Raw genomic sequence first — 46621 nt, 5'->3', positions numbered from 1 at the left:
GATCGATCGGCGATTGAGCCACATCAATTGTTGGCAGCTTTGTCGTGGGAACATTTTATATAAGAGAACTACTCAACGAGTTAGCCATGAGCACATATCGAGATATCCGGCGCCGGATCGAACAGGAGTTGCTCTGGCACGAATCCATCGATGGCAGGCACATTAAGGTCCGTTTGGATCAGCATGTTGTTACGCTTCACGGCTGGGTTCCCACCTCCGCGCAAAAAGTTGCAGCGCAACGGGTGACGCAACGTGTAGCGGACGGCGAATCGGTGGTAACAGAGCTTGTCGTTCGACCGACCGAACCGATTGCTACTAACGACGCGGATCTCGCGAACGCGATGTCGTTCGTCCTCCACTGGCTAAGCGGAGTGCCCCCCAATGCAGTGCGCGCCGTCGTCGAACACGGCTGCGTGACGCTCCACGGTAAAGTGGATTCCGACAGCCAACGTGCCGCTGCCGAAGCAGCTGCAAACCGAATGCGCGGCGTGGTTGATGTGAACAATCGCATCACCCTACACGATCATCCCGTGCGAAGCGATCTGTGTGGACGAATCTATGCGACCCTGTCGCGCTGTGGACTGGCGGCGACAAGCAAGATCCGCGTCGAGGATCGCGATGGCGTAGTGCGCCTTATCGGAACTGTCGGCACGATAACGGAGAGGGAGGCAGCTAGCAAGGCCGCGTGGATGACCCATGGGGTGAAGTGGGTGGTTGAACAGCTCGACGTAATGTGATGCAGGGTGGTTTCGGGCGTGTCAATGAACGCCGCAATTGCGGCCTCGTCCGCTTGACTTGATCGGGCCAATACGCTGCTCAACTCGTGCGACCCTTTGAAGAGGACAATGCCCCAGCGATTGTCCGCAGAGGGTCCTTTCGAATTGAGCAGGTTTGTCGATCGCGCAATTTCGACTTGGTGGCAGCACATGTGATTCAGCAAGTCGGCCGGTACAGGCCTTCGTAGTAGGTGTGTCAAATCATTGTCAGTACCGCCGCACCAGTTAGCGTTCCATTCCGGAGATCGGCAAGTGCCTCATTCGCGCAGGCGAGCGGATACGCAGTCGTCTCTATCGCGAGCTTGTGTTCTGACGCAATTTTCATGAAGCTCTCGCCGTCTTCGCGCGTGAGATTGGCCACCGACACGATGCGCCGTTCTTCCCACAGCAACGCGTACGGGAACGACGGGATGTCACTCATATGAATGCCACCGCAGACAACCGTGCCACCTTTCGCCAACCCGCGTAGCGCGACGGGAACAAGTTCGCCGACCGGCGCAAACAACAGCGCTGCGTCAAGTTCCTCGGGCGCGCACTCATCGCTACCGCCGGCCCACGACGCTCCGAGGCGACGCGCGAACTCCTGCGCGGCCACGTCGCCCGGGCGCGTAAACGCATAGACTGTGCGTCCCTGATGCTTCGCTACCTGTGCGACGATATGGGCCGCCGCACCAAACCCGAAGATGCCAATGCGCGCCGAATCGCCTGCCTTCACAAGCGACCGATAGCCAATAAGTCCAGCGCACAGCAGTGGTGCGGCCTCGATATCACAGTATTGCTCCGGTAAATGAAAGCAGTAGCGGGCGTCCGCGATCGTGCGAGTCGAGTAGCCGCCGTCGATTGTATACCCGGTGAAGCGGGGCGCGTCGCAGAGGTTCTCATGCCCATGTGTGCAAAACCTGCAATGCCCACACGTATAACCGAGCCAGGGCACACCTATGCGGTCCCCCATGGCGAAACCCGTCACACCACTCCCGAGCGCAGCCACCGTGCCAACGATTTCGTGACCAGGAATCAAAGGCTTCTTCGGATGTTTCAGGTCCCCGTCGATCACGTGAAGGTCGGTGCGGCACACCCCGCACGCATGCACATTGATCAAGAGCTCGCCGTCTCTCGGAGCCGGGTCTTGCATCTCCGCCTCACGCAATACCGGAGATTCACCGTCAAATACCATCGCTCGCATTCCAATTCTCCTGGCATATGCATTACGCGCCGCCAAGATTGCCGCTTGCGACGGCGCGATATGGCCGCATTGCGCCAATATCAGCAACTTGTTTTCGAAAAATGGTCAGACAATGCTACTCCGACATCCGATATTCCAACGCCGAGATGCAGTGGTCATCGACCGATTTTCTGTGAGCGGCGCCGGGATTTCGCGATTCTACCCACATCTTCGAATTCCTCGTATACCACTGCTCGCTTCGGCGGACATGTGACCACGCCCTGACCATCTCATCTCTTCCCGATTTCATCCTGATGCAGATCAATTCTGGGTGTGGTTCACCGATGCTATTCACTTCGGTGTTTGAGGGGAACCCACGCTACCGTATGCGGCGGGAGTTTGCGTTCGACTCTGTTTGATCGCGATCAAATCCTGCATCGGTGGCTAAACTAGGCTGAAAAAAGTGCCGATTCGGAAGGGCTTTGTTGGCGCACGGATGTGCGGCGATCGAGTTGTATATTCCGGAGAAAAGCAACATCGACTGGAGCCTTGCCGAACCTCGCGCAGACTGAACTTGTCGGGCCCAGTTGAATGTTTGCAGATCAAACGTAGGTGTTTTGAGAGCGGCAGGTCATTCAGGATTACAGATGTACAGCAGAATCCCTATCGCGCTGGACTGCGGAGATGCATCCAGAGAGGCGCTTACTGAGGGACTTCGTCTTGCACGTTTGCCTGGTTCAAAAGTCTGTGTGGCTCACGTCATTCACATTCCTCCGCCGTTCGGCATGGGCATTGGAACGGGCATGCCGAACCTGCCGGTGGAGTTCTGGACTTCACACCGTGCTCGAGCTCATTGCTTGCTCGACAGCGCGCAGCGGGAAGCTACCGCGCTCGGCGTGCGTTGTGAAGTCGATCTTCTTCTTCCGAATACGCCGACGGACACTATCTCCATGTGTATTCGGCGATGTGCTGTGCGCTTTGACGCGGAACTGGTTGTGCTTGGTACTCGTGGCCGCCGTGGCGTAGCTCGCGCGATCAAAGGGAGCGTGGCTGAGCGCTTTGCGCGCGAATCGACCTGCCCGGTACTCATCGTCAACCGTGCGCTCGGCCCGTCGATCGGGCGAGAGGGTGCTGGTGGATTGAAACCTGGAAACGAATAGGTTGGAGGCACGTTGCGGCAAGGGCACCCCCTGCTTTGAAACGCCAGCTCCCGGCGCGTCACGCGTATCGATGTGACAGTGAACTTCACCGGCAACTGCGTCAGCATCTGGCGTCATCGTGCGCACAAGCCCAGCCCCACGGCCGAACATGCCTGCAAGGGCCGAAACACGCACCACGAACCATCATCGTGACGGAAGCCGCTGCAGCGATCTACGCTAGACGCGCGCCTGGACACGCCGAGCGCGTCCGAGGGGCGGCATTGACCTGCATCAACTGACCGGGCGCGTGTGGATGATTTCATATTTGTGAAGGGCAGGCGTTCAAAGAGCGGCTGCCGACACTCCCGTTCGCCATGAGGGTTGTACAGATGACGCTCATCGCCGCATTCGTCGTACTCGTCTTCGCCTACAGCCTCGTATCCCGCCGACTCGAGCGGACAATCATCACCGCGCCGATCCTGTTTACGGGGCTGGGCGCACTCATGTCGTTTTCGCATGAGGCGCTCCACGAACTGGCGCTTGACCGGAAGGACCTGCTGCTCATTGCAGAACTGGGCCTTGTAATGACGCTGTTCACTGACGCGTCACGTGTACGTCCCCACATGCTCAAGGGCGAAACGAATCTGCCCGTTCGCCTGCTCAGTACAGGCATGTTGCTGACGATTGCGCTGGGCATACTGGGTGCGATGGTGGTCCTCGGCTCACTCACCTGGTGGGAAGCAGGAATCGTCTCCGCCATACTTGCCCCCACCGACGCGGGCCTCGGGCAGGCGATTGTCAGCAGCACGCGCGTGCCGCGGCGCATTCGTCAGGCGCTCAATGTTGAAGCAGGGCTGAACGACGGACTGGCAGTTCCTTTCCTGATGTTCAGCATCGCATTGGCTGAGGTGAAAGAGACCGACGCAGGTGGCTCGGTACTGCTCCGCTTCGTCGTCGAGCAGCTGGGTTACGGCACTTTGGTGGGGCTCGGAACGGGGTTGCTCGGAGGATGGCTGCTTGGCCTCGCTCGCCGAAAGGAATGGATGGCCGAATCGCTCACTCAACTCGGCGTGGTGGCCCTTCCCTTCGCTTGCGTACTCCTTTCAGAGGCCACGGGCGCAAGCATGTTCATTGCGGCGTTTGTTGCGGGACTGGCGACCCAGGCAGGCTTCAGCGAAGTCGGCAAACATAGCGTCGAGTTTACCGAGGATTGGGGACAACTTTTCGATTACTTTGTCTTCTTTCTGTTCGGGCTGCTTGTCACGCAGGTCTGGTCGCAGTTCACTTTTGCCATCGTGGCCTACGCTGTGTTAAGCCTCACCTTGATCCGCATGGTGCCTGTGGCAATCGCGCTGAAAGGCACGCGTCTGAGCTGGCCGACTGTGCTGTTCATGGGATGGTTTGGTCCGAGGGGGCTTGCGTCGATTGTCCTCGGACTCGTTTATCTCGAGGGAAAAACTGGCCTGCCAGGCGAGACGACCATCAAGCTCGTCGTCATGGCAACGGTCCTGCTTAGCATCTTCGCTCATGGATTGACCGCACTGCCTGGCGTCAACCACTACAAACACGCGGTTGATCTTCTCGACAATAGCGCACCGGAACACGAGACGGCAGATGTCGATCGGGCGAGCGCCGGGGGACTTTGACCCCGGCGCGTAGACTCGACGTGCCCACACGAAGTGGGCTACCGTGTCGATTCGCCATCTGCGCGATAACGGACGCCGGGCTCCGCGAGGCTCACGCGTGTTCCGGCTTTGCCATCGGTAATCGCGACGATGTCCGGCAGTGCCCCAATCACTGCATCCTTACCCGTATTGCGGACGAACTCGATAGCGGCTTGCACCTTCGGGCCCATCGAGCCCGACGCGAAGCCGAGCTTTTCGAGCTCGTCCGGATGCGCCTGCGCGATAGCCTTCTGGCTCGGCTTGCCCCAGTCGACATACGCGGCGGCGACGTCGGTGGCAATGATCAGCACGTCCGCGTCGAGTTCCTGCGCGAGCAGCGCGGAGCAAAGGTCCTTGTCTATCACCGCTTCGACGCCTGAGAGGTGCCTGTGCTCCTCGTCATAGGTCGTCGGAATGCCGCCGCCTCCCGCGCAAATGACGATGGTGCCATGCGCGAGCAACCACTTGACTGGGCGGATCTCGAAGATGTGCTTCGGACGCGGGCTGGCGACGACGCGGCGGAATTTCTCGCCGTCAGGCGCAATGCTCCAGCCTCGCTCCTTCGCGAGCCGCTCGGCCTCCTCCTTCGAGTAGACAGGGCCGATCGGTTTGGTCGGATGCTGGAATGCGGGGTCATGCGCATCGACCTCGACCTGCGTGAGGATCGTGGCAAAAGGCACCTCGTACGGCAGCAGATTGCCCAGTTCCTGCTCGATCAGGTAGCCGATCATCCCTTCCGTCTGCGCGCCGAGCACGTCTAGCGGGTACGCCTCGACCTCCTTGTACGCAGCTCCCTGCAAGGCCAGCAGGCCCACCTGCGGGCCGTTGCCGTGCGCGATGACAAGCTCGTTGCCGGGCGCGACCTGCGCGATCTGTTTTGCGGCAATTCGCACGTTCTCGCGCTGATTCTCAGCAGTCATCGGCTCGCCGCGCCGTAGAAGCGCATTGCCACCCAATGCAATGACGATTCGCATGGTTGAACTCCTTCACTGTCCGTTCCGGTGGCGCGCGCGCTGCAAATGCCCTCACCGCGCGCGTCCTGAGCCCGAGTACCCGACCGATCCGCCGCTCAGACGTCGGCGAGCGTCGAAACGAGGATGGCCTTGATCGTGTGCATCCGGTTCTCGGCCTGCTCGAACGCGATGTTCAGCGGCGACTCGAATACCTCCTCGGTCACCTCAATGCCGCCGGCGAGCGCCGGGTACTTCTCGGCGATCTGCTTGCCGACCTCGGTCTCGCTGTTGTGGAACGCGGGCAGGCAGTGCATGAACTTCACCTGCGGGTTCTGCGAGGCCTTCATCAGTTCCATGTTGACCTGGTACGGAAGCAGCAGCTTGATGCGCTCACCCCAAGCCTCCACCGGCTCGCCCATCGACACCCAGACGTCGGTATGCACGAAGTCCACGTCCTTGACGGCCGCCTTGGCGTCTTCCGTCAAGAGAATCCGCGCGCCGCTTTCCTCAGCGAACCGTTGACAGGCCTCAACATGCTCGGCGTGTGGCCAGAGCTCCTTCGGTGCGCCGATCCGCACGTCCATGCCGAGCTTCGCGCCGATCAGGAGCAGCGAGTTGCCCATGTTGTTGCGCGCATCGCCCAGATAAGCGTAGCTGATTGTGGTCAGCGGTTTGTCGCTGTGCTCGCGCATTGTCAGCACGTCGGCGAGCATCTGTGTGGGATGGTATTCGTCGGTCAGGCCGTTGAACACGGGCACCCCGGCGAACTTCGCCAGTTCCTCGACGATGTCCTGCTTGAAGCCGCGGTACTCGATCGCGTCGTACATGCGGCCTAGCACACGGGCCGTGTCCTTCATGCTCTCCTTGTGACCGATCTGCGACGAGTGCGGATCGATGTAGGTGACGTTGGCGCCCTGGTCATACGCAGCGACCTCGAATGCACAACGTGTGCGCGTAGACGTCTTCTCGAAGATCAGCGCAATGTTCACGCCCTTGAGATGCTGCTGCTCGGTCCCCGTGTATTTGGCGCGCTTCAGGTCGCGCGACAGGTCGAGCATGTAGCGCAGTTCGCGACCAGTGTGATGCATCAGGCTGAGGAAGCTTCGGTTGCGCAAATTGAAACTCATGATGTTTCTCCATGACAGTGACCGGTTGCGGGGCGTAGTGCAGCGATGCCCCGCATCGGTGTAATTTTGGGCCCTGGCTTGCGCGGGGCGCTCAGTACTCGACGGGGTCGCGGATCAGCGGGCAGGTCATACAGTGGCCGCCTCCGCGGCCACGTCCGAGTTCGCTCGCAGTGATCGTGATGACCTCCACGCCGGCCTTGCGCAGCAGGGTGTTCGTGTAGGTATTGCGGTCGTAGCCGATGACGACGCCGGGTTCGACGCAGACGACGTTGTTGCCGTCGTCCCATTGCTCGCGCTCAGCGGCGAAGCTGTTGCCGCCCGTCTCCACGACACGAAGTTTTCGGAGGCCGAGCGCTTCACCCACAACGTCGATGAAGGGTTTGTCCTCGCGGCGGATGTTCAGCTTGGCGGAGGAGGACTCGTCAGGGCGCACCGTGAACGGAACGATCTCGTTGACGACCTCCGGGAATACGGTGACGAGATCGCGATCGCAGAAGCTGAACACCGTGTCGAGGTGCATCGCTGCGCGCGACTTGGGGAGTCCGGCGACGATAATGCGCTCAACCGCGCCCTTCGCGAACAGGCTCTGCGCGAGTTCGCCGATCGCTTGCCGTGAGGTGCGCTCGCCCATGCCGATGAGCAGCACGCCGTTGCCAACGGGCATCACGTCGCCGCCTTCCAGTGTCGCCGCGCCGTGATCCTTGTCCGGATCACCGTACCAAACCTCAAACTCGCGCCCCGCGAAGTCGGGGTGGAACTTGTAGATTGACGTGGTCAGCAGCGTCTCCTGCCGGCGCGCCGGCCAGTACATCGGGTTCAGGCTGACGCCGCCATAGATCCAGCATGTCGTGTCGCGCGTGAACAGTGTGTTTGGAAGCGGCGGCAGCACGAAGCTGGAATGGCCGAGATACTGCCGGTACGCCTTCAGAACGCTCGCCTGGTCGGTGTCTGGAATGTCCTCGGCGACCACGCCACCGATCAGGAACTCGGCCTGCCTGCGCGGCTCGAGTTCCTCCAGCCAGGCCCGCACCTCCCCCGCCAGACCCACGCCGACCGTATCCGGACGAATCTTCCGGTCGAGGATCCACTTCAGCGCATCGGGGTTGCGCACCGTTTCTGTCAGCAGGTTGTGCATCTCGACGACTTCCACGCCGCGCTCACGCATCTTCGTGACGAAGTCGAAATGATCGCGCTTGGCCTGGCTGATCCAGAGAACGTCGTCGAACAGCAGTTCGTCGCAGTTGCTGGGCGTCAAGCGTTGGTGAGCGAGACCCGGCGAGCAGACCATCACCTTGCGTAGCTTGCCCGCTTCGGAATGAACGCCAAATCTGACTGTCTCCGTGCCCATCATGTTTCTCCTGAAATCACAGAGTGAGGAAGCCCTGGTAAAGGCCGGATGCCGCGAACAATGCACCGATCACGACAGCAATGAAGACGAGTTTCTCGAGGTTCGTGAAGACGGGCTGGCCAGCTTCGCGCTTGGCTCTCGCGAACAGCAGTACGCCAGGCGCATAAAGGAGTGCCGACAGCAGCACATACTTGAGCCCGCCGGCGTAGAGCAGCCAGACGGCGTAGACCACCGAGATCGCCGCGATCACGAGATCCTTGCTCCGCTCCTTCGATTGGTTCTCGTAGGTTTCGCCACGCCAGGCGACGAGGAGCGCGTATGCGGCGGACCAAAAATACGGCAGCAGGATCATCGACGTCGCCAGATAAATCAGCGACAGGTAGGTTCCCTTCGAAAAGAGCGTGATGAGCAGGAACAGCTGCGTGAGCCCATTCGTCATCCAGAGCGCGTTCACTGGGACATGCTTCGCGTTTTCCTTGCGCACGAACTTCGGCATCGTGCTGTCGCGCGCGGCGGAGAAGATGATTTCCGCGCACAGGAGCACCCATGAAAGTAACGCTCCGAGGAGGGAGATGACCAGGCCGATGCTGATCAGCACCGCGCCCCAGTGGCCGACGACACGTTCCAGCACGCCCGCCATCGACGGGTTTGGCAACCCAGAGAGCTGTGACTGGGTCATGATACCGAGCGACAGGACGTTCACGAGCACGAGGACGAGCAGGACGCCAGCAAACCCGGCAACGGTCGCCTTACCGACATCGGTGCGCTTCTCGGCGCGCGCAGAGAAGATGCTGGCGCCCTCGATCCCGATAAACACCCACACCGTCACCAGCATCATGTTGCGGACCTGGTTCGTGACGCTACCGAGCTTGGGGTTGTTCAGGCCGAAAAAGTCGCTCGTGAAGATATTCGCCTTGAAAGCGAGGGCGCAGATCACGATGAACACGACGATCGGTACGATCTTGGCGATCGTCGTGACGAGGTTGACGAAGGCTGCCTCCTTGATGCCCTGGAGCACGAGGAAATGCACGCCCCACAGCAGCACTGATGCGCAGATGATGGAGATTGGCGTATTACCTTCGCCGAAGATCGGGAAGAAGTAGCCGAACGTGCTGAAGAGCAGCACAAAGTAGCCGACGTTGCCAAGCCAGGCGCTGATCCAGTATCCCCAGGCCGACGAAAAGCCCATGTAGTCGCCAAAGCCCTCCTTGGCGTAGACATAGACGCCACCGTCGAGTTCGGGCTTGCGGTTCGCGAGAGTCTGGAAGACGAACGCGAGAGTCAGCATGCCGACGGCCGTAATGGCCCAACCAACCAATACAGCGCACGCATCGGCGCTGACCGCCATGTTCTGCGGCAAAGAGAAGATGCCACCGCCAATCATGGACCCTACGACGAGCGCGGTTAGCGCGCCGAGGCGCAGTTTCGGGGCAGGAGCCGGTGCGACGGCGGACTCGGTCGCCGCAGTGGATCCAGTCGAAGGCACAGAATCGGACATGAGAGGTCTCCTTCAATCCGAGGACAGGAGCGCGCCGGATCGCCGCGTGAGATGGATTGTTTTACCTGTCACGACTCTGCAACTGTTCGATGACCGGGGGCGCGCACAAATCAAGGTTCCGAACGGCGGCCAGGCCATTGAAACGCTCGACACTTCAGCAAGATAGGGTCCTGTCTGGCCGCCCAAGATACGATTTGAAGAGACCTACCGACGAAACCCATTCATTTAATACTGTCAGAATGCGACGCCGATTTTGATCGAAGTCAAAGATCAGCGAGGGTGCATGCGGCAGCGTTCTCAAGGTAAGCAGTTGGACAAATGCGGGCGCACCTTGGGCTTCGGCGTTGGCCTGGAACCTTTACGCGCGAGCGGCTTAGGCCGGGACGCCGATGGCTCGCTCGTTCGCAGGTTGCCTTGTCGCTGAGATGTGCGAGCAGGTGGTTCAGTAGCCGGATTCGCTCGGCGCATGGATGGCGCCAATATGACCTATATCAATTTTTTCGACGCATTCGGCCCTACGATGAACCTCACATCGAAGGGTGAGTGTGTGCGACTACTGACCCGCCGCGGTGGAACTCACTGTATGGGGCACCAAACCATGAATTACCACCTTAGTTTGGGTCCACGGAAGACTGACCGTACTCCACCCTCTGCGGACGAGATCCTGCAGGACACGCAGAATTTTTCGCTGGTTTTGGGCGGTCCACTCTATCAGCTTCTGCGCCGGGCGCACGTGACCGACGACGCGCTGGAGTTAGTGCGCCAGCGGGTGCTGGTCATCTCGCTCGTGGCATGGCTGCCTTTACTGGTCCTATCCGCATTGGAGGGCCATCTGTTAAGTCGCAGTGTGGCCATACCATTCCTGCTAGATCTGGAAGTTCACATCCGCTTCCTTGTAGCGGTGCCCGTATTGATCATCGCCGAACTTGTCGTGCATCGGCGCCTGCGTCCGATCGCTCGCGCATTCCTCGATCGAAAGATTATTCCGGAGGCTTCAGCAACACGATTCGATGAGGCCATCAGATCAGCATTCCGGCTACGTAACTCAGTTGCCGCTGAGCTACTGATGCTCGCATTCGTGTACGGCGTGGGTGTTTTCGTTATATGGCGCCAGTACACCGCGCTACAAACGACGGCGACATGGTATGCCGTACCCACGCCCGGCGGCTTAACGCTCTCTCTCGCCGGATTCTGGTATGCCTATTTGAGCGTGCCGATATTCCAGTTCTTGTTGATCCGCTGGTATTTCCGATTGTTCATCTGGATGCGGTTTCTTTGGCAGGTATCGCGTATCGAACTGAGCCTGGTACCCACTCATCCTGATCGCGTCGGCGGCCTGGGATTCCTTGCCAACACTGTCTACGCGTTCACGGCCCTGCTTGTCGCGCACGGTGCGATGCTCGCTGCCCAGTTCGCCAACCGCATTTTCTTCGCGGGTGCCGTACTCACCGAATTCAAGGTTGAGACGGGCGCAATGGTCCTCTTCCTGCTCTGCCTGGTCTTTGGCCCATTGCTGGTTTTTGCACCTCAGTTGGCACAGGCGAAGCGGACAGGCTTGAACGAATACGGCGCGCTGGCCGAACGTTACGTGCGTGAGTTCGACGCCAAATGGCTGCGGGGCGGCTCCTCTGCGGGCGAGGCCTTGGTGGGCAGCGGCGACATCCAGTCCCTGGCAGATCTCGCGAACAGCTTCGATGTGGTCCGGTCAATGCGTATCGCACCCGTTACCAGGGACGCCGTCGTGCGTCTCGCAGTAGCCGTTATTGTTCCTATCGTGCCGCTGGCACTCACAATGATGTCGCTGGAAGACCTGCTCAAGAAATTGTTCGGGCTGTTGCTATAGGAGCTGGCGTTGCTTGCCGCGGAAAAATCGCCGATCCATTTTCTGCAGCGACCGCAACGAGCGATTTCCCGGCTCGGATAACAACCGATACCGGACATTGCAGCTTCACCAGCACCTCCGTCGGCCATACACGTTTTGCAAGCGGGAATCTGGCGGCATTTCAGTAACGGCGACTCGACGAGTCCGAGGAGAATACATGCTGCGGAACGCCATGATCCTGGGTGTTCTGGCGGGCGTCTTCGCCGGTGGACATGCAGCCACCTGGCAGGCTGTTTATACGGCACCTACCGGGACGATATGGATTGACCGGGACACTCTTTCGGTCGAGCCGCCGCTCGTTTACGTCCGGCTTCGGATTTCCCTTGCCAAGCCGAGTAACCCCGGGGACGTCTTCTACGACAGACGCGATGTACGGTTGATTTTTCAGTGTGCTACCTGGCAATACTCGATGATTTCCGATACTAAATGGCTTCATGGAAAACTGATGAAACGTTGGGAGGGCGACACAGAATATGTCGATCTTGATCCCGACAGTTTATGGTCGGAGGCAGCCAAAACGCTGTGCAAGCAGACCTCCCTCCGCCGGTAAGTCTGCGACGACACCCGGTCGCGCGCCAGCGAACAGGGCTGACCCTGTACAGGTTAGGACTCAAGCGCCTTTCAATTCCCTCCACCACACGGCTTTCATATGGGGCTACCGCCGGGCAATCGGACCAAAGTCCTATTCATCGCGGCGAACGGCCCTGTTACGCTGGGACGTGACCTTGCAGGCCAACCGTACGAAGCACGCCGCGCGCACTGCGCGTTGGCGACACGCCGGATTGAACCGCCATGAGCAGGCGATCCGCTAGCTGCTGCTGCGCCGCGGCATTGCTCTGGCGAGCGAGTGCATCGCAAGCGCAAGAGCTGGAACCGCGAACCTACTCACCCTCTCCGGTTGGCACGAACTTCGTCGTTGCGGGCTACTCGCACGTGAGCGGCGACGTCCTTACCGACCCGTCACTACCGATCAGCGGCGTCAGCGCGCAAATCAACAACTTCGTGCTTGGCTACGTCCATACGTTCGCACTGGCGGGCCGCACGGCGTCTATCGGGCTTGGTGTACCTTTCGTGAACGGCGACCTGAGTGGACTTGTCATTGATGCGCCAACTACCGTTCATCGCGCCGGCATCGGCGACATGCAGATACGCTTTGCACTCAACCTGATTGGCAATCCCGCGCTTTCCCCGGAAGATTTCGCGAAGGCGCTCCCAAGCACCGCGCTCGGGACGAGCCTCATAATCCAGGCACCGACTGGCCAGTACGTTCCCTCGCACCTTGTCAACGTAGGCAACCACCGCTGGGCGTTCAAACCTGAGCTCGGGTTTTCACAACCATGGGGGAACTGGTTCTTCGACGCTTCGGTCGGTGCCTGGTTCTTCACGAACAACACGAACTACTTTAATGGGCACGACAAGAGCCAGGCGCTGCTCACAGTCACGCAACTGCACGGCGGATACAGCTTCCGGCCAGGATTCTGGCTTGCCGTCGACCTCGGTTACGCACTGGGAGGCAACACGAGCGTCGATGGAGTGCCGAACGGCAGTCGGCAGGCCAACGTGCGCGGCGGCGTCACGCTCGCGGTGCCGCTCGGGCGCGGCTTGTCGGCCAAGTTCGCATACTCGCGCGGCTTCGTAACGCGCGCGGCGGGCAATTTCCAGACCGTAACGGTTGCTCTGCAGTATCGCTGGTTCGATCATTGACCGCTGCGTCTTTAATCTGCTGCCGGACAATGAACCTCGTGCAGCGCGCAATAGAAAATCTCGCGCCAACTATCCGCTTTCGCGGTGGGCACCGGGACCCGGCCGCGCTCCCGGCACCGGACCGACGGTATCGATGCCCGCCGTATCCATTTCGCGCAAGTAAGTCTCGATCGCGTCGTCCACCGAGATCCGTCGGCTAATGTCGCCAACGAGTTCCTCCAGCCCTTCTGCGCGTAACATATCGCGCGCGCTGCCATGCGCAGCCACGATGCGCAGCCGCCTTCCTGCACCGACCAGGTCCGTGTGCAAAGTCGCCAGCATCCTGGCGCCTGCGATGTCCACCGCGGGAGAGTTCGAGAGATCCAGTATCACCAGCTTCACGGGCCAGGTCGCCGACAGGATTCTCGCCGTAATCGCGGTGCGCACGTGGTCGGCGTTGAAGTAAAGCAGCGACGCCTCGACGCGGAACATCAGCACACCGGGAATCTGCTCGTTATCGGCGTGGCGCTCGATATCCGAATAGCGGTGCGTGTCGGGAATGCGTCCAAGAACTGCCACGTGTGGATGGGCGGCACGCCTGATTAGCAGAAGCATTGAGGCCAGCACAGCGAAGATCACGCCTTTGAGAATTCCCAGCAACAGGACCGCAATGAATGCGACCATCGACACCATGAACTCGTAGCGGCTGACCCGCCAGAGGTGACGCAATTCCCGAATGTCAATGAGGCCCTTCACGGCCACAAGCACGATGGCTGCCAGTACGACGTTGGGCAGGTTGGTCAGCAGGCCTGTGAGGAACATCAGGCACAGTCCAATAGCGATTGAAGCAAATACCAGCGCGAGCGGCGTCTTTGCGCCCGCCTTGTCGTTGACCGACGATTGGGACAGCCCCCCCGCGACGGGATACCCCTGGAACAAGCCTGCGGCGAGGTTCGCCGCGCCGAGCCCTAGTAGTTCCTGACGCGGATCAATTTCGTAGCCGTTCTTCTGCGCGATTGCGCGAGCGGCCGATACGCTTTCCACGTACGACAACAGCAGACAGGCAAACGCCAATGGAACAATGCCGTCGACGTCCCGAACGCGCAGCGAGGGCAGGTGAAAAACCGGGAGGCCGCGTGGCAATGCTCCGACGACCTTGAATCCCATGGCACCCAACGGTGTCCGCGATAGCAGAACGATGGAAAGCGCGACCACGAACAACGCGACTGGGCGCCCCGGCAGAAGCTTTTCCCCAAGAATCAAAAGGGCTAGCGCGCCGATCCCGAAAGCAAGTACAACGAGCTGTGTGTCAGGAAGCTGCCCGATCAGGATCGAGATTCGTTCGAAGAACTGCTCTCCCCCTCCTTTGACTCCGAAAAGCTTCGGCAACTGGGTCAGCGCTATGGTCAGTGCAGCGCCTGCCTTGAAGCCAAGCAGGATTGTTTCACTAATGAAGTTGACGAGCGAGCTTAGCCGCAGAATCCAGCCGATCAGGCACATGGCTGCGATAAGGATCGCCGTCAATGCGGCAATGGAGGCGAACCGCCCGGGATCGCCGCCTGCCATGTCCACGACTGTAACCCCCACGAGCATCGAAATCGCCGAAGTCGGCCCAATGGCCAGTTGGCGGGAGGTGCCAAACAGTGCGTAGAAGATGCCGCCGACCAGATAGCAGTAAATGCCATACTGGGCTGGCAACCCAGCGAGCGTCGCATATGCAAGCGATACGGGTATTCCATACGCAGCCAGGGTGACCCCGGCGACGAGATCGGATGAAAGCCACGGCAACCTGTAATCCGGCAGCCATTGCGCCGGCACGAGTATCGCGCGCCAGCCCCTGGTGGGCGCAGTTGCTTCGGTGCCCGCCGCGGGCACATGTTCTTCATCCACCACGCTCTCCTCATGGGGATCCGGACCGGATGTGGTACCTCTGATTCGCGGCACGTTCGCCCCGTGCAGCCTTCGCACAGGTCGCGCTCTCCGCCTCGTCGTCTCGACTTCGTTTCGGGGCACGTGCGAGCGTGTATATCAGGCAGGCACCGCCTCCCGCCTATTGCTCTCTCGCCGCCTGGATCTGCCCTTCCCGGATCAACTGAATGAACGCACGATAGTCGAGCCGGTTTTGTGCACGGTATTCCATTGCGAATTCGCCGATCGCATCGTCGAAGGTCTGACCTGAACCCATGTAGCCCGCCATCATTGCCGCATCGCCCGAGCGCGCATGAGCACGCGCCAGGGCGTGTGCACACATGCGTGCATACTGTCTGAGCATGCCCGTGTCGAGATCCTCGATGACGACGGACAGCTTCATGTCTCGAAGCTGCCGGATATAAAAGTCCCGCCCGTTCTTTCCGCGAGTCCACCCCAGAAAAACATCACTCGCGGACTGCATGACCCGCTGCCCGGCAACGACACGCTCTCCGTGATTCGCATGCAGGCTCTTGCCTGCGTATGGCTCGAGCACTGATGCCCTTGCCTCCTTGACCTGCAGGAACAGCGGATCGTTGTCGGATGCCATGAACAGACCGACGCCGCACATTGTTCCGACACTCCCGACCCCGACAACCTTCATCGCCAGATCGACAAAATGGAAACGGTCGAACAGGCTCCGTACGTGTTCGGGGAGGCTCTGCCGATAGGATGCAATGGCCTCCGAGTAACCGGACGCAAGGCCTGGCGCAAATTCTCCAGTGGGATGGAACATGAGAGGTGGCTCATCCTTGATGCGTGGGTGTTCTCCCTCCTCCGAGACAAGTTTCGGATACAGATGATCCGGAACGGTCTTTTGGCGTTCGGTTTCGATTCGCTGCGCAAACCGCTTGCGCGCCGCCTCGACGATCTCGGGATCTCCCGTGCGGTCCTGATATTTTTGCAGATCGATCCTGTCATACCAGATGTCGAGCATACGCATGGATGCATAGTCGTGCATATGCTCCCTGTACTCCCGCACAAGATCGACGGCGATGCGTGCGGTATCGCTGGATGGCAACTCCAGATGCTGGCCAGCAATCGCCACGCTCGCTGCGAGACGCTTCAGATCCCACTCGAACGGAGCAGGCAGCGTCTCGTCGAGATCGTTGATGTCGAAGATTACGTTGCGCTCTGGAGTCGCAAAACCACCAAAATTCATCAGGTGCGCGTCGCCACAAGCCTGGACACGGATGCCACTCGTAGGCGTTTCCGCGAGATCGGCTGCCATGATGGCAGCAGCACCGCGATAGAAGGCAAACGGCGACGCCGCCATCCGGCCGTAGCGGATCGGTATCAGATGTGGAAGTCGGCCTTCACTGGACTCATTCAGAATTTCAATCATATTGCGGCGGTTCGCAGGCGCTTCCCATCCTGCCTGCGATGAGCGTGGGACCGAATCACGGATAATTCGTCCGTCTGATGAGCGTTCGTCTGGCGTGCGGTAAGTGTCTTTTTTTTCCGCTGTCGCACTTGCGACCTTGCGTGAAACGGCTTTGTCCATGTCTCCACCTCGCTACTACGGCTTTTTCACTAATACGTTGCGGCAATGGCACACGCTCCGGGTATCTGGAAACGCCGACACACCATTCGCCGAACCCTGAATAGCGTTCGTATGAAGATGAAGAGGACTACCGCTTGCCGGAACGCTCAGGTAATTAAATTCAAGATAAGCGGGTGGCCACCCCTGATATTGACGCAGGTCAACCTGCCTCGTCTGACCAGCAGCCTCGATATCTGCGCTGCACATCCCGCGAGATCTGAATGGCAATGCGCATCGCGGGCCGACAAGTCCGCTTCGCCCGTGCTCCGTGAACGCATAGACAAGGGATTCACAATGGGGCAGGCCCTCGGCTCTTCGCTGTCCTTGCATCGCGTTGAAGCCATAGCAGCTGTTGTGCGGACTGATCGCGATGATCGCCAGGCACCCTGCGAGGTCCGACCCAGACGGTGACATTGCAGGCCTCGCCCAACAAGCTTTCTGCGGGACTTAGCATTGGCGACAGCGTCAGGGATCGACTATGTCGAAGCGACTGCCATCGAAATCGAGCGGGACGGCGGACCGTTGCGTTGGCGCGATGAGCGCCAGCGCACGAAACGTGCCATACGCCCCGCGTCCCGCCTTCCCGCCTCGGGCTAAGGGCCCTTTTCGACAGACGATACAGCGCTCTCCGTGATCGGCTCCGGGATGAAGTCGAGCGCCTTGCGCGATGGCGCGTTGACACATGACAGCATTCAAGAGGGCATCGCGCGTCGAGATCACCCCTGTCCGAATTCAATTCGGCTCTAGATCCCTCGTGTGTCCACGTGCTTCCGCCGCCCTTCAACAGGAGCGGCCGTTGATATCCCACATCGTGTCTCCCGAACGCCGCGACGCCTCGCATCCAGTTGGCGCTGGTCTCGCAGTTACAGGCTGCCGCGCGTGCGGCGTCGCCTGTTGCGAGGCAACCAGCGCTTTAACGTTTTGCACTCCCGTCGCTAACGCCTGACTGCCGATCCTGGGGCATGCTGACAACGTGTCGTGGCCGGCTTCTGGCGCTGGACGCGACAGACGAACCACCGATCCCCTGCGTGTCCCCGATGCGCGCCAATAGCGCATCTTCCTTCAAGATCTTCTCGCACTCGATCGCTGCATCAAGTAGGTCCAGCTCGCGGCGCAATGCGGCGCGGTGTGATACGGGAAGCGTGATCGTGAGGTTATCGATCATGGCGCGCAGGCGCCGGTCGATCTGGATGCTTCCGGCTCCAGCGATGCGGATCTCCCTGAAGCAGATATGAACATAGTCCTCCCAGTCGGGTGTGTAGAACGCCACACGAGGTTGGCCGCCCCGGTCGTAAATCTCCCGATTAGCCAGCGACCGTTTCCCGACCATCCGCAGCAGCCTGTGCAACTGATCGATCGCAAGCACGGCAGTCGTCGGGTCGTTGATGGCAGGCGAAAGCGCTTTCAGCGCAATGTCTACCTCGATGCGAAACGCGAACATGGGATCCTGCTCCATCGTCCGCTCCGAGCCGAGCGCGACGAGGCTCTGCAACCGACGATCACTCAACGCCCCGGAATTGCCATACAGATAGAATAGTGGCTCGTCGGTTGCTACGAAATCTCCCACCTGTACCGCAAATTCAATAAAGCAGTCGGCACGCTGCGCCTCCAGAACAAGCCCCGGCAGATTGACCGCTAGAACGACACCGGATCTACCGTGAAGGATGACTACACGATTAGGCGGCTCGCGCTTCGTCCGTGCTTTGTCCACTTCCGCTACTGCGGCATCGTCAGACGATGTGGACTCCTCCTGATCGGGTAGCTGATCGGGGTACACATTGCGGATCACAGTGAACCCCTGCTCGGCGACGCGGCACACGAGACTCACCGGCCTCAGTAGGCGAGCCGAATAGTCGATCAGTAGGATGAAGGCGACGAGTGAAGCGAGCCCGATCGCGGTCGCAAGGGCCACCTGCAATTGTGGTATGACGTCGCTCTGCCCAATTTCGATCATTGTTCTGTGGGTCCAGAGCATCGAGAAGACGAAGAGTCCCACCACCCAGCGGATCACGTTATTGCGAAGCAACGTCGTTGCGATGATCCGAGGCGTATATTGCCCGCCCGCAATCTGGATCGCGACGAGCAAGGAACTGAACGTGAATACCAGACATGACAGGTTGAGCGTAAAGATGCGGTCAAGTATTGCGTGAGCTTCCTCAGCGCTCACTGAGAGGAAGCCGTTCTGGGTATCATACCCATGCGCTTTGACCAGCCACTCGCCGAGCGCAACGGCAACGCGTTTGAGGACCATGGCAGCGATGACTGCGACGAGCGGTACGATCCAAAGCGAAGAGCGCACGTGACTGACCAGACTGTATCGTCGATTCCATCCCATTTCTCTCCCCCAAGCAGCCCGGAACCACGCAATGGCTTCCGGACCGCGTTCGCGCCTCGAGCGTGCCTGTGCAGTCAAATGCGCTTTCATGGGTGGCGCCGAGGTGAAACGTCATCCAGATAGACCTGCATCACTATGGCTTGTCAGTTGCTGGTGCCACAGTTCGTGTTACCGGCAACTTGAACTAGACTCGCAAATGCGCCCTCGCCAGTTGATTCACGTCAACCTGGAGATACCCGGTCGAATCCGGGAAACCGTGGTCGACGACAAAAATGACGAGGTGAATGAAGATCGCATCCGCATGTTCGCGGTCGATGCGGCGCCCGGTCGTCCTGTTACGCTGACGACGCAAAATTGACTTATATCAAAAGAATGCCCCTTGCAAAGCCTAGGCTGTCATTCATACACACCAGACAAACAGACCCGCAACTGGGGGCGCGATCGCTGAAGGCAGGGCACTACCTTAAGCTTTACCGGCCCCTTCTATTCACCTGTATGAATCGAGCGGTCTGTGGCCGAGCGCTTTCCAATGCTAACGCACTGTTCCGATCAGATAGCGCAGGCGAAATGGAACGTCTGACGGAGGTCCATCATTGATGACCTTACGTCTTCGGAGGAGTGAAGTCCATGAATCAGCCTTCAATCTGGATCACACCGCCCGTACTGACTCACGGAACGGACGTGTGGTTCTCCGCATACGGGTTCGGGTGGGGATATCGAGCCTTCTCGATCTCTTATGAATCCGTCTGCACAGCGCTTGGCGCGGCTGACCTCACGGAGGAGCAGATCCGCCTTGCCTTCCAGCTAGGGAAACAGACGCTTCTGCGTGCAATCCTGCAAAACGATTTCCAGCTTTACGGAGGGCAACGCATCTGGCTTCCACTTGAAGCGTCGATTCGTCCGACGGCGCCCGGTCAGCATGAAACCCCGTCAACCACCGATTGCGATGAATCCAGCGACCCGCCTGCGCCAGCACGCGCGATCTCGCATGCCGCATGACCGGCGAACATCGGTGATTTTCGGCGGAAGCCAACGCGATTCCTAAGCACACGCTGCCGCCCCGGAAATGTGCTCCTCCGGCTGGCGCAACCGCTCCTCTAATCCGGGACGGCAGGCCGCAAACGATGCTTCACGGCGGCGAGCCGATGAGGCGATTGGCCCAGGTAGTTTGATCGGCTCGCGAAGACCGCCTGGTCGAACGGGAATTTTGACATACGTCAATTGAACACCGGGGTGCGGCGGTACGTTAGATCTAGGTCGCGCTTGTCAGGTGGGGGGCGACGTGCCTGCGACACGCGCACGCGGATCAGCACCTGACTTCTCACGCCAAGGGTGCCAACTTCATGGATTTCGTTTTGCTCGCCGCTATATTTCTTGCGTCGGCCGGATTGCTCGTCCACACTGCCGTGGCGCCGACGCCGCCGACTGCTATTGCGCCAGCGCCGGCTTCGAGTCCCGGAGAGGGCCAGGCCACGGTTCCGCTGTCAGGTCACCAAATGCCCAGGAGTTCAAAGTTGCCACCAGCGACGGATTCCGGACACAACGGTAATTCCTTGTGAGGAGTGACAAATGGGGGTCCTTGCCTGGCTGTCGAGCCTGAAGCAGCCGCAACGCGCGCATGGAGAAAGTGCGCGCCTCGACGAAATGGTCGAACGCGCTATCGCGGTCAATCCGCGCCTGCGATTCGCGCGGCGCCACAAGGAACGCCTCGGCGACGCCGTTGCCGTATCGCTCGACTATATCGACGCACTGATCGGCGCGTTGCCTCCATCGCATGAGGCGAATTCGGCTGCGTGGTCTACTGATCCGCTGATCCGCGCACTTTTTGCCACGCCGGACGACCTGGCCAAATTATTCAGTCGTTCGGAAGAACTGCGCGACTTCTTCGCCCAAAACCCGGCCCTTTCGCACGCGTATGCAACGCTTGGTATGGCGATGTACGAACGCCACGTACTGGGCGTGGCGCTCGAGGGAGAGATGGTCCGCCAGGACGTCCCCCAGACGAAACTTTGCTTCAGCGACCATCGCGTCATCATCTGCGGTCAGACAGAAACTGATCTCCGCGACGAAATTGCGCGCCGGCTGGTGGACCAGCTGGCACTCGAAGGGTTAGCCCGACTGGCTATTGACCGCCGTGATCTCATCACGAAAGGACGCGCGCTGCTGGAGGCACGCGTGGCCTTGCTCGAACGCCAGGGTGTCGGCATCCGCGCAGTGCTGGGAGAAGGCCCGGACGCCAGTGCCGACGAACTGGCCAGGCTAAAGGTTCAGATTGACGACAACGCCCGCAATCTGGCTGCGCTTCGGGTCCCCACTGAAGCGATCGAACTCGAGTTGGACCGTGTCTGCGAAGTCTATTTGCATCCCGCCGATTATTTATACATCGATACACGCCGCGTTCGCCTTGACCTGATGAACGTGGTGAGGCAGGACGTTACCCAGGGGAGCCGCGAGATCGAATTTCGGGTTGCCCGCATTCCTGGCGACCCACCCCGAACGCGCGCCTTCGCACTTGTCCGCTACTCCCGTGCGGAACTCCTTCCCGGCGGCCTGGACATCGACGCTGTAATGCGAGCACTGTGACTACATAACGCCGCCCACCAGGTAGAGGGGAGACACTGAATTCGCATCACTACAGCGTCGGCGGGTGCCGGGTTCGCGCTATCTTCGATGGCCTGAATTTTGTGAAGGAGGATCGCGGATCAGTCTTTGTGCGGACCTGAAGGCTGCATGTGCCCTGATGGCAGAGATGGCAGGTCCGGTGCATAGAATCCGGCAGTCGCGCAGAGTCGCACGAGTTCGGCGAGCGACCTCACCTTCATTTTCGTCATCACACGCGCCCGGTGAATCTTGATGGTTTTCTCCGCCGCGCCCAACTCGTCGGCAACGAGTTTGTTCGGCCACCCTTTCACCACAAGCGCCATGACCTCGCGTTCGCGCGGCGTCAGTGTTCCGACGCGGTGCTCAACCTCCGCGTGCCATTCTCGCTGCTCGAACAGATGCCCGGCTTGTTCCAGCGCGCGTACCGTGGCACTGAACAGTACGTCCGCATCGATCGGCTTGGCCAGAAAATCTGACGCCCCTGCCTTCATCGCTTCGACTGCCGTGTTCATGTCGCCGTGTGCGGAAATAAGCACGATCGGCACGACGCCATTGAGCCGGCGCTGCAGTTCGATGCCGTTCAGTTCAGGTAGCTGTAAATCGAGAAGCAGGCATGCTGGCGCACTCGCCAGATCCGCATGCTCCAGGAATGCGCTGGCACTCTCAAATGCCTGCACCGTATAGTCGCTCGATCGCAGCAGGCGGCAAAACGCATTGCGAACATGTTCGTCGTCATCTACAACGAACACGATAGAGGTTGGTGTCCTCATGGTCATCAACACGTAGGTGTCTTCCCGCACACGGTCTCCTCTGCGGGGTCGAGGTTGGACGTTAGCCCGCCTTCGGCGTTTCGCGGTCCGCAACCGGCAGAAGTCCGCCATATGAGTTGGCATGCCGCCAACGCGGTATCGAAGAGGACTCCTGGCATCCGGCCCACGCGCTCGAGCAGTCTTTTCTGGGAGATTTCATGATCGACGTGACCTTGATGGTATTCAATCGCTCCGGGAATCGGCTGGATATAACGTCGCCAGTCTGGCATGGCGTGGCGCGTCGAAGGGCGACGTTGCCGAACGGGAGATGTTCATTCCGGAAGCGCGCTCGCGCGGAAGAAGTTCCACGTATCGGCTTCGGGCTCGCCGAAATACCTTGCGTATAACGCGTGGAACTCCGCAGAGGCGTAGAGGCGACTTAGCGTCCGGTCGACGAGGAGGCGCAGCGTGTCGTCGTCTCGAGCCATCCCGATTGCCACTGGGAGATACGAGAAATGGCGATCGAGCACGATGAGTTCGCCTGACGCCGGACTGTTGCGCATCGCCGCCAACAACAGCGCGCGCTCTCCGAAGAAGACACTCGACTGTCGGCCGACGACTCGCTGCACCCCGGCCTGAACACTGGGAACGGGTACGACGGTCGCAGGAATCTCGAGTTGGGCAAGCTTGCCGGCGAGCCAACGTTCAGAGGGGCCGCCGGACAATACCGAAACAGTTTGTTGCGACACGAGCTGCGCGGGTGATGCGCGCCAGAGGGGACGGGAGGAGCTGATGCCAGAGAGTATCTCCTTGAGACCTGTCGGCGCATCCGTGCGCAGAATCGCACCAATACCCCCCTCATAGACCGGAATCGAGAACGACTTCCCCTGCCTTCCGGCCAGGTTGTCGAGGTCGCCGCACAGCAGGTCGATCCGGTGTTGCTGTATGGCGCGCGTGCGGTCTCCGAACTTGAGGCTCACCCAGTTGACCTTCAGCGCGGAAAGTCCCAGGTCGCTCTTGATCTGCGCGGCAATCTCCTCACACAGCGCGATCGTGTAGCCCGTCACGTGGCCGGCGTTGTCGACAAACGAGAACGGTTTGGAGTCTTCGACATAGCCAAGGTTGACGGTGCCAGACTGCTTGATCCGCTGCAGGGTTCCGGTCGGCGAAGTATCGTTGGCCCGGGCAGGCCGCGGAGCCAGTCCGGCCAGTCCAGCGAGAGCGACCAAGGCAACGATCATGGCGGTCGTGGCACTGGAGGCCGCGCGCCCAGCCGTCGAACGCGAGGGACGCGCGGCCACGAAGCCGTAGATCGCGTAGCCCACTGCCATAACGAGCATTCCACCGAGCACGGCGTCCTTGCCGGACGCGTAGATCGCATACACGGAGTAAGCGATCGCAACGACCGCCACGAGAGCGTTGAACTTGTACTTGCTGGCCTCGGTGCCCGAACTGCGCATCATGACGAACAGCGCCGACAGTGAGATGATGTATGGCAGGACGTTGGTGACGACAGCGAGGTTGACGAGCGCCGCGAACTGTTCACTGAGGTTCGGCGAAATCGTGGACAGCGCCATCAACGATTGCACGACTCCCATAATGACCATACCGGCAATTGGCGCGCCCGCGCCCGTGGCCTTGCTGAAGATCGACGGGAACATGTTGCTGTCGGCGGCATCCTTCGCGGTCTGCGCCAGCGTGAACTGCCAGCCGAGCAGGGACCCAACGCATGCCATTGCCGCGAGCGCCATCACGATCTGGCCAATCGCCGGGTTGAACATGTGCGCAAACGCGAGCCCGAACGGCCCGGTGGACTTTGCGAGGTCGGCATTGGGCACGATTCCCTGGATCACGGCGGTCGAGAGTACGTAGATCACTGCGGCGCCCAGCGTGCCAAACATGCAGGCGAGCGGGACGTCGCGCTTCGGATTCTCGACCGCCGAGGAGTTCTGCACCGCCGATTCCATGCCGAGGAACGCCCACAGCGTGAGCGAGATGCTCGAACCCATGCCTTCGACGATGCGCAGTCCCTGCGGGTTCCACGCAGCTGTGAAGGTTGAGCCACGGAACCAGAACCAGCCGAAAAACGACATGAAGCCGACGGGAAGAATGACGCCCCACACGGTCACCGAGCCTATTCGCCCGGTGATCTTCGGTCCACCGAAGTTCGCAGCGGTAGTCAGCCACAACAGACCAATCACGCCGAGGCACGTGGCGATCGGCGACGACGTCAGAACAGGAAAGAACGCGGCGAGATAGCCGAGCGCCGAGCTTGCGACTGCAACGTTGGCGATGGCAATCGACAGGAAGTACAGAAAGAACACCTGGAAGTACCCGTCCTTGCCGTAGGCATCCTCCGCGTACGCCGCCATACCGCCCGCCCGCTGGTTAAGCAGCCCGGCTTCGGCGAAGCCATACGCAATCGCCAGCGATCCGATTGCTGTCACCAGCCACGAAAGCAGCGAGATGGCTCCGACCTTCGCCATGTTGGTCGGCAGCATGATGATGCCGGAACCCATCATATTTACAGTGACAATGAACGTCAGCTGGACGACATTCATCTTTCTGGGTTGGTCAGCCATGGTTCGCCCCTAGGTGACGTTCGCTGCCGCGAATTCGTCGCGCAACGCCTTCATTTGCGGATCGTGCCGATCGACGATCGCGACCACCGTGAGCAGCTTCTGGTATGGAATCGGGATGGTCGGGGCCTTTACAGAGGGACCGATTATCACCCTGCTCCTTGCCGCAATTGCGCTTTCATTCAAGCACCGTCCAACGTAACGTGATTGATCTGTGTCAGTGCCGTGGCTCTTCTTTCGACGGCTGTAATTCGCTGTGCCGATCAACGCTTAAGCGGAGCTGCCGGTCCTCGCAGGCCCTCATTGGCGCAGCGTCCAGACGCGCGCCTGGAAAGGGACATCATCTTGCGCAATTGGGCAACGGGTGTGCGTGGATTCAAACCTGGAAACGAAGAGGCCGCAGGCACACTGCTGGAATCGCTCACGGTCCTGCCTCGACGTATCCATTACCAACGCGGCCAAGTCGGTGTCAGCGGTACCTGTTTCGGCAGCATCCCCTATCATCTTGTGCGAAAACACAGTCCCATGGCGGGGTGCGCTTGCACAGGCGGAAATACGTACCATGAGCCATCAGCATGACGGAAGAAGATGATGGATCGCGGCGCGGTTGCCGCACCACCTTCCATGCGGACGTAGCGCAGGTGCAACGACGCGATATGACCGAATTTCGTCACGTATCCTGGCGCCGAAGGCGTCGGAGCAAGCCACTTGTCTACAAGTGAACGTAAAGATGTCCGCTGCTCGTTCATCGCCATCTCCTTCCATTTTTTCGGCTGACTTGCGGCACACAGCCACGCGTCGATCCGATGGCTGCAGTATGGTCCGCGTCCGCAAGCAATCCAATGAGCGCCCTCCGAGATTGTTGTAGGAATAACGGAACTATGCGTAAGCGATGGGCTACGGCCGCCGCGGCAACCGCGTAAGAAAATGCCGGCGCTAGCCGCGCACGACCAGCACCGGACACGACGATATTCGGAGGAACCCCTCGGCGACACTGCCCAGCACCGCCCTGCCCACGCCATGCCTGCCGTGCGTACCCATGACGACAAGATCCGCTTCCTGCATTCTTGCGCAGCGCTGCAGGCATTCCGGGATCGAGTCAGATTTCCCAAGCGTCTCGCAAATCTCCATCGAGGCGGGCACTTTACGGTCTTTCATCGCCCGCCGCACTTCTTCGAGCGCGAGGCGGCCGTCCTCGTTCAGCACCCTGCCGAGCGCTTCGGGATCGAAGTAGCCGGAGTATGGCGCCAGGCCCCATTTATGCACGACATACACCGCATGCACCCGCGCGTGAGCGACTGCTGCGAGCGCGACTGCTTCCTCCGTGGCGCGGCGGGCAGATTCACTACCGTCGACTGCCAGCAGAATCTTTCGATAAACGGGCCTAGCCATTTGACAGTCTCCCTGGCGCACGTCGTGTCATGACGACCCACTCAACCTACGCAACGGGCTCCGCTTGCAACTGATCTCAGTCAATTGATTGTGAATCGATGGCGCGATGGCGACTGCTTTTACGTACCCCAATTTCTCGTTGATCTGAATCAACCGCCTTTACCGCCGAGGCCCGAGACTGAAGCCGCACGACACAAGAGACGCTTGTCTTGATTGCCAACCGTATTGCGCATGCGAGGAGACCATGTCCCAACCCGAACCGACGCCCACTGGCATCGCTCCATCCCCGATTCCCTTGCTGAAGGGCGCCGCCATCGACGGCATGCCGGCTTATCAAGCGCTCGTTGACGAAGCTCGACGCGACCCCGACGCGTTCTGGGCACGTCTCGCGCGCGAGCACCTCGAGTGGAAGCGGCCATTTACGCGTACGCTCGATGTATCGAACGCGCCGTTCTTCAAGTGGTTCGACGACGGACTGCTCAATGCCTCATACAACTGTTTGGACCGGCACGTGGCGAACGGCGGTGCCGAACGCACCGCTCTGATTTTCGAAGCCGACGACGGCAAGGTCACGGCCCTTACATATGCCGAACTGCTCGAGCGCGTGTGCCGGGTCGCGAACGCGCTGCGCGCACGCGGCGTGCGGCGCGGCGATTGCGTGATGATCTATCTGCCCATGTCGGTTGAAGGCGTGGTCGCGATGCAGGCATGCGCGCGCATCGGCGCGCCGCATTCCGTCGTCTTTGGTGGCTTTTCCGCGAAGTCGCTGCATGAACGCATGGCGGACGTCGGAGCCTGCGTGCTCATCACCGCCGATGAGCAGGTGCGCGGCGGCCGCCATCTGCCACTCAAGGCAATCGCCGATGAAGCGCTCGCAATGGGGGGCAAAGAAAACGTGCATACCGTGGTCGTCTATCAGCGCACGGGCGGCCCGATCCCTTGGCATGCGCAGCGTGACGTCTGGTTGCACGAGATCGAGCAAGCGCAACCGGCCTGGTGCGAGCCCGAGTGGGTTGACGCGGAGCATCCGCTCTTCATCCTCTACACCTCTGGCTCTACAGGCACTCCCAAGGGCGTGCAGCACAGCACGGGCGGCTATCTGCTGTGGGCGGCGCTCACGATGAAGTGGACTTTCGATATCCGGGCGTCGGATGTGTTCTGGTGTACGGCCGACATTGGCTGGATCACAGGCCATAGCTATATCTGCTACGGCCCGACCGCAGCGGGCGCCACCCAGGTGATTTTCGAAGGCGTACCGACCTGGCCAGACGCCGGGCGCTTCTGGCAGATGATCGAGCGCCACAAGGTCTCGATCTTCTATACGGCGCCCACCGCCATCCGCTCGCTCATCAAGGCGACCGACAACGAACCGCGCGTGCATCCGTCACGCTATGACCTGAACTCGCTGCGCCTGCTCGGCACCGTGGGCGAGCCGATCAACCCGGAGGCGTGGCGTTGGTTCGCCGCACAGGTAGGCGGCAACCGCTGTCCCGTGCTGGACACGTTCTGGCAAACCGAGACGGGAGGCCACATGATCGCGCCGCTTCCCGGTGTCACGCCGCTGGTGGCGGGTTCGTGCACCCTGCCGTTGCCCGGTATCGAGGCGGCGATCGTCGACGAATCCGGAAACGACGTACCGAATGGCAACGGTGGCCTGCTCGTGATCAAACAGCCTTGGCCCTCGATGCTGCGCACGATCTGGGGCAACCCGGCGCGCTATCGCGCCGGCTACTTTCCGGAAGAACTTGGCGGGAAGCTCTACCTCGCAGGCGACGGTGCGATTCGCGATGCCCAAACCGGCTATTTCACGATCACGGGCCGCGTGGACGATGTGCTCAACGTCTCCGGCCACCGCATGGGCACGATGGAGATCGAATCCGCGCTCGCCGCCCACCCGGAGGTCGCCGAGGCCGCCGTGGTAGGCCGGCCGGACGCAACGACGGGCGAAGCCATCGTCGCCTTTGTGGTGCTCAAAGGCGCGCGCCCCGTTGACGGTGAGGTACAGCGCATTGCCGAAGCACTTCGCACCTGGGTGGGTCACGAGATCGGTCCGATCGCCAAGCCGCGCGAAATCCGTTTCGGCGACGCGATGCCGAAAACACGTTCCGGCAAGATCGTGCGCCGCCTGCTTCGCTCGGTTGCGAAGGGCGAAGCCGTAGATCAGGACACCTCGACGGTCGAAAACCCGGGCGTCATCGCGCAATTCAGCAAGGCAGCATGAACAGGAGCTACTCCTCATGAAAACTACCGCCCCCAACCCCGCATCGCTCGGCCTCGCCGGATTCGCCCTCACCACGTGGCTGCTCAGCATGATCAACGCCGGATGGTTCAGCGGCGACGCGCTGGGCCTCGTGCTCGCCTGTGCCCTTGCATTTGGCGGCTCCGCGCAGGCGATCGCGGGACTCATCGAAATCCCGCGTGGCAACACGTTCGGCGCAACGGCATTCATCGCCTATGGCGCGTTCTGGTGGTCGTTGGCGCTGTACCTCATGTTCCTGCACGAGCATGTCGTGCCGGCGTTCGTCGGCTGGTATCTGCTGCTTTGGGGCGTCTTCACGTTTTACATGTGGATCGCGACCTGGCGCGCCTCGCGGACTCTGCAACTCCTCTTCGTCGCGCTGTGGATCACATTCTTCCTGCTGGCCGCAAGCGAATGGACGGGTTCGCTCCTGATCCATCACGTGGGAGGGTATGCCGGGCTGATTACCGCGCTCGTCGCGTTCTACCTGTCCGCCGCGGAAATCATCAACGAGACCCACGGCCGCAGCGTCCTGCCGACAGGCGCACCGGCCAGTGCGAATGCGGGCGAGCTTGCCGGTGCACGCACCGCGTGAATGAGATCCCCCTCAACCGGAAAAAGCGTGGAATCGACATGAAAACCGGCACCGTGAAATGGTTCAACGACGCCAAGTGCTTCGGCTTCATCATGCCGGACGACGGTGGCGAAGATGTGTTCGTGCACTACTCGTCAATCAGTGCAGAGGGGTTTTGCTCGCTGCAGGAGAAGCAGCGCGTGAGTTTCAGAGAAACCAACGGTCCCAAAGGCAAGCAAGCCATCGAAGTCCACACGATTTGAGTGCATGGAGAACATCATGACCGAACTTCAACGCATCGAGTACGAACCGTCGCTGCTATTGCCCCCGTCGCCGGCAAGCGGCGAGTCGCAGGAGTTCATCACCCTGCCGCGCCCTCGCCTCGACGCGGGCGCGCCCCTCATGACGGCGCTGGCCCGGCGCAAAAGCACGCGCGCCTATTCCGAGACGGCCATGACGCTCGACACGCTCGGCGAACTGCTCTGGGCCGCCGACGGAATCAACCGCCCCGAGACCGGCGGCCACACCGCGCCATCGGCACACGGCTTCAACGAGATCGATATTTACGCTGCGCTCCCGCTTGGTGTGTATCGTTACGAGCCTGCGCTGCACCATCTCGTGCTCAAGCATCGCGTCGACGCGCGCAACATGACCGGTTATCAGGACTTCGTGGCGAAGGCGCCGCTCGACCTCGTATATGTGCTGCGAGGCTCGCAGGTTCTCGACACACCGCCGCAGCAACGCGAACTTTTCGCTGGGATAGCGGCGGGTGCGATCTGCCAGAACGTTTCGCTTTACTGTGCGTCCGAGGGACTTGCCACGGTAGTGCGAGGCTGGATCAATCGCAGGCTGCTCGCCGACGCGCTGCGTCTGAACGAGGACGAGATACCCCTCCTCGCGCAAACGGTCGGCAGGCCCCCAGCGACCTGATCCGCAAACTGGATCGAAGCGAAACGGCGTAAGCCGGAAAGGACACAACGATGATGACACGCGTCGATTTGAGCGCCGTCCAACACGCTTATCGGCTTTGTTATGTCTGCACGCCCTGGGCATGGTTCACGCGCATTCCACTTGACCAGCAATGGGGCGAGCACTGGGAACGAACGCCGTACACGCGCGAGGCCGGTCTGCCCTACTCCGACGCGCCCGACCAGATCCTCAAGGTCGCCTTCGACGCGCCGATGTTGGACCCGGAAACGGGAGAGCACGCTCACCCGTACAGCGTGCAGGAGCTCAACGCGAAAGCAGCGCCGTGGCTGCGCACCGAGAGCTATCTCTGCGGCCCGCCCATTCACATCATGGCGGGTGTAACGCTGCAGCGGTTTACGGAACTGGTCGAACTCGCAGGAGGAGTCGTCTACGCTCCGCTAGGCTGGGGCGAACTCCCCAGGCTGCAAATGGCGACGAACGCTGAACGGGTGTGACGTGATTCGGAGCCCCGCCGCCACCGTTGCCGCAACGGCGCAAAAAACCAGTCGGGTTCGATTGAATCGTTGGCTTTCGTCCCAAGATCGGTGTCGTAAGGCGGTCTGTTGCGAATCGGTATTCGTGAATCGATGCCCGCCGGAATGCGCGGGCAGTCGGTGCTCGCGATCAGCCTGCGGATCACCCGCCAGCGCCATGAAGCCGAAAGTCCACCCGCCACACAGCCGCAAGCAACGCCTCGAGTCGATGCACGAACTCGATACGGCACCCCAGGACATGCGCACGGCCGACGATACGCTCGAACTTTTTCGCGCGCGGATGAGGGCCGTGCCACTCCTGTCACGCGAACAGGAAGTCGATCTGGCTCGCGAGATCGCGGTGAGCCGTCACGATCTGTTGCGCTGTCTCGAGGCATGCCCCCAAGCCCTCAAAATTTTGAGGCGAGGCGCGTGCCGCGCATCGGACGACGACGTCAGCAGTGACTCGCCGGGCACTCCCTCCGAAAGAAGCTACGCACCGCGCGCAAGCAAGCGCGCAGAGGCGACGCCCCAGCACGAAATCAATGACTGGGCCGCCGGCGCAATCGAAGCGGCTTGCGACGAATTCGTCGCGCGCTTGGTAGAAGCGCAGCCGTGCGAGCAGGTGAGCAATCGAATCGGGAACATGAACGCGACGCGGCTGCGGCTGCGTGCGGCGACGCGCAGGATGTTCGAGGCCAACATGCGGCTCGTGTATTCAATCGCCCGGCGTTACGAGAATCGCGGCCTGGACCTGCCTGATCTTGTGCAAGAGGGCAGCATCGGATTGATGCGCGCCATCGAGAAGTTCGAGGGGCAGCGCGGCTTCAAGTTTTCCACCTACGCGACATGGTGGATCCGACAGGCCGTCGGGCGTGCCGTGGCCGAGCGCTCGCGGACGATCCGGCTGCCCGTCCATGTCGGCGACGAGTTCGTCCGTGTGTGGCGTGCGCGCGAACGTATCCGCCAGCAGACTGGACGCGACGCCTCCTTCGAAGAGCTGGCATCGGCCAGCGGCATGGCCGAGCGCAAGGTTCGCAGCCTGCTCGCGCTTCCCGTGGAACCCGCGTCGCTCGATATCGTGCTACCAGACGGCGAAACCGAGCTGATCGAGTTGATTCCCGACGCTGCGCCTACGCAAATGGAAGCGTTGAGCCGCCTACGCATGCGCGCGTTCGTGACGGCAATCGTCGACGACATGCCTCCTGCGGAGGCGAACATCGTGCGCCGGCGCTTCGGCATCGGCGATATAGAGCCGCAAACATACGAAGAAATCGCACGAAGCACGGGGGTTTCGCGTGAACAGGTGCGCCGCATCGAAAAGCGCGCACTCGACGCGTTGCGCGCATCGGACCGCGCGCGCGCCGCTCATGACTATCTCGAGGGCGAATACTGAGGCGGCTGCGTCTCCTTTGAGACGTCCGCCGAAAGCGCGGCGGTGGGCATCGCGCTGCTCGCGGGAAGCTGCATCTGCGACGACGTAGCGGGCTGCGTGGCCTCACGTTCGTCCGCCCCCGTGCCTGCGGGCTCAACACCTGCAATCAACGCCAGGAGTTCGTCGTGCTCGATCACTTCCCGCTCGAGCAGCCGCCTGGCGATCCGGTCAAGCGCCGCGCGCTGGCTGGTGAGCGTACACGTCACGCGTTCATGGGCTTCGTTCAGCAGCCGGCGCAGTTCGTCGTCGATGAGCTGGGCCGTGCGCGCAGCAGGCCGCGGCCCTTCGGCTCCCCCCATGGTCGGTAGCGCGGCGCCATCGTCGGTACAGTTCGCAAGGCCGAGGCGCTCGCTCATGCCGTAGCGCGCCACCATATGCCATGCCATCGTGGTGGCCCTTTCCAGGTCGTTTTGCGCGCCGGTGGAGACGTCGCCGAACACAAGCTCCTCCGACACCCTGCCACCAAGCAATACGTCCAGCCGGTCGAGCAGTTCGCTGCGCCTGAGGACGTATCGGTCCTCGGTTGGAACCTGTTGCGTATAACCTAGCGCTGCCACTCCGCGCGGAATCATCGACACCTTCTTGACCGGGTCGCAGTGCGCGCGGCTCTGGGCGACGAGGGCATGGCCCGCCTCGTGGTAAGCAATGGTCACCTTCTCCTGGGCATTCATGACCCGGCTCTTGCGCTCGGAGCCCGCCAGCGCGCGGTCGATGGCTTCGTCGAAGTCCGCCATGTTCACGTTGTCCCGATCGGCTTCGGCCGCATGGAGCGCCGCTTCGTTCACGATGTTCGCGAGATCGGCGCCCACGCAGCCGGGCGTGCGCGCGGCCAGCTCCTCCAGTTCGACATCGGGCGCGAGCGGCACGCCGCGTGTATGCACCGCCAGGATCTGCAGGCGGCCGTTCAGGTCGGGACGGTCGATCGCGATATGGCGATCGAACCTCCCCGGGCGCAACAATGCCGGATCGAGCGTCTCCGGCCGGTTGGTCGCGGCAAGCAGGATGACGCCGGCATTGGGCTGGAAACCGTCCATCTCAACGAGCAGCTGATTGAGCGTCTGCTCGCGCTCGTCGTTGCCCGACACCGGGTTCGCGCCGCGTACCTTGCCGAGTGCGTCGAGTTCGTCGATGAACACAATGCACGGTGCCTGGCGCTGCGCCTGTTCGAAAAGGTCACGCACGCGCGCCGCTCCCACGCCCACGAACATTTCCACGAACGATGAACCGCTGATCGAAAAGAACGGCACACCGGCCTCGCCTGCGAGCGCCTTCGCGAGCAATGTCTTGCCGGTCCCCGGCGCACCGACGATCAGGATGCCTTTGGGGATCTTGCCCCCCAGCCGGCGATATCGCTCAGGATGACAAAGAAAGGAGACGATCTGTTGAAGCTCCTGTTTGGCTTCGTCGATGCCGGCAATATCGTTGAATGTCGTGCCGGTGGCCTGCTGCATGTAAATGTGTGCACGGCTTCTGCCAATACTCATGAAGTCGCGTGCGCCCCCGCCACGCCGCATCAGGAATTGCCACACGATCACGAAAATCACCAGCGGCGCCATCCAGGCGATCAGCAGATCGCCCCAGTTGCTGTCGAGCGCTCCGCGATAGTGCACACCGGCGGCAGTGAGGCGTGCAAGCAGCGACTCATCGGCGACGCGTATTGTCGTGAACGAATAGGGCGCCTTGCCGGCGTTAAAAGCGGCGGCGTCGGAAGCCGGAAGCATCGCCTTCGCCTCTTGCGAGCGCAACTCGCCGCTAATGCGGGTGGGGGTGACGACGAGGTTGTCGACTTCGTGCGCGGCGAGCAGACGCTGAAAATCGCTATAAGCGATCGCCGGCACCGTTGGCGTGAGCCACAGCACCTGGGCCGCGAGCAGGACCAGGACGCCCATGAACAGCATGATGCCGCCAGGATCGAACTTCCTCTCCATGCGCGACCCGCTCCAGGTTGGTTAACCGTCGCCGCTCACTGAGCCGGGCCGCGAACGAGTAGCACCGGACATTGTGCCAAGCGCACGAATCGCTCCGCCACACTGCCGAGCAGGGCGCGTTTGATACCGCGCCTGCCATGGGTGCCGAGCACGACCAATTGCGCACCGTGCTCCGAAGCACAGCGCTGCAGGCATTCCGCCACGCTGTCGTTCATGTCCTCGACATGGAGCAGTTCCGTTTCGCATTGCACGCCAGCCGCCTGCGCTTCGGCGCGGGCCTCCGCAAGCTGGCTCATGGCGTCTTCACGGTACGCTGCAATCGTGTCGGCGGGCACGTAGGTGAGCCCCATGCCCACGCCCATGGGCGCCACGATATCGAGCGCGTGCACAATACGCAGTTGCGCGCCAGTCAAGCCCGCGAGTTTCACCGCTTCGGCGAGCGCTCGCTTCGATGTTTCGCTGGCGTCGTAAGCCACCTGTATTTTTTCGTACATATTGGGCTCCTTTCAGGGCGACTCCCTACGGATCGGGATTGCGTGGCTCCATCTTCGAATCGGCCGGCGTTCTGCGCTTGACTTGCGTCAATGAACATAGGCGTCGCGGTGTGTCCCATTCGTCGTGGTCAATGCGCTCCCCCCACGCCCTAGCCGTTGCCGGGTACTTCGCGCCAGCCTCCGCCCAATGCCGCATACAGCGCCACTGTGTCCTGCAGCCGCTGCGCTGCAGCTTCCAGCCATGCAATCTGCGCCTGGTGCAACTGGCCATCGGCAATGAGAATCTGCAGGTAATCCACGGTCCCCGCCCGATAGTCGGCTCGCAGCAACCGCAGCGCTTCCTGTGCCGCCGCGAGCGCGCGCGACTGCGCGTCGAGCGCGAGCGCGTCGTAGTCGAGCGCGTAGAGCACATCCGCGACCTGAGCGAAGGCCGAAAGCACAGTTTGGCGATATTGCGCGCGCGAGGCCGCGTAAGCCTCTTCGGCGGCCTTACGGCCATACCATAGCGTCCCGCCCTGAAAGAGCGGTGCAGCCACATCCGCCGCAAGACTCCATGACTGTCCCATGCGCTGCGCGATCGACGCAGGTGACGCGCCCGAGAGTCCACCCTCGGCAGAAAGCGTGATGTTCGGCAACATAGCCGCTGTCGCCACCCCGATCTGCGCGCTCGCCGCATGCAGCAGCGCTTCGGCCTGCAGCACGTCGGGCCGCTGGCGTACGAGTTGCGACGGCACGGTTTGCGGCAGATCCGCAGGCAGCGTGACATCCCGCAAGGAGAGCCCAGGCATGGCCCATTGGGCAGGGAGGGCGCCAGTGAGCGAGGCCAGCAGATCGCCTGCCTGAGCGCGCTTTTGTTCCAGCACCGGCAAGGTGGCCTCCAGCGTGGCCTGCTCGTTCTGCAGCGTGAGCACGGCCGCATAAGCGGCCGTGCCAGCGCGTGCACGCTCTTCGGCGATGCGCACCTGCTCGCGTACGAGGCCGATCATTTCTTGCGTCGCGTCGATCTCGTCGCACCACGCCGCCCGCGCAATCATCGCATTGACCACGTTCGATGCGATGGTCAGCAACGCCGCTTCCAGAGCGTAGCGCTGCACATCGCGCTCGGCTGCGAGGCCCTCCACATAGCGTCGGTTGCCGCCCCACAGATCAATGGCATAGCTGATCGAGGCAGAAAGCGTGAAAAGATTGAAGATGGAGGGTGCCGCCTGCGAGCCCACGTGCAGCGGCGAATAGCGTTCGCGCGACGCGCCCGCTTCGGCATTGACCTGCGGATAAAAGACGCCCGCCCCCGCGCGCAGCAGGTCGTCGGCACGGCGCAGCGAGGCTTGCGCCTGCGCGAGCGTTGCGTTGTCGGTGAGCGCATCGTCCACTACCGCGTCGATGGCAGGGCTGCCGAACTGCGTCCACCAGTCGTCGCGAACGCTTACATCAGCGTGCAGGGTCTGTGACGCTCCAGCCGCCGAGAAAGTGGAGGGGCCGCCGCCCGGCAGGAACGCGTCGACTTTCGGCGCTGGCGGCCGGGAAAAATCCGGCCCGACCGCGCAACCCGCGAGCGACGCCGCGCAAAGCAAGGCGCGCAGCCAGGCTAACAGCACGGCTATGACGCGAGTCGTGCACCGACCAACGCGATCGTGGTAGCCGCGCGTTCGCGCATGCCCCCTGTCAGCGAGCCGAAATGTAGACATCGACGATCTGCCCAGGGTAGAGGTGCAGCCCCGCCTTCGGCACCACGCGAAAGATGACCGGCAGCACGCGCAAGTCCACGCGCTCGGTGCGCTGGTCCGAGAGTTCGATCTTCGGCGTGACATAGGGCTGGATACGCTCGAAATCGAGATCGGCGTCGATGCTCGCCCCCCGCACCGACATGCGCGCCTTGAGCCGTGCAGGCTCCGGCAGCCGGGATATCAGGATCTCATCCACGTAGCACCGCACCGCGAGGCGCTCCGGCGCGGTGCCGAGCACGATCGCCGGGGCCATGCCCTGTGTGTAGGTGTCGTAGACGCCCTGTTGCGAAAGATAGGAACCCTGCGCCGTGTTGACTGCGAGGACCACGCCGTCGGCCGGCGCGCGCAACGTGTAATGGGCGAGCAGCGCCTCTGCGGAGGCGGCGGCCTTGCGCAGCGCCTCGACCTGGCCTTGCTGGTTGCGCACGTCGTACACCCACGCACCCGCACGCGTGAGGCGATCCTGCCGCGTCACCACTTCCAGATTCGCGCGCGCCACCCGCACACCGTTCTCCGCGTTGTCGAGCACGTCGCGGCTAACGGCTTTGGGGTCGATGTTCCAGGCCTCCTTCTGCTTCGCATAGGTATCCTCGGCCATCTTGAGGTTGGCCTGCGCCGCGCTCACCTGGGCGTCCGCGACATCGCGCGTTTCCGGCCGCGGCTGTGCCTGCAGTTCCTCGAGCAGTGCCTGCGCGGCGTCGGCCTGCGCCACGAGTTGCTGGGCATTGGCGCGCTGCACTGAGTCGTCGATGGTCAGCAGCACGTCACCTGCCTTGACACGCTCGCCGTCATGCACGTAGAGGCGCGTGACGGCGCCTCCCACGTCAGGGTAGACGTTGACGTTTGCGCCCGCGGGCTGGTCGCTTTCCACGATGCCTGTTGCGTACACGCCGTGTTCGTAGGGGTTGGCCGCCGGCTGGAACACGGGTGGCTGCGGAGCCTGCTGGACGCCGAAAACCCACGCGGCAACGACGCTCGCAATGAACCCCGCAATCGCCGCGGCGAACAGGATGCGATGCTTCATCGCGCGCCTCCCGCGTCGATGCCTTTGAGCTTGCCATCCTCCATATGCAGGATACGATCGGCGTACTCGAAGATGCGACTGTCGTGCGTGACGATCACGATGCACCGGCGCGCATTGAGCACCTGATGCTTCACAAACTCGATGATGGTCCGGCCCGTGTCGCCGTCGAGCGAAGCGGTAGGCTCGTCGAGCACAAGAATGTCGGGCTGGCTCACGATCGCGCGTGCGATCGCCACACGCTGCTGCTCCCCCCCGGATAGCTTCACGGGTGGCAGCGCCGCGCGGCCGGCGAGGCCCACCACTTCCAGATAGCGCGCGGCTTCAGTCAGCGCTTCGTCCCACGGCCGGCGCTTGAGAATGAGCGGAATCGCCACGTTCTCCGCCGTAGTGAGACGCGGAAACAGGTGATAGTCCTGAAACACGAAGCCGATACGGTTGAGCCGGAAGTCGGCCAGGCCGTCATCGGGCTGCGCCCAGAGGTCCACACCGTCGATCGAAACCGATCCGCCATCGGGCCTCAGGATGCCGGAGATCACGCTGAGCAGCGTCGTCTTGCCGCTGCCCGACGGCCCGACGATGAGCACCATTTCGCCGAAGCGCGCCTGCATGGAAACGCCCTGTAGCGCCTGAGTGCGCGCCGCCCCTTCGCCGAACCATTTGTTGAGCGCGCGTGCTTCGATGGCGATCGAATCCGTCATCGCATTAACCCCGGAAGATGTCGAACGGCTCGATGCGCAGCACGCGGCGCACGCCGAGATAGCTCGATAGCGAGGCGATCACCACCACCATGGCGAATGCCAGGGCAAGATTGCCATACGTGATCATCGCCGCGTAGTCGCGAATACGCAGTCGCGCGAGTGTGATGGAGGCGGCACACAGACCGACGCCCAAGCCATAGCCCGTGAGCGAGGTGAACGCCGCCTGAAACAGGATCATCGCCACGAGTTCCCGGCGCTTTGCGCCGATTGCCTTGAGCGCGCCGAATTTTTCGAGGTTTTCGAGGATGAAGGTGTAGAACGTCTGACCCGAAATCGACAGTCCGACGATGAAGCTGATTACGGTCATCAGCAGAATATTGGTGCCAAGACTCGTCTCGTACTTGTAGAAGTTGGCGATGCGCTGCATGAACTCGTCTTTCGTATAGGCGATATAGCCGAGTGAAGCCACGACGGCCTTGATGTGCGCGATATCGCGTTCCGACTTCGGCTCGACAAGGATGTACGACGTGGTGTAGCGCGTGGAAGGGATGTACTGGATGGCGCGGCTGTATGTGGTGTAAAGCGTAGGCGTGCCGAAGAGTCCACTGCTCGCTACCGTGGCGATGCCGACAACGACGGCACGATGGTCGTTCAGTTCGAAGTCCGTGCCCGGCGCGGGGTTGCCCAACTTGTAGAACTCGGCGTCCTGCACGGCGATAAAGCCGTTCTCCGCGTAGATATCTTCGATGCGCCCGCGCTTCATGCGCGGCCAGCCATAGAGCGTGGTGTCGTCGAGACCAATGACCGTCGTGGCCTGGTAAGTGCCGTCGCGCAGCTTGACGAGCGCCACGCCGGAATAGAGTGGTACGGCGTATTTCACACCGTCTATGCTGCGCACAGCGTCGAGCACATAGTCGGGCATACCAATGCTGCTGGCGATCGTCTGCACAGCGGGGTCCATAATCCAGATCTTCGCGCCCACGTTGATGACCGTCGACGACGAACGATTGAGAATGCCGGCGAACATCGACATCATCTCGACCATGAGGAACACGGCGAACGTAATGCCGATTAGCAGCGCCGTAAATTTGGCACTGTCGTTGACGAGCAGCTTGAACGCGAGGCGCAGGATGCCCGGCATGACGAACCGTTTAGCCATGATTGAGCGGCCCCGAGGTTGAAGAGGATGACCGACCACGCCACAACGACTGCTATCGTGGCCGTGAGCCGATTCTCGGGCACGCCGGTCAAGTCCGGTTGACGTGCGTCAAATGAACGAAGCCTGTCGGGAGCGATTAATAGAAGCACTAAACGGTTCAGATCCCACCGGAGGAGACACTGCCATGTCGTACAAAACCGTACTCACCTACCTCGACCCCAGCGACCGCGCTCAGGCGCGGCTAGGCTTCTCGCTCGAACTGGCCAGAAAATTCGACGCGCTTCTCATCGGGCTTTACACGACATTTCTGCCCGAGGCCCGGGAGTATTTTTCAATTGCCGGCAGCGCTCACTACTATGACGACTGGTGCGACGCGCGGCGCGGCCAACGAGATGCGGCCGAGGAAGCGTTTCGTCATGCGCTGCGCGGCAGCGGCCTGGACGGCGAATGGATCGCATTCGACGACTATGCCGAACAGCCCATGATCCGGCGCAGCCGTCACGCCGATCTGCTGATCGCCGGTCAGGCGGGCCCCGATGACGATTCACGGGCGTTGCGCAGGTGCTTTCTGGAAGCCGTGGTACTTACTTCGGGCAGGCCAGTGCTGGTCTTGCCCTATGCCGGCGCCCTGCGGCCAGCGGGTCAATCGATCGCTATCGCGTGGGACGGGAGCCGCGAAGCAGCGCGCGCCGTGCACGACGCCATGCCGTTCCTGGTGGCCGCCGGACGTGTGACACTACTGCGCATCCGGACTGGCGATACGCAACAGCTCGCGGCACTGGGTGCCCAAGGCAAGGAGATCGACCTGATGCTGGCAAGGCATGCAGTCAACGTCGATTTTGCGGAGGTGATCAGCGATACGGACGAAACAGCCGGTGACGCCCTGCTTTCCTGGGTTGATTCGAGCGGCAGCGACTTCGTCGTAGCGGGTGCCTACGGTCATCCGCAATGGAAAGAGCAATGGCTCGGCGGTGTGACGCGCGCCCTGCTCGAATCGGCGACCGTTCCGGTGCTGTTGTCACATTGAAACGTACCCGCGCCCCAACCGAGGGCACCAGTTCCGGCAGTTCACCATTGCCGCGTCACGCCGCCTCTGGTATGCCGGCGTAGAGCCGCTTCACCTCGTCCGCGTCGCAGAGCGCCGTGCCGCTCGATAGCAAGGTCGCGGAAGCCGCCGCCTGAGCGAGGCGCGCGGCGTCCCGCAGGGTGTCGCCGCGGCGCAGCGCGACCAGCAGCCCCGCGAGGAAGCTGTCGCCGGCGCCGGTGGCGCTTGATACGGCCACCGACAGCGCTGGCAGGCGAATCGTTTCGTCTGATGTGACGAGCAGCGCGCCGTGTTCCCCCAGCGTCAACGCAACGATCTGCGCGCGACCGCTATCGACGAGTTGCCGCGCCGCGGACAGCCATGCGGCCTCATCGGCGAGCGGTTGTTCCGCCAGAGCCGCCAGTTCGCTAAGGCTGGGCTTCACGAGATAGACTCCCGCGTCGAGTGCGAGCGCGAGCGGCAGCCCCGAGGTGTCGAGCACCACGTGGGTGCCACGCAGATTCGCCCAGCGGGTCAGGTCGGCATATGCCTTGGGGGGCAATCCGGGCGGCAGGCTGCCGCTCAGCACGAGATAGCGCGGCGCGGGCATGAGCGCGTCGAGAACGGCGAGCATGGCCGACCACTCATCGGCGCTGACTTGCGGCCCCGGGAGGACGAAACGGAATTCGTGGCCGGTCGAGCGTTCCGTGACCGAAAAATTTTCGCGCGTGTCACCGGCGATGCGCAGCCGCCGGCTGTGCACGCGCTCCGCTGTGAGCATCTGTTCGAGCAGACTCCCCGAAGCTCCCCCAGCCAGGTAGAGCGCAAGGCAGTTCGCCTCTCGGCCGTCGAGCCGGTGGATCACGCGGGCGACATTGAGGCCACCGCCGCCCGGATAGCGGTGCGCGGCATCGCAACGCAGCTTGTGCGTATCGACGACCCGATCCACCGCAGTCGAGACGTCGACGGCAGGGTTCAGCGTAAGTGTCACGATCTCGACCACCTTCGCCTCCTTTTTTCGTAGGCATTTGCCTACACGCCAAGAAAAATTGCTTACGCCAGTTTCAGCGTCCGCTCATTGGAAGCCGCCCGGCGGCGTTACATACTGAAGACGTACCACCACAGCCGCGTGACTCCATCCGTAGCAAGGAGCGTTGACATGTCCACCGTCGAAATCCGATCGCTGACCGCCGCGACACTCCCGAACGCCGGAGCGGCCGACGACCCCGAAATCCTGCTCGCGCTCGCGCGCACCGCCGGCTTGCTCGTCACGCTCGACGGCCAGATCGGCCGTGAGAAGTATCAAAGCGTGGCGGGCTCGTTACATGCGTTCCAGCGCTTCGCTGCCGCGCTGCGCGACGCCCTCGTTGCGGCGGGCACGCCCTGAGCGCGGCGCGCATAACGCGCCACCTCCCGATCCAGGGCGTGCAGATCGCGCGCGTCCTACTCCATGTGCATGCCGCCGTTGACGGCAAAATTGGCCCCGGTCACGAACGCGCCATCGTCTGAGCACAGGTACGCGACCAGCGACGCCACCTCCTCTGGCCGCCCGAGGCGCCCAACGGGGATCTGCGGCAGGATGCGCGTATCCATGACGTCCTGAGGCACGGCTTCCACCATAGCGGTCGCGAGATAACCTGGCGACACCGTATTCACAGTGATGCCGCGTTTCGCAACTTCGAGCGCGAGCGACATAGTAAATCCATGAATACCGGCCTTTGCCGCCGAGTAGTTCGTCTGCCCAAACGCCCCACGCGAACCATTCACGGAACCAATGTTCACGATGCGGCCGAATCGCCGCTCATACATGCCCGGCAGAAAGGGCTTCGTGAGATTGAACATACTGTCGAGATCCGTGTGCATCACCGCGTCCCACTCGGGCTTGGAGAGTTTCATGAAGCTCGCGTCGCGGGTAATGCCGGCATTGTTGACGAGCACATCGACGCCGCCGAACTCCGCGGTCACCCTTCTCGCGCACTCCTCGCATGAGTCGTAGCTCGCGACATCCAGCCCGAACGCATGAAACGTGCGGCCCGCTTCGCGTTCGCCGTGCAGCCATGTCACCACGTGGTCATTCGCCTCCGAATGGGAAACGACCACGGTCATGCCAGCGTCGTACAGTTTCCGGCTGATGGCGGCGCCAAGCCCTCCCATTCCGCCGCTCACAAAGGCAATCCGGTCCTTGCGCATCATGCTTCTCCTCGCAGATGGGTGATCGGCCGCGGATCGGCACGATCGAGATGTCGCTTCACTATAAAAACGCGCCTTCGCTTGCGATTGATATGCATCAATCGAAGGCCTGCGCCGCGGAGGCCTTCGGTATGCGCGAGGGGTTGACTCAAATCAATTGAGACCCCCTGGCTGGATCTAGACTGATCCCACGCCACTCTTGTTCGCGGTTTTCTCAATCGTGGAGCGCCGATCATGGAGTACCGCAGCATCCTTGTTCATCTGGACGGCAGCGAGCGCGCGAGCGCATGCCTCGATCTCGCATTGCTTGTCGCGCGGCAGCACGGCGCCAACGTCAATGCGCTATTCGCGCCAGTCACGACTGACCACGAAAGCGCATGGTCGCTAACCTTCGACACGGCGTATCGCGTGCGCACACGGGAAGACAAGCGCCGTGCGCTGGAGCATCAGTTCTTCAACGGGCTCTCGCAGGCGAACCTCAAGGGCGCCTGGCGTACCGCCACGGATCACGCTCAGCGCGAATTGCTCGCCCTCGCGCCGTTTGCCGATCTCATCGTCGTGGGCCAAAGCAATCCCGAAGATCCGGACGCTTCGCTCAGTAACCGCCTGCAAGCTCAGGTGACGCTAGCAGCAGGACGACCGGTCCTGTGGGTGCCCTATGTCGGGACGTTTCCCACTGTGGGCGAACGAATCGTCGTTGCATGGGACGCAGGTCAGTCCGCCACGCGTGCGCTATACGATGCCCTGCCCTTCATGCGGCTGGCCGCGCATACCACGGTCGTCACGCTCAACGCCGAGCGGGAAGGCCGTCTACCGGGCGCCGACATTGCACTCGTGCTCGCGCGCCACGGCATCGACGTGGAAGTGACCCAGTTGCACACGCCCCCCACGGTGTCGATTCCCGATGCCCTGCTTTCCCGTGCGGACAAACTAGGCTGCGACCTGCTCGTGATGGGGGCATACGGTCATGCGCGCTGGAAGGAACTCGTGCTCGGCGGCGTCACGCAGTCCGTGCTCGGGGCGATGCCGGTCCCGGTTTTGATGTCGCATTGAGCGTATCGTGCGCCTGCGTTGCCCGACGCAATCGCTCAGGTTCAAGGAAAATCGCCATGTGCTACAAGAGCCTGCTCGTTCATCTGGACGACTCGGAACGGTGTGCGGTGCGCCTTGCGCTCGCGCTTGACCTGGCGGAACGCTTCGATGCGCATCTGACCGGACTGTATGTGCCGCATGCGTACCGGGGAACCTCCGAAGCCGCGCCAACGCCAGAGGCGCGCCTCGCGCGAACGCATGAACGCTTTCTCCTCGCTGCGGAGCGTGCGGGCCGCATTGCCGAGTGGCGCGCGCCGCAGCCTTGCGACGCCGCGATCGCGACGCTGCACGCTCGCCATGCCGACCTGGTCGTGCTGGGGCAGGCAGAAGCCGGAGATTGGGTCGCTCAAAGCACGGGCGGCTTCGTCGCGGATCTGTTGATGACCGCCGGACGACCGGCCGTCATGGTTCCGTATTCCGGCGCCTTCAGGGAATTCGCGCAGAACATCCTGGTCGCCTGGGACGGCAGCCGTGAGGCAGCGCGCGCCGTATCCGACGCGTTTCCGCTATTGCAACGTGCCCAGTCTGTCTCGATCGAAGTGGTCTCCTCACACCGTGGTGCGCAGCGTGCGCGCGCCGAAAAGGAAGCCATCGACGCTGCCGCATGGCTCGATCTGCACGGCGTGCAGGCGTCGTTCCACGAAAGCGCGAAGGACCCCACGGTCCTGACCGGAGCGGCGCTGCTTAGCCGCGCCAGTGACCTGCACGCCGACCTTATTGTGGCAGGCGCTTATGCGCACTCCCGGGTTCATGAATGTGCTCTCGGCGGCGTGACGCGCACGTTGCTGGAAACGATGACGGTTCCGGTCCTCATGTCTCACTGAATCCATCTGGCGCGCGCCGCGCCTTTGAAGAGGCAGGAATTCACCATGCTCGACAAGCCCCACGACTCTGCCGCCGCCAGCGCCACGCCGCTCGACAGACTCGACGACTACGCGTTGCGTTACGCCGTGCGCCACGCGACGCTCGCCCCGTCGAGCCACAACAGCCAACCGTGGCGCTTCGTCCCCGGCCACGACCGGATCCTGCTGTGCGCTGACCGTCTGCGGGCGCTGCCCGTGGTCGATCCGTTCGATCGGGAGCTGATCATCAGCTGCGGCGCGGCACTCTTCAATCTGCGCGTGGCGCTCGTGAGCTTGGGCATCGGCTATGCGATCACGCTCTTTCCAACGAGCCTCGATCCCGACCTGCTCGCCGATGTGCGCCTGCTTCGTGAGCGGCCCGTTGCCGCGGAACTGGCTCCGCTCGTCAGTGCAATTTCCCTGCGGGTCACCACACGTCACCCGTTTTCTCCGGCGCCGGTCGCAGCAGCCGTCGAACACGAGCTGGTCGAAGCCGCCCGGGCGGAGGGCGTTGAAGTCGCCTGCGCAACCGAAGCCGGAACGCGTGAGGCGATTGCCGACCTTATCGCCCAAGCCGACCAACTGCAGTTCGCCGACCCCAGATTCCGCCGCGAACTCGCGAAATGGATCCATCCGCGCCATACCGGCGATGGCATGCCGGCCTACGCGGCAGGACTTGGTTCCCTGCTCGACTTCGCAACGCCACTCGTCGCCTCCGCGATACGCACATTCGACGTGGGCGGCGGCGTGGCGGCAACTCATCGGGAACTCGCGGCAGGGTCGCCCTTGCTGCTGTGCATCGCGACGAGCGTCGACGATGCGCAGGCCTGGCTCGCCGCTGGCGAGGCGCTCGAGCGGGTGCTACTCGTGCTGACTACGCACGGACTGTGCGCCTCCTATCTGAACCAGCCCATCGAGGTCGCCGAACTCCGCGCGCGGCTGAGTGCGCTGCTCGGCATGCCGAAATCCGCTTGTCCGCAGCTTGTGCTGCGCATCGGACACGGTACGCCGGACGCCCCGTCACCGCGCCGGCCGCTGAGCGAAGTCGTGGCGTAAGCGCCAACATGTACATAATTTTGGGAAACCCCGGCTTGCAATCCTTCTGACTACGGCAAGAAACTTGCCCTACCATGTGGCATATCGGCGTGGCACGCCTAGCACACACGGATGCGACCGATACCTGGAGATTCGGCAAATCTTCCGGAGCGCTTCATGCAAACGGCAGAGCCCAAGTCCTGGCTTGCACGCAACGAGAGCGAAATTGCGATCGTAGACCGGTATCGTCTTCTGATCGACGCTGTGCGCGACTACGCCATTTTCATGCTAGACCCCGGCGGCCGCGTCGCGAGCTGGAATCCGGGCGCGCAACGCATCAAGGGCTATTCATCAGATGAAATAGTCGGCCAGCACTTCTGCGCGTTCTACACACCAGACGATATTGCCTCAGGCAAGCCCGCGCGCCTGCTGGCGGCTGCCGCGCTTCACGGGCGCATCGAGGACGAGGGCTGGCGAGTGCGCAAGGACGGCAGCCGCTTCTGGGCGAACGTCGTCATCACCGCTATCCACGACGACCAGGACGCGCTTGTCGGTTTCACCAAGATCACGCGTGACATGACCGAGCGTCGCAGGCTCGAAGAGCTCGAGCGTGTTCATGCGGCGTCGATGCTCACCCAGCAAGCGCGCGAGAATGAGCAGAAGCGCATCGCCCGCGAATTGCATGACGATCTCGGGCAGCGGATCGCGGCACTGAAGATGGCGCTCACCCTCCACGGCACCGAACTCGCCCGTGCGTTGCCGACGCAAATGCGCGCCAAACAGGAGGCCATCGCGCAAATCGGCACGCAGATCGACGCACTTGCTGTGGCGGTCCGGCGCATCGCCGCCGACCTGCGTCCCACCATCCTCGACGATCTCGGGCTCCAGGCCGCGCTCGAATGGTTGGCAGAGGACTTTCAGAACCGCTACGGCGTGACGATCCAGTGCCAACTGGACATCTCGGAACCTGATCTCGGCGAATACGCTGCGACCGCCCTCTTTCGCGTGGTTCAGGAAGCGCTCACGAATGTCGCACGCCATGCTCACGCGCACCGTGTGACGATCGAGCTTCGGAACGACGCGAAACTTTGCAGGCTTCGCGTCAGCGACGACGGCGACGGCTTCGACCCGCTCGCGGCGTCGCGTCCTGATGCATTCGGGCTCATTGGCATGCGCGAACGTATTTTGCAGCTCGGCGGCTCGCTGACGATCGAAAGCCGTACTGGCGCAGGCGTCACGATTTCGGCGGAACTTCGCTTGCCGCTGGACATTCAGTCGGCGCTCACTTGCGCTGCGCGCTAGCAAACATCCCCATTCGCTTC

Annotated in this window: 41 protein-coding genes; 21 read left to right on the top strand and 20 right to left on the bottom strand. The window is 61.8% G+C overall.

Translation table 11 applies throughout. The features are described from left to right. Positions 1-86 precede the first annotated feature (86 nt). Complete coding sequence (locus U5A52_RS40745; RefSeq protein ID WP_321939906.1) at positions 87-737, top strand: BON domain-containing protein; 651 nt, start codon at positions 87-89, stop codon at positions 735-737. 235 nt (positions 738-972) lie between these two features. Here U5A52_RS40745 and U5A52_RS40740 read toward each other — a convergent pair whose 3' ends face one another. Next, positions 973-1959, bottom strand: coding sequence for a zinc-dependent alcohol dehydrogenase family protein (locus U5A52_RS40740; RefSeq protein ID WP_321939904.1), 987 nt, complete (start codon positions 1957-1959; stop codon positions 973-975). Between the two features lie 626 nt (positions 1960-2585). Here U5A52_RS40740 and U5A52_RS40735 point away from each other — a divergent pair. Together U5A52_RS40735 and U5A52_RS40730 are read left to right on the top strand one after the other, a co-directional pair. After that, positions 2586-3098 carry a universal stress protein gene (locus U5A52_RS40735; protein ID WP_321939902.1) on the top strand — a complete coding sequence of 171 codons (513 nt, stop codon included), beginning with the start codon at positions 2586-2588 and terminating at the stop codon, positions 3096-3098. A 368-nt stretch (positions 3099-3466) separates the two neighbouring features. Then, a complete protein-coding gene (locus tag U5A52_RS40730; RefSeq protein ID WP_321939901.1) occupies positions 3467-4723 on the top strand; it encodes a cation:proton antiporter in 1257 nt (418 codons plus the stop codon). A 38-nt stretch (positions 4724-4761) separates the two neighbouring features. Here U5A52_RS40730 and arcC read toward each other — a convergent pair whose 3' ends face one another. The 4 genes from arcC to arcD all read right to left on the bottom strand — a co-directional run bounded on the left by arcC (position 4762) and on the right by arcD (position 9667). Further along, positions 4762-5715 (bottom strand): carbamate kinase, encoded by a 954-nt coding sequence (arcC, locus tag U5A52_RS40725; protein WP_321939899.1) that lies wholly within the window; start codon positions 5713-5715, stop codon positions 4762-4764. Positions 5716-5810: 95 nt separating this feature from the next. Continuing rightward, a complete protein-coding gene (locus tag U5A52_RS40720; protein WP_321939897.1) occupies positions 5811-6821 on the bottom strand; it encodes an ornithine carbamoyltransferase in 1011 nt (336 codons plus the stop codon). Between the two features lie 91 nt (positions 6822-6912). Then, on the bottom strand, positions 6913-8169 hold the full coding sequence (gene arcA, locus U5A52_RS40715; protein WP_415774132.1) for an arginine deiminase: 1257 nt from the start codon (positions 8167-8169) through the stop codon (positions 6913-6915). A gap of 16 nt (positions 8170-8185) precedes the next feature. After that, complete coding sequence (arcD, locus tag U5A52_RS40710; protein ID WP_321939896.1) at positions 8186-9667, bottom strand: arginine-ornithine antiporter; 1482 nt, start codon at positions 9665-9667, stop codon at positions 8186-8188. 481 nt (positions 9668-10148) lie between these two features. Here arcD and U5A52_RS40705 point away from each other — a divergent pair, with 481 nt between their 5' ends. The 3 genes from U5A52_RS40705 to U5A52_RS40695 all read left to right on the top strand — a co-directional run bounded on the left by U5A52_RS40705 (position 10149) and on the right by U5A52_RS40695 (position 13253). Further along, positions 10149-11510 (top strand): hypothetical protein, encoded by a 1362-nt coding sequence (locus U5A52_RS40705; RefSeq protein WP_321939895.1) that lies wholly within the window; start codon positions 10149-10151, stop codon positions 11508-11510. A gap of 196 nt (positions 11511-11706) precedes the next feature. Further along, the gene (locus U5A52_RS40700; protein ID WP_321939894.1) at positions 11707-12099 is read left to right on the top strand and encodes a hypothetical protein; all 393 of its coding nucleotides are present in this window, start codon (positions 11707-11709) and stop codon (positions 12097-12099) included. A 242-nt stretch (positions 12100-12341) separates the two neighbouring features. Next, positions 12342-13253: a transporter gene (locus tag U5A52_RS40695; RefSeq protein WP_321939892.1), complete on the top strand. Its 912-nt coding sequence runs from the start codon at positions 12342-12344 to the stop codon at positions 13251-13253. Between the two features lie 69 nt (positions 13254-13322). Here U5A52_RS40695 and U5A52_RS40690 read toward each other — a convergent pair whose 3' ends face one another. The 3 genes from U5A52_RS40690 to U5A52_RS40680 all read right to left on the bottom strand — a co-directional run bounded on the left by U5A52_RS40690 (position 13323) and on the right by U5A52_RS40680 (position 19168). After that, complete coding sequence (locus U5A52_RS40690) at positions 13323-15122, bottom strand: SulP family inorganic anion transporter (protein WP_321939890.1); 1800 nt, start codon at positions 15120-15122, stop codon at positions 13323-13325. A 160-nt stretch (positions 15123-15282) separates the two neighbouring features. Then, positions 15283-16704, bottom strand: a complete 1422-nt coding sequence (locus U5A52_RS40685) for a DUF2252 domain-containing protein (protein ID WP_321939889.1) — start codon at positions 16702-16704, stop codon at positions 15283-15285. A 952-nt stretch (positions 16705-17656) separates the two neighbouring features. Then, a complete protein-coding gene (locus U5A52_RS40680) occupies positions 17657-19168 on the bottom strand; it encodes a DUF2254 domain-containing protein (RefSeq protein WP_321939888.1) in 1512 nt (503 codons plus the stop codon). A gap of 106 nt (positions 19169-19274) precedes the next feature. Here U5A52_RS40680 and U5A52_RS40675 point away from each other — a divergent pair, with 106 nt between their 5' ends. The 3 genes from U5A52_RS40675 (at position 19275) to U5A52_RS40665 (ending at position 21661) form a co-directional block, all read left to right on the top strand. Next, complete coding sequence (locus U5A52_RS40675; protein ID WP_321939886.1) at positions 19275-19436, top strand: hypothetical protein; 162 nt, start codon at positions 19275-19277, stop codon at positions 19434-19436. A gap of 269 nt (positions 19437-19705) precedes the next feature. Continuing rightward, the gene (locus U5A52_RS40670) at positions 19706-20077 is read left to right on the top strand and encodes a hypothetical protein (protein WP_321939884.1); all 372 of its coding nucleotides are present in this window, start codon (positions 19706-19708) and stop codon (positions 20075-20077) included. Positions 20078-20647: 570 nt separating this feature from the next. Continuing rightward, positions 20648-21661: a hypothetical protein gene (locus U5A52_RS40665; RefSeq protein ID WP_321939881.1), complete on the top strand. Its 1014-nt coding sequence runs from the start codon at positions 20648-20650 to the stop codon at positions 21659-21661. A gap of 119 nt (positions 21662-21780) precedes the next feature. Here the strand turns inward: U5A52_RS40665 and U5A52_RS40660 are convergent, their stop codons facing one another. The 4 genes from U5A52_RS40660 to U5A52_RS40645 form a co-directional block, all read right to left on the bottom strand. Beyond that, positions 21781-22479 carry a response regulator transcription factor gene (locus U5A52_RS40660; RefSeq protein ID WP_321939879.1) on the bottom strand — a complete coding sequence of 233 codons (699 nt, stop codon included), beginning with the start codon at positions 22477-22479 and terminating at the stop codon, positions 21781-21783. Between the two features lie 281 nt (positions 22480-22760). Beyond that, the gene (gene potE, locus U5A52_RS40655) at positions 22761-25010 is read right to left on the bottom strand and encodes a putrescine-ornithine antiporter (RefSeq protein ID WP_321939878.1); all 2250 of its coding nucleotides are present in this window, start codon (positions 25008-25010) and stop codon (positions 22761-22763) included. Between the two features lie 9 nt (positions 25011-25019). Further along, the gene (locus tag U5A52_RS40650) at positions 25020-25160 is read right to left on the bottom strand and encodes a hypothetical protein (RefSeq protein WP_321939876.1); all 141 of its coding nucleotides are present in this window, start codon (positions 25158-25160) and stop codon (positions 25020-25022) included. Positions 25161-25943: 783 nt separating this feature from the next. Beyond that, a complete protein-coding gene (locus U5A52_RS40645) occupies positions 25944-26399 on the bottom strand; it encodes a universal stress protein (protein ID WP_321939874.1) in 456 nt (151 codons plus the stop codon). A 244-nt stretch (positions 26400-26643) separates the two neighbouring features. Here U5A52_RS40645 and acs point away from each other — a divergent pair, with 244 nt between their 5' ends. From acs to U5A52_RS40615, 6 genes are all read left to right on the top strand, one after another. Continuing rightward, positions 26644-28620, top strand: a complete 1977-nt coding sequence (gene acs, locus U5A52_RS40640) for an acetate--CoA ligase (protein ID WP_321939872.1) — start codon at positions 26644-26646, stop codon at positions 28618-28620. A gap of 16 nt (positions 28621-28636) precedes the next feature. After that, positions 28637-29233 carry an acetate uptake transporter gene (locus U5A52_RS40635; RefSeq protein WP_321939870.1) on the top strand — a complete coding sequence of 199 codons (597 nt, stop codon included), beginning with the start codon at positions 28637-28639 and terminating at the stop codon, positions 29231-29233. A gap of 38 nt (positions 29234-29271) precedes the next feature. Beyond that, positions 29272-29475, top strand: a complete 204-nt coding sequence (locus tag U5A52_RS40630; RefSeq protein WP_321939869.1) for a cold-shock protein — start codon at positions 29272-29274, stop codon at positions 29473-29475. A gap of 16 nt (positions 29476-29491) precedes the next feature. Next, entirely contained in the window at positions 29492-30142 is a 651-nt protein-coding gene (locus U5A52_RS40625) for a nitroreductase family protein (protein WP_321939868.1), read from the top strand. Between the two features lie 50 nt (positions 30143-30192). Further along, positions 30193-30636, top strand: a complete 444-nt coding sequence (locus U5A52_RS40620) for a hypothetical protein (protein ID WP_321939866.1) — start codon at positions 30193-30195, stop codon at positions 30634-30636. 196 nt (positions 30637-30832) lie between these two features. Next, on the top strand, positions 30833-32050 hold the full coding sequence (locus U5A52_RS40615) for an RNA polymerase sigma factor RpoD/SigA (protein ID WP_321939864.1): 1218 nt from the start codon (positions 30833-30835) through the stop codon (positions 32048-32050). On the opposite strand, the gene ftsH is transcribed toward U5A52_RS40615, so the two are convergent. From ftsH to U5A52_RS40585, 6 genes are all read right to left on the bottom strand, one after another. Further along, positions 32029-34017: an ATP-dependent zinc metalloprotease FtsH gene (gene ftsH, locus U5A52_RS40610; protein ID WP_321939863.1), complete on the bottom strand. Its 1989-nt coding sequence runs from the start codon at positions 34015-34017 to the stop codon at positions 32029-32031. The genes U5A52_RS40615 and ftsH overlap by 22 nt on opposite strands. Before the next feature lie 35 nt (positions 34018-34052). Continuing rightward, positions 34053-34511: a universal stress protein gene (locus U5A52_RS40605; RefSeq protein WP_321939861.1), complete on the bottom strand. Its 459-nt coding sequence runs from the start codon at positions 34509-34511 to the stop codon at positions 34053-34055. Between the two features lie 149 nt (positions 34512-34660). Continuing rightward, complete coding sequence (locus U5A52_RS40600) at positions 34661-36106, bottom strand: efflux transporter outer membrane subunit (RefSeq protein ID WP_321939860.1); 1446 nt, start codon at positions 36104-36106, stop codon at positions 34661-34663. A 67-nt stretch (positions 36107-36173) separates the two neighbouring features. Then, the gene (locus U5A52_RS40595) at positions 36174-37259 is read right to left on the bottom strand and encodes an HlyD family secretion protein (RefSeq protein ID WP_321939858.1); all 1086 of its coding nucleotides are present in this window, start codon (positions 37257-37259) and stop codon (positions 36174-36176) included. After that, positions 37256-37957 carry an ABC transporter ATP-binding protein gene (locus U5A52_RS40590; protein WP_321939856.1) on the bottom strand — a complete coding sequence of 234 codons (702 nt, stop codon included), beginning with the start codon at positions 37955-37957 and terminating at the stop codon, positions 37256-37258. The genes U5A52_RS40595 and U5A52_RS40590 overlap by 4 nt, the downstream gene beginning before the upstream one ends. Before the next feature lie 4 nt (positions 37958-37961). Continuing rightward, positions 37962-39098: an ABC transporter permease gene (locus U5A52_RS40585; protein WP_321939910.1), complete on the bottom strand. Its 1137-nt coding sequence runs from the start codon at positions 39096-39098 to the stop codon at positions 37962-37964. A 202-nt stretch (positions 39099-39300) separates the two neighbouring features. Between U5A52_RS40585 and U5A52_RS40580 the strand changes: the two genes are divergently transcribed. Beyond that, positions 39301-40143, top strand: a complete 843-nt coding sequence (locus tag U5A52_RS40580) for a universal stress protein (protein WP_321939855.1) — start codon at positions 39301-39303, stop codon at positions 40141-40143. Between the two features lie 55 nt (positions 40144-40198). Here U5A52_RS40580 and U5A52_RS40575 read toward each other — a convergent pair whose 3' ends face one another. Next, positions 40199-41143, bottom strand: coding sequence for a 1-phosphofructokinase family hexose kinase (locus U5A52_RS40575; RefSeq protein WP_321939854.1), 945 nt, complete (start codon positions 41141-41143; stop codon positions 40199-40201). 156 nt (positions 41144-41299) lie between these two features. On the opposite strand from U5A52_RS40575, the gene U5A52_RS40570 reads away from it, so the two are divergent. Then, positions 41300-41527, top strand: a complete 228-nt coding sequence (locus U5A52_RS40570) for a hypothetical protein (RefSeq protein ID WP_321939852.1) — start codon at positions 41300-41302, stop codon at positions 41525-41527. A 56-nt stretch (positions 41528-41583) separates the two neighbouring features. Here U5A52_RS40570 and U5A52_RS40565 read toward each other — a convergent pair whose 3' ends face one another. Further along, complete coding sequence (locus U5A52_RS40565) at positions 41584-42330, bottom strand: beta-ketoacyl-ACP reductase (protein WP_321939908.1); 747 nt, start codon at positions 42328-42330, stop codon at positions 41584-41586. A 234-nt stretch (positions 42331-42564) separates the two neighbouring features. On the opposite strand from U5A52_RS40565, the gene U5A52_RS40560 reads away from it, so the two are divergent. The 4 genes from U5A52_RS40560 to U5A52_RS40545 all read left to right on the top strand — a co-directional run bounded on the left by U5A52_RS40560 (position 42565) and on the right by U5A52_RS40545 (position 46601). Next, positions 42565-43383 (top strand): universal stress protein, encoded by an 819-nt coding sequence (locus U5A52_RS40560; protein ID WP_321939851.1) that lies wholly within the window; start codon positions 42565-42567, stop codon positions 43381-43383. Positions 43384-43439: 56 nt separating this feature from the next. Next, complete coding sequence (locus U5A52_RS40555; protein WP_321939850.1) at positions 43440-44246, top strand: universal stress protein; 807 nt, start codon at positions 43440-43442, stop codon at positions 44244-44246. A 45-nt stretch (positions 44247-44291) separates the two neighbouring features. Beyond that, positions 44292-45320: an Acg family FMN-binding oxidoreductase gene (locus U5A52_RS40550; protein WP_321939847.1), complete on the top strand. Its 1029-nt coding sequence runs from the start codon at positions 44292-44294 to the stop codon at positions 45318-45320. 156 nt (positions 45321-45476) lie between these two features. Further along, the gene (locus U5A52_RS40545; RefSeq protein WP_321939846.1) at positions 45477-46601 is read left to right on the top strand and encodes a PAS domain-containing sensor histidine kinase; all 1125 of its coding nucleotides are present in this window, start codon (positions 45477-45479) and stop codon (positions 46599-46601) included. The last annotated feature ends 20 nt before the right edge of the window (positions 46602-46621 follow it).

This window comes from Paraburkholderia sp. J8-2 (assembly GCF_905220195.1).
In the GTDB taxonomy this organism is placed as follows: domain Bacteria; phylum Pseudomonadota; class Gammaproteobacteria; order Burkholderiales; family Burkholderiaceae; genus Paraburkholderia.
The sequence above is the reverse complement of the archived record's forward strand: the minus strand, read 5'-3'. Positions and strand labels throughout refer to the sequence as shown.

Excerpts from the sequence above, each read along its gene's own strand:
- U5A52_RS40745 (WP_321939906.1), top strand. The coding sequence starts at position 87 with ATGAGCACATATCGAGATATCCGGCGCCGGATCGAACAGGAGTTGCTC.
- U5A52_RS40740 (WP_321939904.1), bottom strand. The coding sequence starts at position 1,959 with ATGCGAGCGATGGTATTTGACGGTGAATCTCCGGTATTGCGTGAGGCG.
- U5A52_RS40735 (WP_321939902.1), top strand. The coding sequence starts at position 2,586 with ATGTACAGCAGAATCCCTATCGCGCTGGACTGCGGAGATGCATCCAGA.
- U5A52_RS40730 (WP_321939901.1), top strand. The coding sequence starts at position 3,467 with ATGACGCTCATCGCCGCATTCGTCGTACTCGTCTTCGCCTACAGCCTC.
- arcC (WP_321939899.1), bottom strand. The coding sequence starts at position 5,715 with ATGCGAATCGTCATTGCATTGGGTGGCAATGCGCTTCTACGGCGCGGC.
- U5A52_RS40720 (WP_321939897.1), bottom strand. The coding sequence starts at position 6,821 with ATGAGTTTCAATTTGCGCAACCGAAGCTTCCTCAGCCTGATGCATCAC.
- arcA (WP_415774132.1), bottom strand. The coding sequence starts at position 8,169 with ATGGGCACGGAGACAGTCAGATTTGGCGTTCATTCCGAAGCGGGCAAG.
- arcD (WP_321939896.1), bottom strand. The coding sequence starts at position 9,667 with ATGTCCGATTCTGTGCCTTCGACTGGATCCACTGCGGCGACCGAGTCC.
- U5A52_RS40705 (WP_321939895.1), top strand. The coding sequence starts at position 10,149 with ATGACCTATATCAATTTTTTCGACGCATTCGGCCCTACGATGAACCTC.
- U5A52_RS40700 (WP_321939894.1), top strand. The coding sequence starts at position 11,707 with ATGCTGCGGAACGCCATGATCCTGGGTGTTCTGGCGGGCGTCTTCGCC.
- U5A52_RS40695 (WP_321939892.1), top strand. The coding sequence starts at position 12,342 with ATGAGCAGGCGATCCGCTAGCTGCTGCTGCGCCGCGGCATTGCTCTGG.
- U5A52_RS40685 (WP_321939889.1), bottom strand. The coding sequence starts at position 16,704 with ATGGACAAAGCCGTTTCACGCAAGGTCGCAAGTGCGACAGCGGAAAAA.
- U5A52_RS40680 (WP_321939888.1), bottom strand. The coding sequence starts at position 19,168 with ATGAAAGCGCATTTGACTGCACAGGCACGCTCGAGGCGCGAACGCGGT.
- U5A52_RS40675 (WP_321939886.1), top strand. The coding sequence starts at position 19,275 with ATGCGCCCTCGCCAGTTGATTCACGTCAACCTGGAGATACCCGGTCGA.
- U5A52_RS40670 (WP_321939884.1), top strand. The coding sequence starts at position 19,706 with ATGAATCAGCCTTCAATCTGGATCACACCGCCCGTACTGACTCACGGA.
- U5A52_RS40665 (WP_321939881.1), top strand. The coding sequence starts at position 20,648 with ATGGGGGTCCTTGCCTGGCTGTCGAGCCTGAAGCAGCCGCAACGCGCG.
- potE (WP_321939878.1), bottom strand. The coding sequence starts at position 25,010 with ATGGCTGACCAACCCAGAAAGATGAATGTCGTCCAGCTGACGTTCATT.
- U5A52_RS40645 (WP_321939874.1), bottom strand. The coding sequence starts at position 26,399 with ATGGCTAGGCCCGTTTATCGAAAGATTCTGCTGGCAGTCGACGGTAGT.
- acs (WP_321939872.1), top strand. The coding sequence starts at position 26,644 with ATGTCCCAACCCGAACCGACGCCCACTGGCATCGCTCCATCCCCGATT.
- U5A52_RS40635 (WP_321939870.1), top strand. The coding sequence starts at position 28,637 with ATGAAAACTACCGCCCCCAACCCCGCATCGCTCGGCCTCGCCGGATTC.
- U5A52_RS40630 (WP_321939869.1), top strand. The coding sequence starts at position 29,272 with ATGAAAACCGGCACCGTGAAATGGTTCAACGACGCCAAGTGCTTCGGC.
- U5A52_RS40625 (WP_321939868.1), top strand. The coding sequence starts at position 29,492 with ATGACCGAACTTCAACGCATCGAGTACGAACCGTCGCTGCTATTGCCC.
- U5A52_RS40620 (WP_321939866.1), top strand. The coding sequence starts at position 30,193 with ATGATGACACGCGTCGATTTGAGCGCCGTCCAACACGCTTATCGGCTT.
- U5A52_RS40615 (WP_321939864.1), top strand. The coding sequence starts at position 30,833 with ATGAAGCCGAAAGTCCACCCGCCACACAGCCGCAAGCAACGCCTCGAG.
- ftsH (WP_321939863.1), bottom strand. The coding sequence starts at position 34,017 with ATGGAGAGGAAGTTCGATCCTGGCGGCATCATGCTGTTCATGGGCGTC.
- U5A52_RS40605 (WP_321939861.1), bottom strand. The coding sequence starts at position 34,511 with ATGTACGAAAAAATACAGGTGGCTTACGACGCCAGCGAAACATCGAAG.
- U5A52_RS40595 (WP_321939858.1), bottom strand. The coding sequence starts at position 37,259 with ATGAAGCATCGCATCCTGTTCGCCGCGGCGATTGCGGGGTTCATTGCG.
- U5A52_RS40590 (WP_321939856.1), bottom strand. The coding sequence starts at position 37,957 with ATGACGGATTCGATCGCCATCGAAGCACGCGCGCTCAACAAATGGTTC.
- U5A52_RS40585 (WP_321939910.1), bottom strand. The coding sequence starts at position 39,098 with ATGCCGGGCATCCTGCGCCTCGCGTTCAAGCTGCTCGTCAACGACAGT.
- U5A52_RS40580 (WP_321939855.1), top strand. The coding sequence starts at position 39,301 with ATGTCGTACAAAACCGTACTCACCTACCTCGACCCCAGCGACCGCGCT.
- U5A52_RS40570 (WP_321939852.1), top strand. The coding sequence starts at position 41,300 with ATGTCCACCGTCGAAATCCGATCGCTGACCGCCGCGACACTCCCGAAC.
- U5A52_RS40565 (WP_321939908.1), bottom strand. The coding sequence starts at position 42,330 with ATGCGCAAGGACCGGATTGCCTTTGTGAGCGGCGGAATGGGAGGGCTT.
- U5A52_RS40560 (WP_321939851.1), top strand. The coding sequence starts at position 42,565 with ATGGAGTACCGCAGCATCCTTGTTCATCTGGACGGCAGCGAGCGCGCG.
- U5A52_RS40555 (WP_321939850.1), top strand. The coding sequence starts at position 43,440 with ATGTGCTACAAGAGCCTGCTCGTTCATCTGGACGACTCGGAACGGTGT.
- U5A52_RS40550 (WP_321939847.1), top strand. The coding sequence starts at position 44,292 with ATGCTCGACAAGCCCCACGACTCTGCCGCCGCCAGCGCCACGCCGCTC.
- U5A52_RS40545 (WP_321939846.1), top strand. The coding sequence starts at position 45,477 with ATGCAAACGGCAGAGCCCAAGTCCTGGCTTGCACGCAACGAGAGCGAA.